The sequence below is a fragment of the Streptomyces sp. CMB-StM0423 genome (assembly GCF_002847285.1).
Taxonomy (GTDB): domain Bacteria; phylum Actinomycetota; class Actinomycetes; order Streptomycetales; family Streptomycetaceae; genus Streptomyces.
The window spans coordinates 4262736-4319662 of sequence record NZ_CP025407.1 but is presented as its reverse complement, the minus strand read 5'-3'; the positions used below and the strand labels follow the sequence as shown (position 1 = coordinate 4319662).

At 74.3% G+C, this 56927-nt stretch carries 50 protein-coding genes and 1 pseudogene (2 of these 51 cut by a window edge); 30 read left to right on the top strand and 21 right to left on the bottom strand.

Annotation, left to right across the window (positions count from 1 at the left end):
• Positions 1-1453, bottom strand: the 5' portion of a protein-coding gene (locus tag CXR04_RS18790) for a S1C family serine protease (RefSeq protein ID WP_101423539.1). The gene continues 185 nt to the left of window position 1, outside the view; 1453 of the gene's 1638 nt are visible here — the first part of the coding sequence; the start codon lies at positions 1451-1453; the stop codon falls past the left edge of the window.
• A 197-nt stretch (positions 1454-1650) separates the two neighbouring features.
• Between CXR04_RS18790 and CXR04_RS18785 the strand changes: the two genes are divergently transcribed.
• From CXR04_RS18785 to CXR04_RS18775, 3 genes are all read left to right on the top strand, one after another.
• On the top strand, positions 1651-2595 hold the full coding sequence (locus CXR04_RS18785) for a glycerophosphodiester phosphodiesterase family protein (RefSeq protein ID WP_101423538.1): 945 nt from the start codon (positions 1651-1653) through the stop codon (positions 2593-2595).
• Positions 2596-2729: 134 nt separating this feature from the next.
• The gene (locus CXR04_RS18780) at positions 2730-3320 is read left to right on the top strand and encodes an ATP-binding protein (protein WP_101423537.1); all 591 of its coding nucleotides are present in this window, start codon (positions 2730-2732) and stop codon (positions 3318-3320) included.
• 303 nt (positions 3321-3623) lie between these two features.
• A complete protein-coding gene (locus CXR04_RS18775) occupies positions 3624-4601 on the top strand; it encodes a DUF5926 family protein (protein ID WP_101423536.1) in 978 nt (325 codons plus the stop codon).
• Positions 4602-4937: 336 nt separating this feature from the next.
• Here the strand turns inward: CXR04_RS18775 and CXR04_RS18770 are convergent, their stop codons facing one another.
• On the bottom strand, positions 4938-5657 hold the full coding sequence (locus CXR04_RS18770; protein WP_101423535.1) for a bifunctional DNA primase/polymerase: 720 nt from the start codon (positions 5655-5657) through the stop codon (positions 4938-4940).
• 534 nt (positions 5658-6191) lie between these two features.
• On the opposite strand from CXR04_RS18770, the gene CXR04_RS18765 reads away from it, so the two are divergent.
• The gene (locus tag CXR04_RS18765; protein ID WP_101423534.1) at positions 6192-8078 is read left to right on the top strand and encodes a PP2C family protein-serine/threonine phosphatase; all 1887 of its coding nucleotides are present in this window, start codon (positions 6192-6194) and stop codon (positions 8076-8078) included.
• Positions 8079-8195: 117 nt separating this feature from the next.
• Positions 8196-9770, top strand: coding sequence for an aminopeptidase P family protein (locus CXR04_RS18760; RefSeq protein WP_101423533.1), 1575 nt, complete (start codon positions 8196-8198; stop codon positions 9768-9770).
• 236 nt (positions 9771-10006) lie between these two features.
• On the opposite strand, the pseudogene CXR04_RS18755 reads toward CXR04_RS18760, so the two are convergent.
• Positions 10007-11197, bottom strand: a pseudogene (locus CXR04_RS18755) (sensor histidine kinase); the annotation flags it as partial.
• A gap of 493 nt (positions 11198-11690) precedes the next feature.
• Positions 11691-12377, bottom strand: a complete 687-nt coding sequence (locus CXR04_RS18750) for a response regulator transcription factor (protein ID WP_101423531.1) — start codon at positions 12375-12377, stop codon at positions 11691-11693.
• Positions 12378-12507: 130 nt separating this feature from the next.
• Between CXR04_RS18750 and CXR04_RS18745 the strand changes: the two genes are divergently transcribed.
• Positions 12508-13056: a PepSY domain-containing protein gene (locus tag CXR04_RS18745; RefSeq protein WP_101423530.1), complete on the top strand. Its 549-nt coding sequence runs from the start codon at positions 12508-12510 to the stop codon at positions 13054-13056.
• Positions 13057-13326: 270 nt separating this feature from the next.
• Here CXR04_RS18745 and CXR04_RS18740 read toward each other — a convergent pair whose 3' ends face one another.
• Entirely contained in the window at positions 13327-13842 is a 516-nt protein-coding gene (locus CXR04_RS18740) for an anthrone oxygenase family protein (RefSeq protein ID WP_101423529.1), read from the bottom strand.
• Positions 13835-14665, bottom strand: a complete 831-nt coding sequence (locus CXR04_RS18735) for an NmrA family NAD(P)-binding protein (protein ID WP_101423528.1) — start codon at positions 14663-14665, stop codon at positions 13835-13837. Before CXR04_RS18735 ends, CXR04_RS18740 begins: the two co-directional genes overlap by 8 nt.
• 81 nt (positions 14666-14746) lie before the next feature.
• On the opposite strand from CXR04_RS18735, the gene CXR04_RS18730 reads away from it, so the two are divergent.
• From CXR04_RS18730 to CXR04_RS18720, 3 genes are all read left to right on the top strand, one after another.
• Positions 14747-15688, top strand: coding sequence for an AraC family transcriptional regulator (locus CXR04_RS18730; RefSeq protein ID WP_101423527.1), 942 nt, complete (start codon positions 14747-14749; stop codon positions 15686-15688).
• A gap of 138 nt (positions 15689-15826) precedes the next feature.
• On the top strand, positions 15827-16930 hold the full coding sequence (locus CXR04_RS18725; protein ID WP_101423526.1) for a calcium:proton antiporter: 1104 nt from the start codon (positions 15827-15829) through the stop codon (positions 16928-16930).
• A gap of 68 nt (positions 16931-16998) precedes the next feature.
• Positions 16999-18093, top strand: a complete 1095-nt coding sequence (locus CXR04_RS18720) for a DUF3533 domain-containing protein (protein ID WP_234380309.1) — start codon at positions 16999-17001, stop codon at positions 18091-18093.
• 244 nt (positions 18094-18337) lie between these two features.
• Here the strand turns inward: CXR04_RS18720 and CXR04_RS18715 are convergent, their stop codons facing one another.
• The gene (locus CXR04_RS18715; protein ID WP_234380307.1) at positions 18338-18802 is read right to left on the bottom strand and encodes a MarR family winged helix-turn-helix transcriptional regulator; all 465 of its coding nucleotides are present in this window, start codon (positions 18800-18802) and stop codon (positions 18338-18340) included.
• 98 nt (positions 18803-18900) lie between these two features.
• Between CXR04_RS18715 and CXR04_RS18710 the strand changes: the two genes are divergently transcribed.
• Entirely contained in the window at positions 18901-20451 is a 1551-nt protein-coding gene (locus CXR04_RS18710; RefSeq protein ID WP_101423524.1) for an amidohydrolase family protein, read from the top strand.
• A gap of 84 nt (positions 20452-20535) precedes the next feature.
• Here CXR04_RS18710 and CXR04_RS18705 read toward each other — a convergent pair whose 3' ends face one another.
• The 3 genes from CXR04_RS18705 to CXR04_RS18695 all read right to left on the bottom strand — a co-directional run bounded on the left by CXR04_RS18705 (position 20536) and on the right by CXR04_RS18695 (position 24162).
• Positions 20536-21918, bottom strand: coding sequence for a glutamate decarboxylase (locus CXR04_RS18705; RefSeq protein ID WP_101423523.1), 1383 nt, complete (start codon positions 21916-21918; stop codon positions 20536-20538).
• 107 nt (positions 21919-22025) lie between these two features.
• On the bottom strand, positions 22026-23342 hold the full coding sequence (locus CXR04_RS18700; RefSeq protein WP_101423522.1) for a P1 family peptidase: 1317 nt from the start codon (positions 23340-23342) through the stop codon (positions 22026-22028).
• A gap of 79 nt (positions 23343-23421) precedes the next feature.
• On the bottom strand, positions 23422-24162 hold the full coding sequence (locus tag CXR04_RS18695; protein ID WP_101423521.1) for a hypothetical protein: 741 nt from the start codon (positions 24160-24162) through the stop codon (positions 23422-23424).
• 261 nt (positions 24163-24423) lie between these two features.
• On the opposite strand from CXR04_RS18695, the gene CXR04_RS18690 reads away from it, so the two are divergent.
• Positions 24424-25095 carry a hypothetical protein gene (locus tag CXR04_RS18690; RefSeq protein ID WP_234380305.1) on the top strand — a complete coding sequence of 224 codons (672 nt, stop codon included), beginning with the start codon at positions 24424-24426 and terminating at the stop codon, positions 25093-25095.
• Between the two features lie 8 nt (positions 25096-25103).
• Here the strand turns inward: CXR04_RS18690 and CXR04_RS18685 are convergent, their stop codons facing one another.
• Together CXR04_RS18685 and CXR04_RS18680 are read right to left on the bottom strand one after the other, a co-directional pair.
• Positions 25104-25781 (bottom strand): hypothetical protein, encoded by a 678-nt coding sequence (locus CXR04_RS18685; protein ID WP_159072344.1) that lies wholly within the window; start codon positions 25779-25781, stop codon positions 25104-25106.
• A 217-nt stretch (positions 25782-25998) separates the two neighbouring features.
• Positions 25999-26454: an ATP-binding protein gene (locus CXR04_RS18680; RefSeq protein ID WP_101423518.1), complete on the bottom strand. Its 456-nt coding sequence runs from the start codon at positions 26452-26454 to the stop codon at positions 25999-26001.
• A gap of 133 nt (positions 26455-26587) precedes the next feature.
• Here CXR04_RS18680 and CXR04_RS18675 point away from each other — a divergent pair, with 133 nt between their 5' ends.
• The 9 genes from CXR04_RS18675 (at position 26588) to CXR04_RS18635 (ending at position 37172) form a co-directional block, all read left to right on the top strand.
• The gene (locus CXR04_RS18675; protein WP_101426460.1) at positions 26588-27496 is read left to right on the top strand and encodes a hypothetical protein; all 909 of its coding nucleotides are present in this window, start codon (positions 26588-26590) and stop codon (positions 27494-27496) included.
• Positions 27497-27667: 171 nt separating this feature from the next.
• On the top strand, positions 27668-28456 hold the full coding sequence (locus tag CXR04_RS18670; protein WP_101423517.1) for a YcnI family copper-binding membrane protein: 789 nt from the start codon (positions 27668-27670) through the stop codon (positions 28454-28456).
• An 89-nt stretch (positions 28457-28545) separates the two neighbouring features.
• Positions 28546-29211: an SCO family protein gene (locus tag CXR04_RS18665; protein WP_101423516.1), complete on the top strand. Its 666-nt coding sequence runs from the start codon at positions 28546-28548 to the stop codon at positions 29209-29211.
• On the top strand, positions 29208-29735 hold the full coding sequence (locus CXR04_RS18660; RefSeq protein WP_101423515.1) for a copper chaperone PCu(A)C: 528 nt from the start codon (positions 29208-29210) through the stop codon (positions 29733-29735). Before CXR04_RS18665 ends, CXR04_RS18660 begins: the two co-directional genes overlap by 4 nt.
• A gap of 10 nt (positions 29736-29745) precedes the next feature.
• Positions 29746-32022 carry a copper resistance CopC/CopD family protein gene (locus CXR04_RS18655; protein WP_101423514.1) on the top strand — a complete coding sequence of 759 codons (2277 nt, stop codon included), beginning with the start codon at positions 29746-29748 and terminating at the stop codon, positions 32020-32022.
• Positions 32019-33314 (top strand): iron uptake transporter deferrochelatase/peroxidase subunit, encoded by a 1296-nt coding sequence (efeB, locus tag CXR04_RS18650; protein ID WP_101423513.1) that lies wholly within the window; start codon positions 32019-32021, stop codon positions 33312-33314. The genes CXR04_RS18655 and efeB overlap by 4 nt, the downstream gene beginning before the upstream one ends.
• Positions 33315-33536: 222 nt before the next feature.
• Entirely contained in the window at positions 33537-34472 is a 936-nt protein-coding gene (gene pheA / locus CXR04_RS18645) for a prephenate dehydratase (protein ID WP_101423512.1), read from the top strand.
• A 518-nt stretch (positions 34473-34990) separates the two neighbouring features.
• Complete coding sequence (gene serS / locus CXR04_RS18640) at positions 34991-36280, top strand: serine--tRNA ligase (protein ID WP_101423511.1); 1290 nt, start codon at positions 34991-34993, stop codon at positions 36278-36280.
• An 82-nt stretch (positions 36281-36362) separates the two neighbouring features.
• Positions 36363-37172, top strand: a complete 810-nt coding sequence (locus tag CXR04_RS18635; protein WP_101423510.1) for an HAD family hydrolase — start codon at positions 36363-36365, stop codon at positions 37170-37172.
• A gap of 25 nt (positions 37173-37197) precedes the next feature.
• Here CXR04_RS18635 and CXR04_RS18630 read toward each other — a convergent pair whose 3' ends face one another.
• Positions 37198-37953, bottom strand: a complete 756-nt coding sequence (locus CXR04_RS18630) for a sulfite exporter TauE/SafE family protein (protein WP_101423509.1) — start codon at positions 37951-37953, stop codon at positions 37198-37200.
• 173 nt (positions 37954-38126) lie between these two features.
• On the opposite strand from CXR04_RS18630, the gene CXR04_RS18625 reads away from it, so the two are divergent.
• The 5 genes from CXR04_RS18625 (at position 38127) to CXR04_RS18600 (ending at position 43290) form a co-directional block, all read left to right on the top strand.
• Positions 38127-39041, top strand: a complete 915-nt coding sequence (locus tag CXR04_RS18625) for a LysR family transcriptional regulator (protein ID WP_101423508.1) — start codon at positions 38127-38129, stop codon at positions 39039-39041.
• Between the two features lie 94 nt (positions 39042-39135).
• The gene (locus tag CXR04_RS18620; protein ID WP_101423507.1) at positions 39136-39747 is read left to right on the top strand and encodes a LysE family translocator; all 612 of its coding nucleotides are present in this window, start codon (positions 39136-39138) and stop codon (positions 39745-39747) included.
• Positions 39748-39749: 2 nt separating this feature from the next.
• Positions 39750-40466, top strand: coding sequence for a B3/B4 domain-containing protein (locus CXR04_RS18615; RefSeq protein WP_234380303.1), 717 nt, complete (start codon positions 39750-39752; stop codon positions 40464-40466).
• Between the two features lie 117 nt (positions 40467-40583).
• Complete coding sequence (gene pdxR, locus CXR04_RS18610) at positions 40584-42353, top strand: MocR-like pyridoxine biosynthesis transcription factor PdxR (RefSeq protein WP_234380302.1); 1770 nt, start codon at positions 40584-40586, stop codon at positions 42351-42353.
• A 34-nt stretch (positions 42354-42387) separates the two neighbouring features.
• Positions 42388-43290, top strand: a complete 903-nt coding sequence (locus CXR04_RS18600; RefSeq protein ID WP_101423506.1) for an alpha/beta fold hydrolase — start codon at positions 42388-42390, stop codon at positions 43288-43290.
• Positions 43291-43576: 286 nt separating this feature from the next.
• On the opposite strand, the gene CXR04_RS18595 is transcribed toward CXR04_RS18600, so the two are convergent.
• The 3 genes from CXR04_RS18595 to CXR04_RS18585 form a co-directional block, all read right to left on the bottom strand.
• Positions 43577-44365 (bottom strand): ABC transporter permease subunit, encoded by a 789-nt coding sequence (locus tag CXR04_RS18595; RefSeq protein WP_101423505.1) that lies wholly within the window; start codon positions 44363-44365, stop codon positions 43577-43579.
• Between the two features lie 46 nt (positions 44366-44411).
• Positions 44412-45956 (bottom strand): ABC transporter permease subunit, encoded by a 1545-nt coding sequence (locus tag CXR04_RS18590; protein ID WP_101423504.1) that lies wholly within the window; start codon positions 45954-45956, stop codon positions 44412-44414.
• Between the two features lie 83 nt (positions 45957-46039).
• Entirely contained in the window at positions 46040-46981 is a 942-nt protein-coding gene (locus tag CXR04_RS18585; RefSeq protein WP_101423503.1) for an ABC transporter ATP-binding protein, read from the bottom strand.
• A gap of 181 nt (positions 46982-47162) precedes the next feature.
• On the opposite strand from CXR04_RS18585, the gene CXR04_RS18580 reads away from it, so the two are divergent.
• The 3 genes from CXR04_RS18580 to CXR04_RS18570 all read left to right on the top strand — a co-directional run bounded on the left by CXR04_RS18580 (position 47163) and on the right by CXR04_RS18570 (position 50050).
• On the top strand, positions 47163-48581 hold the full coding sequence (locus CXR04_RS18580; RefSeq protein ID WP_324842214.1) for a sensor histidine kinase: 1419 nt from the start codon (positions 47163-47165) through the stop codon (positions 48579-48581).
• Positions 48578-49270, top strand: coding sequence for a response regulator transcription factor (locus CXR04_RS18575; RefSeq protein WP_101423502.1), 693 nt, complete (start codon positions 48578-48580; stop codon positions 49268-49270). Before CXR04_RS18580 ends, CXR04_RS18575 begins: the two co-directional genes overlap by 4 nt.
• A 99-nt stretch (positions 49271-49369) precedes the next feature.
• A complete protein-coding gene (locus CXR04_RS18570) occupies positions 49370-50050 on the top strand; it encodes an HAD family hydrolase (protein ID WP_101423501.1) in 681 nt (226 codons plus the stop codon).
• An 83-nt stretch (positions 50051-50133) separates the two neighbouring features.
• Here the strand turns inward: CXR04_RS18570 and CXR04_RS18565 are convergent, their stop codons facing one another.
• Complete coding sequence (locus CXR04_RS18565; RefSeq protein WP_101423500.1) at positions 50134-50691, bottom strand: GNAT family N-acetyltransferase; 558 nt, start codon at positions 50689-50691, stop codon at positions 50134-50136.
• Between the two features lie 64 nt (positions 50692-50755).
• A complete protein-coding gene (locus CXR04_RS18560) occupies positions 50756-51703 on the bottom strand; it encodes a LysR family transcriptional regulator (RefSeq protein ID WP_101423499.1) in 948 nt (315 codons plus the stop codon).
• A 73-nt stretch (positions 51704-51776) separates the two neighbouring features.
• Here CXR04_RS18560 and CXR04_RS36480 point away from each other — a divergent pair, with 73 nt between their 5' ends.
• Together CXR04_RS36480 and CXR04_RS18540 are read left to right on the top strand one after the other, a co-directional pair.
• The gene (locus tag CXR04_RS36480; RefSeq protein WP_267898194.1) at positions 51777-53090 is read left to right on the top strand and encodes a DMT family transporter; all 1314 of its coding nucleotides are present in this window, start codon (positions 51777-51779) and stop codon (positions 53088-53090) included.
• 10 nt (positions 53091-53100) lie between these two features.
• Positions 53101-54471, top strand: coding sequence for a serine hydrolase domain-containing protein (locus CXR04_RS18540; protein ID WP_101423498.1), 1371 nt, complete (start codon positions 53101-53103; stop codon positions 54469-54471).
• 182 nt (positions 54472-54653) lie between these two features.
• Here CXR04_RS18540 and CXR04_RS18535 read toward each other — a convergent pair whose 3' ends face one another.
• The 3 genes from CXR04_RS18535 to CXR04_RS18525 form a co-directional block, all read right to left on the bottom strand.
• Positions 54654-55808, bottom strand: a complete 1155-nt coding sequence (locus tag CXR04_RS18535) for a winged helix DNA-binding domain-containing protein (RefSeq protein WP_199850485.1) — start codon at positions 55806-55808, stop codon at positions 54654-54656.
• Between the two features lie 163 nt (positions 55809-55971).
• Positions 55972-56424, bottom strand: a complete 453-nt coding sequence (locus CXR04_RS18530; RefSeq protein WP_101423496.1) for a GNAT family N-acetyltransferase — start codon at positions 56422-56424, stop codon at positions 55972-55974.
• Between the two features lie 90 nt (positions 56425-56514).
• Positions 56515-56927, bottom strand: the 3' portion of a protein-coding gene (locus CXR04_RS18525) for a MarR family winged helix-turn-helix transcriptional regulator (RefSeq protein ID WP_101423495.1). The gene runs 49 nt beyond the window's last position; the window shows 413 of its 462 coding nt (coding positions 50-462); its start codon lies beyond the right edge, outside the window; the stop codon is at positions 56515-56517.

Here is a 56927-nt window from a genome sequence, read left to right as displayed (position 1 = left end):
CGGCCGCGGGTCCGCCCGGCGTCACCGGGTCGCCCGTCGAGTCGCTGCCCGACTCGCTGACCTTCGCGCCCTTGCCCTGGTACGAGTTGTCGACGGAGACGCCGATGATCGCGTACACCGGCTCGCCGGTCTCGATGAGGTTCTGCGCGACCCGGTCCGCCTGGTTGATGGGGATCGCGAAGCCCAGGCCGATGCTGCCGCCCTGGCCGCCGCCGAACGGGCTGCCGCTGTCCGCCGGGCGGATCGCGGAGTTGATGCCGATGACGTTGCCGTCGTGGTCGAGCAGCGGACCGCCGGAGTTGCCGGGGTTGATGGAGGCGTCGGTCTGCAGGGCGTTCATGTACGACTCCTGCTGGCCGCTCGCGTCGCCGGAGGCCACCGGGCGGTTCTTGGCGCTCACGATGCCGGTGGTGACCGTGCCCGACAGGCCGAACGGCGAGCCGATGGCGATGGTCTGGTCGCCGACGTCGACCTTGTCGGAGTCGCCGAGCGGCAGCGGCGTCAGCTTGGCGCCGGAGGCGTCGGTGAGCTTGATGACCGCGACGTCGTAGCCGCTGGCCTGGCCGACGACCTCGGCGTCGTACGTCTTGCCGTTGGAGAACGTCGCCGTCAGCGACCCGCTGCCCTCGGCGCCCGCCACGACGTGGTTGTTGGTGAGGATGTGGCCCTGCTTGTCGTAGACGAAGCCGGTGCCGGTGGCCGCGCCCTCCTCGCCGGAGGCGCCGTCACCGCCGCCGCCGCTGGCCTCGATGGTCACGACGCTGGGCAGCGCGTTGCCGGCGATGCCGGCGACCGAGCCGGGCGGGTTCTCGATCTTCTGGCCGTCCTGCGTGCCGGAGACGGTCGTGGACGTGCTGCCGGAGTCGTCGCTCTCGGCCGCCCAGTACCCGATGCCGCCGCCGATGCCGCCGCCGAGCAGCGCGGCGACGAGGGTGGCCGTGACCACCGTGCCCACGCGCCGGCCGCCGTTCCCCGCGGGCCTGGGGGCCGGGTCCCAGCCGGTGCCGCCGGGCGGCGGGGCGCTGCCCCAGCCGGGCTGGGTGGGGGGCGGCGAGCCCGCCGGGCCGGGGCTCGCCGGTGTGGCGCCCGCCGGGGAGGCGTCTGCCGACAGCGGGGGCGGGGGCCACTGCGGGCCGGCGCCGCCGGGGGGACCGGCGGCGCCGCTGGGCCCGGCCTGACCTCCGGCGGGGCCGGTGTGGCCGCCGGAGCCCGTGCCGCCCGCGGCGCCGACCGCGGCGAACTGCTCCGTACGCGCCCCACCGTGCCCCCCGGCACCCGGGCCACCCGGAGGGCCGGCAGCGTCCGAACCACCCGGCCTCTCCGGTCCCGTCGGCCAGGCGCCGCCGGCTCCGCCGCTCGCGCGCTCAGGAGACTCGACCGGAGACCTCGCTCCCGCGTCCGGCGGCGGGAAGTCCGGCCGCCGGGGCGTCGCGCCGTCGTTCTCGGTGCTCACAGCTCTCTCCTTCAACGTTTCACGCCAGGTGCCAGTTGCGCCTACCCGCCCAACCAGGGTCCCGCACCGCTTGTCAGCGGACGGTAAACCGCACCTAGTCTTTGGCTGACATCCTTTACTTCGGACATTCCCGGCGCATCCCCTGGGTGGCAGACGAGGGCCGGGCCACCCGGCGCGCCGGGTGGCACGATGAGCCGGTGAGCCAAGCACCAGCGGATCGGCCGTACGGGCGTACGGAGCCGGGTCCGCCCGCCGTCGTCGCGCACCGGGGCGCGTCCGAGGAGGCGCCGGAGCACACGCTCGCCGCGTACCGCAGGGCCATCGAGGAAGGCGCCGACGCTCTGGAGTGCGACGTGCGGCTCACCGCCGACGGCCATCTCGTCTGTGTCCACGACAGGCGCGTCAACCGTACCTCCGACGGGCGCGGCGCCGTCTCCGCTTTGGAGCTCGCCGACCTCGCCGCCCTCGACTTCGGCTCCTGGAAGGCGCGCGAGGCCCGCCGCGACGAGATCGGCCGGCGCCAGCGCGAGACACCGGAGGAGCCCGACTGGGAACGTACCTCGGTACTCACCCTGGAACGCCTGCTGGAGCTGGTGACCGACGCCGGCCGCCGGGTGGAGCTCGCCATCGAGACCAAGCACCCCACCCGCTGGGCCGGCCAGGTGGAGGAGAAACTGGTCGAGCTGCTCCGCCGCTTCGGCCTCGCCGGCCCGGCGGCCCCGCCCGCCAAGGGCGCGGCATCCCCTACCGCGCCCGGCCGCCACGAGGACGGCGGCGAGCCCTCCCTCGTCCGGGTGATGAGCTTCTCCGCCCGCTCCCTGCACCGCGTCCACGCCGCCGCGCCCGCCGTCCCCACCGTCTTCCTCATGCAGTTCCTCCTCCCCCGCTTCCGCGACGGCCGGCTGCCCCGCGGCGTCGGCATCGCGGGACCGAGCGTGCGCATCGTCCGCGGCAACCCCGGCTACGTCGCCCGCCTCCACCGCGCCGGCCACCGCGTCCACGTCTGGACCGTCGACGAACCCGACGACGTCGCCCTGTGCGCCCGCCTGGGCGTCCAGGCCGTCATCACCAACCGCCCCCGCCAGGTCCGGGCCCAACTGGACCGCATCGGCTACGACACACCGCCGACCGGCGATGCATGACTACGCGTAGTACAGCGGCGCGCGCACTGCGTTCGGTTACGTAACGAGTCCATCAACGGTCGGCGGTTGGCCGGTTTCCGATCCACCCCGCGGGGGCATTGACTCCCTGTTGCGGGGCGAGGAGATCGCTGGGGGTGGTGATGTTCGTGGTGGCACAGCAGGCGCCGGCTTCGTCCATGGCCGTTCCCCACGGCCCGGACGGGGTGGGGCTCGCGCGCCGCCGGCTGCGCGCGGATCTGCGCGCCCGGGGCACCGCGGAGACGACTGTGGACGACGCCGTGCTCGTCCTGTCCGAGCTGCTCAGCAACGCGTGCAGGCACGCCAGACCGCTGGCCACGGCGGCGGCGACCGCGGACGCGGAAGTGCTCGTACGCGGCCGGACGGACCCCCGCCCCGCCGCCGAGCGGGGCCAGGACCCGGCGCCCGGCGCGGACGCCGCGCCCGCCGCCGCCCAGGCCGCGGAGGAGTCGCCCGCCGCCCCCGGCCCCGGTACCGCGGACACGCGCGTACGGGCCGACTGGCACATCGATCCGGACGGCCGCGTCACCGTCGCCGTCACGGACGGTGGCGGACCCACCCGACCACTTCCCGCCACACCCTCGGTCACCGCCAAGGGCGGCCGCGGGCTGGCCATCATCTCCTCCCTCGCCTGCGACTGGGGCGTGCGCTACGACGCGGGACCCCTCGGCGAGGTCACGGTCTGGGCCTCCCTGCCCGGCCGCTGAACCGGCGCAGACCCTGCGCCGGACCCGAGCAGGACCCGCGCCGGTCCTGGACCGGACGCACCCGGATCCCGCCTGAACGCGCCCCGATCCCGCGCCGATCGCGCCCGGATCCCGCCCCGGATCCCGCCCCGGATCCCGCCCCGGATCCCGCGCCGGATCCCGCCCCGGATCCCGCGCCGGTGCCGCACCGGCCCTGCGCCACCCCCCGGGCCGTCCCCGGGCGGTGCGCCCGGCGGCCCCGCGCTGGGACTAGGCTCCGGCGGTACGTGACACCGTCCGCGCCCCGAACGGAGCATTCCAGCCATGGCGAAGAAGCGCCGCCCCCGTACGAAGGCATCCCAGCCCGCCGCCGTGCCCGACGGCGACATCCCCGTCGTCGGCGCCCGCGAGCCCTGCCCGTGCGGCTCCGGCCGGCGGTACAAGGCATGCCACGGCCGCGCCGCCGCGCAGGCCGTCACCGAGCTGGTCCGCCGGCCCTTCGAGGGACTGCCCGGCGAGTGCGACTGGGTGGCGCTGCGCGAACTCGTCCCCGCCGGCACCGCGGAACTCACCCTCGCCGCCGGCCTCCCCGGCGACGTGCCGTCGCTCACCCTCGCCACCGTGCTGCCCATGGCCTGGCCCGCGCTGCGCCGCGACGACGGCACGGTGCTCCTCGGGCTGCAGAACGACACCGCCTCCGGCGACATCAGCCGCGACCTCGCCGACGTCCTCACCCGCGCGCTGACCGCCACCCCCGGCAACCCCGTCGAACCCGCCGCCCCCACCGGCACCGGCGAAGGCCCGCGGCTCCAGGACCTCCTCGACACCTCCGCGGCCCTGCGGCCCGTGGTGCACGACGGGTTCGAGTTCTGGCTGGACGACGCCGCGTCGGCGTCCGGCGAGGTCGCCGCCTCCCTGGAGCGCGCCAACGCCGCCGCCATCCCCACCGCCCGCCTCGACGGCGTCGAGGCCGCGTACTGGTGCGAGGCGCCGGAGAAGAACCACCTGCGGTGGGTCATGCCCCACCCCGAGGAGAAGCTCCTCGACGCCCTCGCCCGGCTGCACGCCGCCGGCCACTCCCAGCTCGCGGAGGACACCCGCCTCGTCGGCTCGTTCCGCGCGCACGGGCTCGTGGTGCCGGTGTGGGACCTGCCGTCGTCGATGACCGCGGAGGACTGCGAGAAGCCCGCCGCGGAGTTCGGGGAGCGGCTGGCGGAGGCGCTGGCCGTCACCGAGCCCCTGACGGGCACGGAGCGCAAGGCCCGCGGCGGACTCGCCAACCGCCAGGTGACGCTGAGCTGATCACCTGCATACCGTGCGGTATGACGTGTCCATCATTTGACGGGAATTACGACGTTCGAATTTGCGAAACGCCAAAGAGTTGTTACCGTCGCTTGTAGCCCGGTCGCTGGTGCATCCCCCGTCGCCAGCGGCCGGGTCTTTACATGCCAGGACACGGGACGGCGCACGGCCTTTTCCCACCGCGCCGCGAAGCCCTGAAGGCAGGGGAAGACCGCCATTTCGGCGGCGCGGGGCAGGCAAGCAGACGGTGCGTACGGACCGCCTTGCGGCATGCCTGCCCGTACGCACCGCTCCACTGCTCCTACGCCCCGCCGGGCCCCGCGGACGCGCGCCCGTTCAGCCGACGAACCTGCTGCCGCCGCCCGGAGCCGCAGCCACCGCCGCCACCAGCACGTCGACCACCGACGCCACCGGCGGCAGCCACGGCGCACCGCCGTCCGGCCCCGGCCGCGGCGCCCGCTCCCAGCGGACCCGGCCCGCGCCCGTCTGCGACGGCGGCAGCGCCAGATAGCCGCCCTCGCCGTGGAAGGCCAGCGACGCCGGCACCCAGCCGTGCTCGCCGAGCAACTCGCCCAGCTCCTCGTAGCCGTAGCCGGCCACCAGCAGCGCCCAGCGCTCCGGCGTGGCCACCACCGGGCCCGTACGCACACCGAGCCGGTCCAGCCGCGCCAGCGCCCGCGCCGCGGTCACCGCGGGCAGGCTCACCGCGCTCGGCGCGCGGCCGCCGGTGGCGAGCAGCACCGGCGCGTCCGGCTCCCGCTCCCACCACCAGCGCACCATGCGCGGATCCGTCGTCGCGGCGAGCACACCGGGATCGTAGGGATGCGCGCCGGGTGCGGCGCACTCCGCATAGGGGCACGCGCAGCCGCGGTCACGCGGCTGCGCGGTCGTCTCCTGTGTCCTGTCCTGCGTCCGGTCCCGGCGGCTGCGCCGCTGCGGTTCCAGGCCCGCTCCGGGTACGACGGGCCACTGCCACTGCGAAGCGAACGTCAGCGCCGCGTCCGGCAGCGCCCGCTGCCCGTTACGCCTGCGCCGCTTTCCGGGATATTCGCGCATAAGCGCTCATCCTTCCGTGGCACCAGGGTCTGCTGGCCGATTCACCTTGCGAGGGTCATACAGTCACTGCGGTCTCGGTGCGGTGTCTGTGCTGCATCGGTGCGCTGCTTCGGTGCGTCGGTGCGTGCGTCGGTCGTGCGATGGCGCGCCACGCGTCGGCGGGGCCCGGACTCTGTTCAGTAGGACGCACTGCCGCCCGGGCGGGTTCCTGCCGTTGCCGGCTTGTGTGGGGACCTCCGTGTCGAAATCCAGTCGACCGCAGTTGAACAGAGCACCCATCGGTTTTCAGCCAAACTCAGATGCCCCGCGGACACCACCATGCCCGGGCCGACAACACTGGACATCGCATCACCAGTCCGTGTAAATGTGGATCTATTGCGAGTGGTACAGCATGAGATGGGGGTCTGCAATGCTGTTGAGCGCGATGCCTGTGCCGGTCAGGCCCGTACGGACGGGCCGCGCCGGAACGCCGGCCGCGGGTGCGGAACCCCTGCGCGAAAGCCGCCGACGGTGAGCACCCCACCCTTCCCGAATGTGGCCGGAATTGAGCTACAGCGACTGCTGCGACCCGCGATCGCACACCCCGCCGAGTCCCCCGCGGCCTCGTACGACCGCCTCTCCGCCTGGGCCGGCGACCTCACCGCACTCCACGAACTGACCGGACGCCTCGCCCGCACCACGGAGTTGGAACAGGCGCTCCACGAGATCCTGCGCGCCGGCGCGGAACTCCTCGGCGCGCGCCGGGGGTTCGCCGTCCTGCAACCCGCCGACGGCCGCGGACCCGACGCCCGCGTCGGCTACGGCATCGGCGCCGCGGAACTGGGCACCATGGAGACCGTGCCACGCGCGTCCACGTCGTACGGGCGCATCCTCGACGCCCCCGCCGCCACCCGCCCCGCCGACGTCTGCCGCCCCGACCTCGCCGCCGAACCCGACCTCCACCCCCGCCACCGCGACGTCGCCATGCGCCTCGGCTACGGGGCGGGCTACGCGGTACCGCTCGCGGCCACGGGCACCGGGGCGGGGGCGGCGGCGGGAGCCGTGACGGCCGCGGGGGCACCGGGCACGGCGGGGACCGGGGGAGACGGAGGTCCTGCGGGCGGCGCGGCGGCGGGACGGGGACACCCGGGGCCGGGACAGCCGGACCAGGGCGGTATGGCACAACCGGGCCAGACGGGAACCGGACAGCGGACACCCCCGGGGGCGGGGCACGGCGGGGCGGGGCATCCGGGGGCGGGGCACGGCGGGGCGGGGCATCCGGGGGCGGGGCACGCCGGCTACGGGCCGCAGGAACCCGCGGCGCCCGGACCCGCGCAACCCGACGACGCCGTGCACCCCGACCACGGGCCCGCGGCCCCCCGGCCACCCGCCCCCGGGCACCCGGCGCCGGGCCTGCCGCACCCGCACCCCCACCCGCACGCCGGGCAGCCGCTGCCGGGACAGCCCGGGGGCACCCCGGGACCCGTACACCCGGAGACACCGGGACCCGGACCAGCCGGCCCGCCCCCCTACCGCACCGGCGCCCACCCCGCCCCCGTGCCCCCCGTGCCCGCCGCGCCCGCCGCCCTCCTCGGCGCCGTCGAGTGGCTCTACGACGGGCCCGCCCGCCCCACCGACCGGCAGCGCCGCATCGCCGGCCTCTACGCCCGCCGCGCCGGCGACCACCTCGCCCGGCTCCTCGACCTCGCCCGCGCCCGCACCGCCGCCGACGGCGTCCGCGCCGCCCTGCTCCCCGCCCGGCTCCCCCGCGTCCCCGGCGCCCGCGTCGCCGTCCGGCACCGCACCGGACCCCTCGGCGGCGGCGACTTCTACGACGTCCTCCCCCTCCCCGACGGCGCCCTCGGCCTCGCCGTCGGCTCCGCGGGCGGCGGCGGACCCGCCGCCGTCGCCGCCATGGGCCAGTTGCGGGCCGGGCTGCGCGCGTACGCCGTCATGGAAGGCGAAGACCCCGTCGCCGTCCTCTCCGACCTCGAACTCCTCATGCGGCTCACCGAACCCGGCCGCCGCGCCACCGCCCTCTTCGCCTACGCGCCGCCCGGCCGCCGCAGCATCGTCGTCGCCGGCGCCGGACACTGCCCGCCGCTCGTCACGGGCCCCTGGCGCACCGAGTACGCCGAGACCACCCTGTCCGCGCCGCTGGGCATGCTCACCTGCTGGGAAGCGCCCAGCGTCACCATCGACCCGGCGCCAGGAGAAACCGTCCTTCTCTACACCGACGGCCTCCTCCACCGCACCGGCCGGCCCACCGACCAGGCCATGACCCGCCTCCACCACGCCGCCGCCACCGCCCCCGCGCCCGTACGCGACGACCCCGAAGCGCTCACCGACCACGTCCTCGCCCGGCTGCTGCCCCCCGGCCCCCACGACGGGGCCGACCACCCGGAGGACGTCGTCCTGCTCGCCGTACAGCTCACCGGCTGACCGCCCATCGGCCGGCCGGCGGGCCGCGTCGTTCGAGACGTCACTGCTCGCGGGGTCTTCGCGGCGCGCCCCCGGCCGTACGCTGGGAGCGGCCGACGCATCGCAGAGGAGGAAGCCGTGACCCAGGAGCAGCCGCAGACCCGGACGCCCGAGACCGCGGAGACCGCGGTACCCGCGGAGACCGCGGAGACCGCGCCCGGAGCGACCGCGGGAGGCGCCGAGGGCGCGGAAGGCACCGAGGCGGAGGACACCGAGGAGAAGCCCGTCAAGCAGCGCAAGAACGGCCTCTACGGGGCCCTCTCCGACGAACTCGCCGAGAACATGAAGTCCGGCTGGGCCGACACCGAACGCCACGGCCTCCAGCCCCTCCCCCAGGCCCCGTACGCCGCGGAACGCCGCGCCGCGCTCTCCGCGCGCTTCCCCGGCGAACGCCTCGTCATCCCCGCCGGCAACCTCAAGGTCCGGGCCAACGACACCGAATACCCCTTCCGGCCCTCCTCCGACTACGCCTACCTCACCGGCGACCAGACCGAGGACGGCGTGCTCGTCCTGGAACCCGTCACCACCCGCGACGGCACTCCGGGACACGAGGCGACCGCGTACCTGCTGCCGCGCTCCGACCGCACCAACGGCGAGTTCTGGCTCTCCGGCCAGGGCGAACTGTGGGTCGGCCGGCGCAACAGCCTCACCGAGAACGCGAAGCTGCTCGGCCTCCCCGTCAAGGACGTCCGCAAGCTGACCGAGCACCTGGCGGAGGCCACCGGCCCCGTACGGCTGCTGCGCGGCTACGACGCCGCCGTCGACAAGGCGCTCGACGACAAGGTCACCGGCGAGCGGGACGAGGAGTTCCGCGTCTTCCTCTCCGAGATGCGGCTCGTCAAGGACGAGTTCGAGATCGCGGAGCTGGAGTACGCCTGCGAGTCGACCGCGCGCGGCTTCGAGGACGTCGTGAAGATCCTCGACCGGGCCGAGGCCACCAGCGAGCGGTACATCGAGGGCACGTTCTTCCTCCGCGCGCGCGTCGAGGGCAACGACGTCGGCTACAGCTCCATCTGCGCCTCCGGCCCGAACGCCACGACGCTGCACTGGGTACGCAACGACGGCGCCGTCCGCTCCGACGAGCTGCTCCTGCTCGACGCCGGGGTGGAGACCCGCAACCTCTACACCGCCGACGTCACCCGCACCCTCCCCATCGACGGCACGTACACGCCGCTGCAGCGGCGGATCTACGAGGCCGTGTACGAGGCGCAGGAGGCGGGCATCGCCGCCGTCCGGCCGGGCGCGGCGTACCGCGACTTCCACGACGCGTCGCAGCGGGTGCTGGCGGCGAAGCTCATCGAGTGGGGGCTGCTCCAGGTCGAGGACGTGGACAAGGTGCTGGAGCTGGGGCTCCAGCGGCGCTGGACGCTGCACGGCACGGGGCACATGCTCGGCATCGACGTCCACGACTGCGCCGCGGCCCGCACGGAGGAGTACGTGGGCGGCACGCTGCGGGCGGGGATGTGCCTGACGGTGGAGCCGGGGCTGTACTTCCAGGCGGACGACCTGACGGTGCCGGAGGAGTACCGGGGCATCGGCGTGCGGATCGAGGACGACATCCTGGTGACGGAGGACGGCTGCCGGAACCTGTCGGACGGGCTGCCGCGGCAGGCGGACGAGGTCGAGGCGTGGATGGCGCGCCTGCGGGCCTGACCCGCGGGGCGGAGCGGAGCACCGGCCGGCGCGTACGGGCGGACACCGGCCGGTGCACTGGAGAAGACGCAGCCGGGGCGCGGAAGGTTTGCACGAATTCGGCGCCCGGTGCGGCTGGTTGACGTGTGACACCTGACGACTAACGGCTGACAGACTTTGAAATCTGTCAGCCGTTAGTCGTTACCCGTGGGCCGTTACCCCTGAGTCGTCAGTCATCGGTCGTCAGTCATCGGTCGTCAGTCGCCGTCCGCCGTCGATCCGCTGAGCGGCAGCCGTACGGTGAACAGCGCCCCGCCGCCCGCCGCCTCGCCGACGCCGATCGTCCCCCCGTGGCGTACGACCACGTCCCGGACGATCGCCAGGCCCAGGCCCGCGCCGCCCTCGTCGCGACTGCGGGCGTCGTCGAGGCGGACGAACCGCTCGAAGATCCGCTCCCGGTCCGCCGGCGGCACGCCCGCGCCGTCGTCCGCGACCTCCAGCACCGCCCACGCCGCCTCGCGGCGCACGCTCACGTCGACCCGGCCGGCGGCGTGGCGTACCGCGTTGTTCAGCAGGTTGCCGAGGACGCGCTCCAGTTGGCTGCGTGAGCCGGCCACCGTCGGGTCCGCCAGTTCCCCGGTCACGACCGCCACCCCGCGCCCCGGACCAGCGCTTTCCTGGCCCTCGGCGGTGCGGCGTTCCACAGTCTCCCGCACCAGCGCGCCCAGCGCGACCGGCTTGCCCAAAGGCTCCTCCCCGGCGTCCAGCCGGGCCAGCAGCAGCAGGTCGGCGGCGAGGTGCTGGAGCCGTACGGTGTCCGCCACCGCGCCGTCCAGGTCGAGGAGTTCGGGGTGGGCGGCGGCGACCTCCAGTTGGGTGCGGAGCGAGGCGATGGGGCTGCGCAGCTCGTGGGAGGCGTCGGCGACGAAGCGGCGCTGGCGTTCGACGGACTCCTGCAGCGCGGTCAGGGTCTCGTTGGTGGTACGGGCCAGCCGGGCGACCTCGTCGTGGGTGGCGGGCTCCGGCACCCGGCGGGAGAGGTCCGTGGAGGCGGTGATCGCGGCCATCTCGCCGCGGATGCCCTCGACTGGGCGCAGCGCACGCCGCGTGACCAGCCAGGTCACCCCGGCCACGACGGCGAGCAGCGGCACCAGCCCGGCGAGCATGGCGCGGCCGACGGTGCCGACGGCGTTCTGCTCGGTGTCGAGGGGGACGCCGGCCCAGACGGTGTAGGTCTTGCCGTCGGGGGAGGTGACCTTGAGGCCGGCGAAGCGGTAGTCGGCGCTTTCGCCGTCGAGTACGGCCGTGCCGGTGCCCTTCTCCGGTTCGTCCTCGACCTCGCCGCGGCGCGGCGCCGGGTCGTCGTCGCCGGAGTCCCCGGAGTTCCCGGAGTCGTCGGTTGAGTCGGATGAGTCGTCGGCCGAGTCGTCCGCGGCGTCGTCCGCCGCGTCCTCGGCGTCATCGGCGTCGTCCTCCGCGTCGTCGTCGCGGTCCCCGCCGTTGTCGTCCCCCGAGTCGTCGGAGTCGTCCGAGTCCCCCGTCGGCCTCGGCGTGGGCGTGGGCGTCGGTGTCGGTGTCGGTGTCGGTGTCGGCGAAGGGCTCGGCGGTGGCGGGCTCTCCGTGCGGCTTGCGGACGGCGGTTCTGTGGGGCCGTCGCCGGCGCCGGTGATGCTGCTGAGCTCCTCGCCGGCGAGCACGAGCTGGTCCCTGTCGTCGCGTACGACCGTGGGGTTGTCGTCGGGGAGGTCGAGGTCGGCGAGCGGGATGCCGTTGCTCAGTTCCGTCGCGATGCGGCGCGCGTTGACCTCGGCGCGCAGTTCGGCCTGGTCGTGCAGGTTGGAGCGGAGTACGAGCAGGACGGCGACCCCGGCGGCGACGAGCGCCAGGGCGACGACGGCCGTCGCGCCGACCGCGGCCTTGGCGCGTACGGAGGAGAAGGGGCTACGCACGGGCGCTGCCGCCGGTTGCGTCGGGGTCGGCGAGGCGGTAGCCGGCGCCGCGTACGGTCTGGATGGTGCGGGCGCCGAGTTTGCGGCGCAGGGCGCTGACGTAGACCTCGACGATGTTGGGGTCGCCGTCGTACGCGAAGTCCCAGGCGTGGTCGAGGATCTCGGACTTGGCGACGACCTCCCCGGCGCGCTGGGCGAGCACTTCGAGGACCGCGAACTCCTTGGTCGTCAGCGTCACCTCGGTGTCCCCGACGTGGACCCGGCGCGCGGCGGGGTCGACGGCGAGGGCGCCGACGCGCAGGACGGGGGCGGCGGTGCGGCCGCGGCGGCGCAGGAGGGCGCGTACGCGGGCGAGGAGGACGACGTAGCTGAAGGGCTTGGTGAGGTAGTCGTCGGCGCCGGTGTCGAGGCCCTCGGCTTCGTCGTATTCGCCGTCTTTGGCGGTGAGCATGAGGATCGGGGTCTCGTCGCCTGCGGCGCGGAGGGCGGCGCAGACGCGGTAGCCGTTCAGGCCGGGGAGCATGATGTCGAGGACGATGAGGTCGTAGTCGGTCTCGGTGGCCCGGTGGAGGCCCTCGACGCCGTCGTGGACGACGTCCACGGCGAAGCCCTCGGCGGCGAGCCCGCGGGCGAGGGAGGTGGCGAGGCGTCGCTCGTCCTCGACGATCAGCAGTCGCATGCCCCTAAGGGTCGCAAACCGAACCTGAAGAACCGTTCAGGTGCCTTCAGGATGCCTTCAGGGTCGCTCAGGCAGCTTGGTCCCTGTCAGCAGACAGCGGCACGGGCCGTCGACAGCAGGAGGAATCCTCATGAAGCGCAACATCGTCATCGCCGCCGTCGCGTCGGCCGCTCTGATCACCGGCGGCACGGTGACCGCGGTCGCGGCCTCGAACGGCGGCGACAGCGGGGCGGACGCCGCCTCGGTGCCGGCGGACGTGCAGGTGGGCGACGACAACGGCAAGGACGACGGCAGCGACGACGGCAAGGACGACCGGGACGACGATGGCAAGGACGACGGCAAGGACGACGACCGGGCCGAGGCGGAGGCGCTCGCCGCGGCGAAGGTGAGCGTGGACGACGCGATCGCGGCGGCGCTGCAGGAGCACGCGGGGACGGTGGGTTCCGCCGAGTTCGACGCCGCGGACGACGACGGCAAGAGCGAGGCCAGCAAGTGGGAGATCGAGGTCCTCGGCGAGGACGGCAAGTGGTACGAGGTGAACGTCGACGCCGCCAGCGGTGACATCGTCGCGGACCGCGGGGACGACAACGGTCAGTCGGACGACGACGGTGACGACGGCAAGGACGACGCCAGCGACGACCAGAGCGACGACGACGGTGACGACGGCTCCGACGACTGAGCCACGGACTGATCCGTACGCACCGTTCCACCCCTGATCCATCCCCCCGGCCCCCGGCGGGTGCCGCCCCGTGATACTCCCCAGTTCACACGGAGGCGGCCCCGCCGGGGGCTTTCCCGTGTACGGGGGTGCGTCCCCTTCCGTACGCGGGTACGTCCCCTTCCGTACCGCACTCCGCCGCACGCCACCCCGCCACGCCGCATCCCGCGCATGACGAAGGCCGGCCCCGGAGCCCCGTGCCCCCGGTGCCGGCCTCGTCCCGCCACCCGGCTATCCCTTGCCGGTGGCGCGTCCGTACTGCAGCAGCGCCCAGCTCACGCTGCCGAAGGAGAGCACCATGACGACGGAGCGGACGTTGTTCCAGCGCACCCACCTGTCCTCCACCCGCTCGCGCAGCCCGGCCAGGTCCTTGATCTGGTCGACGGCGCCGGCGGCGTCGAGTTCGTTGTTCATCGGCACGTTGATGGCGAAGGTGATGGCCAGCATGGCGACGTAGAGGACGAGCGCGGCGATGAGCCACGGCAGCGGCTTGGACCGCTGGTCGCCGTCGGCGCCGAGGAGCAGTCCGCCGGCCAGCAGGAGGAGCACGAAGGCGCCGCCGAAGGTGAGGGCGAACCAGCCGTTCATCATGGCCCGGTTCATCTGCTGGAAGCTCTCGGCGAAGGTGCGGTCGGAGGCGCGGGCGAGGCCCGGCATCACCGAGTACGACCAGACGTAGAAGAGGCCGGCGCTCAGTCCCGTGGTGAGGACGGCCGCGAACAGCGCGGCGGTGCGGAAGTCAGACATTCCAGGCTCCTCTCCCGGCCGCTTCGCGCACGAAGTCGGTGAAGTCGCGGGGGGCGCGTCCGAGGGCCTTCTGGACGCCGTCGGTGAGGTGGGCGTTGCGGCCGTCGAGTATGCGGGTGAAGAGTTCGACGAAGATCTCGACGAGCTCGGGTGCCAGGTGTGCCGCGGCGACCTCGCGGAATTGTCCGGGGGTGACGGGCACGTAGCGTACGTCCCGGTCCGTGGCCTTGCTGATCTCGGCGACGGCTTCGCCGAACGTGAGCAGCCGGGGCCCGCTCAGTTCGTACGTGATCCCACTGTGCCCGTCTTCGGTGAGGGCCGCGACCACGACGTCGGCGATGTCGCGGGTGTCGAGGAAAGGCTCGGGGACGTCGGCGGCGGGGAGGATGAGTTCGCCGGAGAGTACGGGTTCCAGGAGGAAGTCCTCGTCGAAGTTCTGCATGAACCAGGCGCAGCGGACGATGGTCCACTGGGCGCCGGATTCCTTGACGGCGTCCTCGCTGGGGTGGCATTCGGGTTCGCCGCGGCCGGAGAGGAGGACGAGGCGCTGGACGCCGGCGCGTACGGCTGTCTCGGTGAAGGCGCGGATGGCGGGGGCGGCGGCGGGGTCGGCGAGGTCGGGGGCGTAGGTGAGGTAGGCGGTACGGACGCCGCGGAGGGCGGGGGTCCAGGTGTCGGGGGCGTGCCAGTCGAAGGGGGTGTCGCTGCGGCGGGAGACGGCGCGTACGGCGTGGCCACGGGCGGTGAGGGTCTCGGTGACGTGGCGGCCGGTCTTGCCGGTGCCGCCGATGACGAGGTGGGTGTGCTGCTCGTTGGTTGTCATATGGCCAGTGAAGCGGCGTGCGGCTGGACGCTCCATGGTTCAAAGGCTCGTCGGCATACGTGAGCGTCTACGCTGGCGGGTATGGATTCGATTGCCGGTCTTCTGGACAGTCCGCGGGCGCACGGCGCGTTGATGATCCGTGCGCTGCTGGAGCCGCCGTGGTCGGTGCGGGTGGTGGACCGGGCGCCGTTGTCGATCGTGGCGCTGGCGAGCGGTACGGCGTGGGTGACGTATGACGATGCGGAGCCGGTGCGGGTGGGGGAGGGCGAGATCGCGATCATGCGCGGCCCGGATCCGTATGTCTTCTCGGACGACCCGGCGACGGAGCCGCAGGCGCTGATCCACGCGGGCGGGCGCTGTGAGACGCCGGACGGGCGGAGTCTGGCGGACGAGCTGGATGCGGATGTGCGGACGTGGACGCACAGTGGCGGCGGTTCGGCGCGGATGCTCATCGGGTCGTACGAGAACACCGGCGAGATCGGTGCGCGGCTGCTGGATGCGCTGCCGCGGCTGGTGGTGGTGACGAAGGAGATGTGCGACTGCCCGGTGCTGCCGGTGCTGGAGGAGGAGATCGGGCGGAACGGTCCTGCGCAGCGGGTGGTGCTGGACCGGCTGCTGGATCTGCTGGTGGTGGCGGCGCTGCGGGCGTGGTTCGCGCGGCCGGAGGCGCGGGCGCCCGGCTGGTACCGGGCGCAGGGGGATCCGGTGGTGGGGCGGGCGCTGAAGCTGCTGCACAACAATCCGGCGCATCCGTGGACGGTGGCGGAGCTGGCGGTGCGGGCGGGGGTATCGCGGGCGGCGCTGGCGCGGCGGTTCGCGGAGTTGGTGGGGGAGCCGCCGATGACGTATCTGACGGGGTGGCGGCTGGCGTTGGCGGCGGATCTGCTGCGGGAGCCGGAGGCGACGGTGGGTGCGGTGGCGCGGCGGGTGGGGTATGGGAGTCCGTTTGCGCTGAGTACGGCGTTCAAGCGGGTGCACGGGGTGAGCCCGCAGGAGCACCGGCTGGCGGCGGCGGGGGCGTAGGGGCCCCGGGGCGTACGCGCGGGAGCGCCCGGAGCGTACGGGAACGCCGGGGGCGTACGGGAACGCCGGGGGCGTACGGGAACGCCGTCCGGCCGCGCATGATGAGCAGGGGCGCGAGCCGCGTGCCAGTGTCGGAACATGACCGTCCGCACGGCTTCCCGGCGCATCCACTGGTCGGTCGTCGTGCCGCCGGCGGCCGCGGTGGTGCTGGTCTTCACGTGGCAGCGTTCGCTCTCGGGCGTCCTGACGGGCGTCGTCTCCTTCTTCCTCATCGCCGCGGTGCTGGCAGCCGTGCATCACGCGGAGGTGGTCGCGGAGCGGACCGGGCAGCCGTACGGGGCGCTGGTGCTGGCGGTGGCGGTGACGGTCATCGAGGTGGCGCTGATCGTCACGATGATGGTCGACGGGGGCGAGAAGTCGAGCGCGCTGGCCCGGGACACGGTGTTCGCCGCGGTGATGATCACGTGCAACGGCATCGTCGGCATCAGTCTGCTGCTGGTCGCGCTGCGCCGCGGGGAGGCGTTCTTCAGCGCGGAGGGTACGGGGACGCAGTTGGCGACGGTGACGACGCTGGCGGGGCTGAGTCTGGTGCTGCCGACGTTCACGACGAGCGAGCCGGGGCCGGTGTTCGCGACGCCGCAGTTGGCGTTCGCGGCGCTGGCGTCGATCGCGCTGTACGGGATCTTCGTGGCGACGCAGACGGTGCGGCACCGGGAGAAGTTCCTGCCGGTGACGCCGGGCGGCGAGGTGATCGACGACCTGGACGACCCGGCGCACCGGCCGTCGAAGCGTACGGCGTGGCTGGGTCTGGGGCTGCTGCTGCTGGCGCTGGTGTGTGTGGTGGGGCTGGCGAAGGGGGTGTCGCCCGCGATCGAGGACGGGCTGGACGCGGCGGGACTGCCGCGCTCCGCGGTGGGTGCGGCGATCGCGCTGCTGGTGCTGCTGCCGGAGTCGATCGCGGCGGTGCGGGAGGCGGGCCGGGACCGGGTGCAGACGAGCCTGAACCTGGCGTACGGGTCGGCGATCGCGAGCATCGGGCTGACGATCCCGACGGTGGCGATCGCGTCGATCTGGCTGGCGGGGCCGCTGCACCTGGGGCTGGGGAGTAGTCAGTTGGTGCTGCTGACGATGACGGTGCTGGTGGGGACGCTGACGGTGACGCACGGGCGGGCGACGCTGCAGCAGGGCGGGGTGCATCTGGCGCTGTTCGCGGCGTATCTGGTGCTTGCGGTGATGCCGTGAGGGGGGGGCGCGGCTCGTTCGGGTGTATCCGCGGTGCGGGGGCGGGGGGTGTCGCGGAGGCTGGGGGCATGCGTCTGGACAACGGGGACGGCCTGGGTGGCAGCGGGGCGGCTGACGGCGGGGTGCCCGGGGGCGCTGGTCCGGGGGGCGGGGAGGGTTTCCGGCATCAGGTGAAGGACGCGGTGACGCCGCGGTCGGCGGTGCTGTTGCTGGGGGTGCTGGCGCTGGGGGTGCTGTTCATCACCTCGTACGCGGGTGCCTTCCACTCGCCGAAGCCGAAGGACGTACCGGTCGGGGTGGTCGCCCCGGCGCAGGTGCGGGGGAAGCTGGTCGACGGGCTGAACGGGCTGCCGGGCTCGCCGCTGTCGGCGCGGGCGACGGCGTCACGGGACGCGGCGGTGGACCGGATCAGGGACCGCAGGCTGGACGGCGCGCTGGTCGTCGGCCCGCGGGGGTCGACGGACCTGCTGCTGGTCGCGAGCGGCGGCGGGCAGTCGCTGTCGGACGCGGTACGGAAGGTCGTGACGGCGGCGGAGCGGGCGCAGGGCCGGGACGTACGGACGGTGGACGTGGCGCCGGCGGACCCGGAGGACACGCGGGGGCTGTCGTCGTTCTACCTGGTGGTGGGGTGGTGCGTCGGCGGGTACCTGTGCGCGGCGATCCTCGCCGTCAGCTACGGGGCGCGCCCGGCGGACACACGGCGGGCGGTGATCCGGCTGGGGGTGCTGGTGCTGTACGCGATCGCGCTGGGGGTGCTGGGCGCGGTGGTGATCGGGCCGGTGCTGGGGGCGCTGCCGGGCAGCGTGCTGGGTCTTGCGGCGCTGGGGGCGCTGGTGGTGTGTGCGGCGGGGGCGACGACGTTCGCGTTCCAGGCGATGCTGGGGATCCTCGGGATCGGGATGACGGTGCTGGTGATCGTCATCGCGGGCAACCCGAGCGCCGGCGGGGCGTACCCGTATCCGCTGCTGCCGCCGTTCTGGCGGGAGATCGGCCCCGCGCTGATCCCGGGGGCGGGGACGTGGACGGCGCGGTCGATCGCGTACTTCGACGGGCGGGCGATGACGGGGCCGCTGCTGGTGATCGCGGCGTGGACGGTGGGCGGGGCGGTGCTGACGCTGGTGTTCGCCCGTATCCACAAGTCGGACGCCCGCCGCCTGGTCTGAGGGGCGGGCCGAGCTGACTTGACCGGCCGGGACCCGAACTGACCGCACCCGACCTTCCCCGCACTCCCGCCCCAGGGTAGGCCGCCCCACCGACAACGATCCGCTGCTACGGGGCCGCCCAGACCCAACACTCCGCCGCGCCCCGCCACGGTCCGGCCCCGGACACCGCGCCAGGGGTGCCCCGTCCCGCTCGCTCCGGCCGCCCGTCCCGGCCCCTGGCCCAAAGCCCCCGCGCCCCGGCCCCTCACGTCGCCGGCGGCTCGTCCTCCTCCAGGTTGTCGAGGATCGCGCCCGCGAGTTCCGCGAAGCGGTCGAGTTCCTCCGCCGTGAGCCGGTCCACGAACAGCCGCCGGACCTCCCGCGCGTGCCCCGGCGCCGCCTCCCGCAGGGCGCTGAGGCCCTTCTCCGTGATCACCGCGTACATGCCGCGCGAGCCGCACCGCTCCCGGGCGACCAGCCCGCGCGACCCCATCCGGGTGAGCTGGTGGTGCAGCCGGCTCTTCTCCCAGCCGGCCGCCCGGCCGAGTTCGTACGCGCGCAGCCGCCGCGCCGGCGCCTCGGAGAGCAGCGCGAGCACGGTGTAGTCGGCGTTGGACAGACCGCTGCTGGCCTGGAGTTGCTGTTCGAGCCGGGTCCTGAGCAGCTCCAGCATCCGGAAGGACGTCCTCCAGGCGCGGAGTTCGCGTGCGGTCAGCGGCTGCGGTGCCATGGGGGCATCCTACGCCGAGTTGACGAATCAACTCACCGGGCTAGGCTTCGAGATGACACATCAACTCGATGGGTCGATCGCCAGCGAAGGGAATCCACGTGGCCAGTCGTCACGCGCGCCGTACGTTCCTCAAGGCTTCGACCGCCGCCGCCACCGCGGGCGCCGCCCTGACCGCGGCCGGCCTCCCCGCCCAGACCGCCGCCGCCACGCCAACCCGCGACCAGGCACCGCCCCGGGGGCGCCGGTACGTCATCCGCGGCGGCGCGGTCATGTCCATGGACCGGAACGTCGGCGACTTCGAGGCCGCCGACGTCCTCGTCGAGGGAAAGAAGATCACCGCCGTCCGGCCCCGCATCGAGGCCGGCGGCGCCGAGGTGATCGACGCCCGCGGGCGCATCGTCATGCCCGGCTTCGTCGACACCCACCACCACCAGTTCGAGACCGCCCTGCGCGCGTTCCTCCCCAACGGGCTGCTGATCGACGACGGATCGGGCTCACCCAGCGCCGACCCCTCGTACGTCGAGTACGTACTGGAGCGCTTCGCGCCCGCGTACCGGCCGCAGGACGTCTACGTCAACTCGCTGGCCGCCGGGCTCTCCCAACTGGACGCCGGCGTCACCACCGTGCTCGACGTCTCCCAGATCCACCACTCCCCCGAACACAGCGACGCCGCCCTCCAGGCGCTCGCCGACACCGGGCGCCGCGCCGCATTCGGCTTCTTCGAGGGCGACGGCCGCGCCGGGGCCCGCTACCCGGAGGACGCGTACCGCATCAAGGACGAGTGGTTCTCCTCCGGCGACCAACTGCTCACCATGGTCATGGGCGGGGAGATCCACCAGCCCGGGCCCGTCTACACCCGCGCCTGGCGCATCGCCCGCGAACTGGACCTGCCCATCGCCGCGCACGCCGTCTCCAGCGCCGGCTACCGGCCGATCATCGACGACCTCGCCCGCGGCACCGGCGGCGCGGACGGCGACCTGGGCTTCGGCCCCGACGTCATGTTCATCCACATGACCGGCATGTCCGAGTTCGCCTGGCGGCGCGCCCGCGACGCCGGCGTGGGCATCTCGGTCGCGTTCCCGATCGAGATGTCCATGCGGCACGGCGTACCGCCCATCCTCACGATGCAGAAGCTCGGCATGGAGCCCTCGCTCAGCTCCGACGTCGAGACGACCATGGCCGCCGACCCCTTCACGCTGATGCGCTCCGCGATGACCATGCAGCGGATGCTCGTCAACCAGATGGTCCTCGAACAGGGCGACTTCACCCCGCCCGACGCCTATCCCGTCCCGGCCCCGGGCACCCCGCCGCTGCTGACCGTCCGGGACGTCCTGCGGTACGCGACCGTCAACGGCGCCCGGCACCTGGGTCTTGACCGCAGGACCGGCACGCTGACGCCCGGCAAGGAAGCCGACATCGTCCTGCTGGACGCCACCGCCCTCAACGTCGCCCCGCTCAACAACGTGCTGGGCGCCGTCGTCTCCCTCATGGACCGCACCAACGTCGAGACCGTGATCGTCGCCGGCCGGATCCGCAAGTGGCGCGGCCGCCTGCTCGGCACCCGCCTCGACGACCTGCGCCGCGAACTCGAAGCCTCCCGCGACCACCTCTTCGACGCGGCGGGCGTCCGCCGGGACCTCTTCGCCTGACGCACGGGGTGCGCCGGGGGACCCGCCTGACGTCCGCCCGCCCCGGCCCTCGGGCCCCGGCGCGGCCCACCCCCGCCCCGCGGCTCAGTGGTGGAAGCCCGGCTGGTGCGGCGCCGGTGTCCCGGCCCCGTCCTTCAGCCGGTCCAGCGCCTCCCGTACGTCCGCCGCCAGCAGCTCGATCTTGTCGTGACTGATCCCGTGCCTGATCAGCACCCGCTGGATGACCGTCTGCTGCCGCTTCGGCGGCAGCGGGTACGCCGGCACCTGCCAGCCGCGCAGCCGCAGTTGCTCCGTCACGTCGTACAGCGTGAAGCCCGCGCCCGCCGGGTCCGTCAGCGTCCACGACACCGCCGGCAGCGCGCCGCGCCCGTCGTACAGCAGCGTGAACGGGCCCATGCCGGCGATCTGCTCGCCCAGCCACTCGGCGCTGCCGGCCGCCGTGCGGTAGATGCGGCGGTAGCCCGCGCGGCCCAGCCGCAGCAGGTTGTAGTACTGCGCGACGACCTCGCCGCCGGGCCGGGAGAAGTTCAGCGCGAACGTCGGCATGTCGCCGCCGAGGTAGCTGACGCGGAAGATCAGGTCCTCGGGCAGCAGGTCGGCGGAGCGCCAGATCGCCCAGCCGACGCCGAGGGGCGCCATGCCGTACTTGTGGCCGGAGGAGTTGATGGACGCCACCCGCTCCACCCGGAAGTCCCACTCCAGCTCGGGGCGGAGGAACGGGGCGACGAAGCCGCCGCTGGCGGCGTCCACGTGCACGGGCACGTCCAGGCCCGTGTCGGCCTGGATCGCGTCGAGTTCGGCGGCGATCTCCTTGACCGGCTCGTAGTCGCACGTGTACGTGACGCCGAGGATGGCGACGACGCCGATGGTGTTCTCGTCGACGTACTCGCGCAGTTGGTGCGGGCGCAGCCCGGTGGCGTCCGGCTCCAGCGGCACCTGGCGCAGCTCGACGTCGAAGTACCGGGCGAACTTCTCCCAGCACACCTGCACGGGACCGCACACCAGGTTCGGCCGGTCGGCGGGCTTGCCCTCGGCCTTGCGGCGCCGGCGCCAGCGCCACTTGAGCGCCAGGCCGCCGAGCATCGCGGCCTCGCTGGAGCCGGTCGTCGAGCAGCCCATGGTGGTCTCGCCGTGCGGGGAGTGCCACAGGTCGGCGAGGATGTGCACGCAGCGGTTCTCGATGTCCGCGGTCTGCGGGTACTCGTCCTTGTCGACCATGTTCTTGCCGATGCACTCGTCCATGAGGCTGTGCACCTCGTCTTCGGCCCAGGTGGTGCAGAACGTCGCCAGGTTCTGCGCCGCGTTGCCGTCGAGGGCCAGCTCGTCGCGGATGAGCGCTTTGACGGCGCGCGGGTCGGAGACCTCCTCGGGCATGAAGTACTTGGGCAGCGCGTGCTCGCTGATGGGCATCGCGTAGACGTCGTCGTACGGTCCGGCGACGCCGCGGTCGGTCTGGTGCAGGGCCACGGTGCGGCTCCTCTCGCCTCGGCGCACCCATCGTGGGCACCCCGGGCGGCGGCGCACGGACCGACACGCCGCCCGCGGCCCGCGGTGGGCCGGGTGCGGCATCCGGTTCAGCCCGTACGCGCCTCCCGCATCCCGGCGAGGGCCGCGAGCGGGAACGCGGGCACGTGGTGCCCGTCGCGCCCGGACATGGGCTCGGCGGCGGTCAGCACGTTGAGCACGGCTTCCTCGACGGCTTCGACGACGGCCGTGTGGAAGGGGTCGACGCGGCCCCAGGGTATGAAGCGCAGCGTCTCGTACGGAGCGTCCTCACCGGCGTCCCCTTCTGGTGCGGGGCGCGGTGGGAACGTGCTGGTGAGGGCGCCCGGGTTGGCGGTGGAGAAGGCGAGGAAGAGATCGCCGGAGAAGTGGCTGCCGGTGGTGCCCGTACGGGCCAGACCCAGCGGCACCCGCCGGGCGAGGGCCTTGCACTGCCCGGGCAGCAGCGGCGCGTCGGTCGCGACGACGACGATGACGGACCCGGCCCCGGGCGGCACGGGCCGCTCGGGATCCACGGGGCTCGGGGACTGCACGGGGTTGGCGGAGTCCACAGGGCTCACGGGGCTCGCGGAGTCCACGGGATTCACCGGACCCCCTGCCCCCTCCCGGCTCTCGTACGAACCGTCCCCCCGCCCCGTACCGGCACCCGGCCCTCCGCCCGCGCCCGTACCGGCCACACCCCCACTGCCCCCACTGCCGCCGCCGCCCCCGCGCGCCGCCTCCGCCAGCTCCCGCCCCAGCGGCGCCCCCGCCACCACCAGCTCCCGCCGCGCCCCGAAGTTGGCCTGCACGAAGACCCCGACCGTGTACCGCTCGGCCCCGTACCGCACCACGCGCGACGCCGTCCCCGAGCCGCCCTTGTACCCGTAGCACCGCATCCCCGTGCCGCCCCCGACGCCGCCCTCCGCGACCGGCCCGCCCGCCGCCGCGTCGATCGCCGCACCCGCGTGCGCCGGGGTGACGTGCGCCCCGTGGATGTCGTGCAGGTACCCGTCCCACGTCTCGGTGACCACCGGCAGCAGCCACTCCGGCGCCATGTCCCTGCGATGCGTACGCACCCACTCGACGACGCCGCGGTGCACCGGCCCGACCGCGTACGTGTTGGTGAGGAGCACCGGCACCGCCAGCGAGCCGCTCTCCTCCAGCCACGCCGTGCCGGTCATCTCGCCGTTGCCGTTGAGCGAGTGCCACCCCGCCGCGCACGGCGTGCCGACGCCGTCGCGCCCGCGCGGCAGCAGCGCCGTGACCCCGGTCCGTACGTCGTCGCCCCCGGTCAGCGTCACGTACCCGACCTGGACGCCCGGCACGTCCGTGATCGCGTTCCACTCCCCCGGCTCGCCGGTCAACGGGATGCCGAAATCCCGTGCCCGCCCGCGCTCTTCGCTCATGCGCACCAGTCTCACATCGGGGACTGACATCGCGGCGACGCGAACGCGGACGGGCAGCAGGACCGGCTCTGCCGGGGCGTCAGCCGCCCCAGGGGACCGTCTCGCCGGCCGGCGGAGTCTTGTCCGGGACGGGCTGGTCGAAGGTGAAGTTCGTCGTCTGCGAATCACCGTCGCCCTTCGACGTCGCCCGCACCGGGAACGGCTTGCCCTGGGTGGAGACCGACAGGGTCATGTCCACCCCGTTGTGCTTGCTCGTGACGTCGATGACGGGCTTGCCGTCGGCGGTCGTCTCGCTGCCCTTCTTCAGGTTGCCCAAGGAGGTGGCGTCCTTGAGGGTGTCGCGGAACTCGTTGATGCTGCAGAGCCTGGCGAGGTCGGAAAGGCCCTTGTCCTGGGCGGTGCCCTGGAGGAACTTGCCCTCCAGCTTCTGCACGTCCTTCGACTGGTCGGAGGGGAGGTTGTTCCGCAGCCACTCGGCGTTGGCCTTGACCCACATCTTGTCGGCGTGCCGGATGACCTCCAGGCTGCCGCCGTCGGCGGCGAAGCCGACGGTGCCGACGCAGTTGTTGTCGCGGTCGGCGCTGACGTCGAGGCTGGTCACGTCCGTGCGGCTGAGGCCGGACCCCGTCCTCTCCGTGGTGACGTGCAGGGACCGGGCGTCGTTGAACGCGGACACGGCCCGGTTGGCTATGTCCGTGGCGCTCTTCTTGGCGACGCCGTTGTCGTCCTGTGCGTGGGCGGTTCCTGCGGTACCGACCAGAGCGGTCGCACAAAGCGTGGCGCCGAGGGCGCCGAGGGTCGCTTTCCGAGTACGGGGCATCGGAGTTCCTTCCAGGAGGGAACAGCAACGCCAGAATCGTACATTCAGGGCAAAACCGTCGCACGGCCGGAGCAGCCGCCGAGGGTACGCCCCCTGCGGACCCACCCCCGGACACGCCTGGAACCACGCCGATCCGAGGGGGCGCGCGCGGGTAGCCGCCGGGGCGTACGCCGGGGTGAAAGGGGCGCACTGTTCGTTCAGAGAGGTGTCCGGAGGTAGAACGGAGTAATGAGCCGCGCCCTGGCCCCCACCGTGGCAGCCGTGACAGCCGTGGTGACCCTGTTAGCAGGCTGTACGGAGACGTCGCACCGCTGCGACGACCGCCCCGAGCCCTCCGACGTCAGCGGCCGGCAGCGCCCCGTCGAGATCCGCCCCGGCGGCGGGACCCCCGCCCTGACCACCGCCGCCGCCGCGCGCGCCGTACCGGCGGCGGGCCGCGGCGCGAACGCCACCGACCGGCTCCTCGTCCGCCTGCAGCGCGAGACCCTCCTCATGGCCGACGACCTCCGCCCCGTCCGCCCGGGCCACTGCACCGGCACCCTCCCCGTCCGCGCCGGAGCCACCACCCGCTGCACCGTCTTCTACGCGGACGTGGAGGTGCCCTGGAAGGTAAAGCGCACCGACACCCCGCCTGGCACCACCCCCGGATCCCGCCCCCGCTACGACACCACCCCCGTCACCGGCGTCCACACCGCCAAGGCCGTCTACGCCGCGTACGCCCGCCACGTGGCCCGCAGCGACGCCGACGGCCCCCTGGCCCCCCGCGACCCGCGCTGCGACCGCCTCCCGGACGTCTTCACCGCACCACCGGGCGAGGACACGGGCTACTTCTGCCAGGACATCCTCTGGTCATGCCGCAGCGGCGACTTCGACTTCACCTGGAACGACCTCCCCGTCCGCACGGACGACCACGGCAGGGTGACCTTCGAATAGCCCGGCGATCAATCAGGCGGACAGGATCCCCCGAGTGAGGGTGTCAGCGTCACGTCCGCCGCCGGCACGCGGAGCGCGTGGCGGCTCAGGTCCCTGCCCCGGGACCCGGAGGGGTCCCACAGCCATAGGTCGTCGCCGGCGTTGCCGAATGTCAGCACCGGCCTGTCGACGGGGACCGGCCCGTTGTACACCGGTATCTCCTTACGGAGCGGTTTCACGCACATCAACTCGCCCTGAAGACCCCGGTAGCGACCGGGGCGCTTGCCCTGCTGTGCATCCGCCGCCGCCTGTTCCGCAGCGCCACCTGCGCTCTCCAGGCTCGCCTGCATGATCGTCAGCACGTACACGAGAAAGATCAGCGGTACGAAGAGGGCGACCATCGACCGCGTGCCGAACCACCAGTGGTTGTAGCGGGCCCAGCCCGCGATGCCCAGCAGGAACACCGCCACGAACGCGGTGATGGCCGGCGGCTCCAGGGCGATGAAAAAGTTCCGGTAGAAGGGTATGTGCACGCATTCGGCAGGAATGCCGAGGACGTCGGAGAGATAGCCGGCGTGGAGGAACCGCCCGGTCCAGGGGAGCAGCAGGGGCAACGGTGCGGCGAGCACCGGTACCACCCAGGGGGCGTTGCGACTGATCCAGGACCGGCGCACGGCGTGCCATGCGCCGACCAGCACTGACGGCAAGCACTGACACCGCACCCTTCTCACAGACCAAGCCACTCGAAGAACGGCCGATGCGGGTCAGATCGGCTCAGGGCCCTTCGGCTGCACCGCACATGCGCAAAGTCCGACAGCGTGAGACCGGCGCGCAGCATCCTCCACCGCGGGAGCAACTCCCTGATCTAGCCCCCCGGCCTGCCTTCGATGCCTGACAACGACGCGGGCCCAGTAGCCAGAGTGGTTACGCCGCCTGGAGAGGGGCGTCCTCGCGCCATTTGAGGATCTTGTCGAAGCTCACCACCGCGCCGCGGCCCGGGCGGTCGCGGATGTCGACGTGGTCGCTCAGCTCCGCGATCAGGAACAGGCCGCGGCCGCCCTCCGCGCCCGTGTCGGTCAGGGGCGGGGGCGCGGCGGGGGAGTCGGGGGGCGGGACGGGGGTGGCGAAGCCGGGGCCGGAGTCGATGACCTCGATGTGGCAGCGGTCGCCGTCGAAGCAGGCGGTGACGCGGTAGTCCTCGCCGGGGGCCGCACCGCCGTGTTCGACGGCGTTGGCGCACGCTTCGGTGAGGGCGAGGGAGAGGTCGAAGGCGACGTCCGGGTCCACCCCGGCCGTCTCCATCGCGCCGACCAGCAGGCGGCGGGCGAGCGGGACGCTGGCCGCCTCCCGGCGCAGTCGCAGGGACCACCACATGCTCATGCGTTCAGCCTCCTGGCCGCCACCCCGACATACGGTACGTATAACCCTTGTGTCGGCACCGTAAGCACGCGAGTTGCGTGAGAACCCTCATTCGGCGGAGGGGTTTCTTCCGCCTTTTGGGGTGGGAAATGACCTGGCCCGGATCCGGCCGATCGGCGCCCCGGCGGGGTCCGTACGGCTGTGCGGTGAGATGATGGCGCCCGCCATGGCTGCCCCTCACGCTCCCGCCACCGCGGAGCTGCGCCTTCTGCGGGCCGCGGTGTTCACCGCGGTCTGCGTCGTGCTGTCCGCGGGCGGGCACGTGCTGGCCTCGAACGAGACGGTGCCGCTGTGGACGCTCGGCGTCGCCGCGGCGCTGCTGTTCGCGGTGGCCGTGCCGCTGGCCGGGCGGGAGCGGTCGCTGCCCGGGATCGCGGCGCTGCTGGCGGTGGGGCAGATCGGGCTGCACGGGGTCTTCGGGCTCGGGCAGCACTGCGCCGTCGGCGCCCTCGCGGCCGGGGGCCACGGCGGTGCGCACGCGGGCGGCTCCGGCGGCGAGGGCGGCAGTGCCGCCGTCGACCTCGCCCGGCGGCTGCTGTGCAACGACGCCGCGATGGACCTCACCGAGGGCCGCGCCCGGGAGATCGTCACCAACGCCGGGCTCGACCCGGACGCCGGCGCCGGCAGCGGTACGGGCGCCGCGCACGCTGCGCACGGAGGCGGGATCGGCGACGGCCTCGGCGCCGCGTTCGACCTGTCCACCTACTCCCTGCCGATGGTCCTCGGCCACCTCCTCGCCGCCCTCACCGCCGGATGGCTGCTGCGCCGCGGCGACGCGGCGCTCACGACCCTGCTGCACCTCGCCACCGGCGCCGGCCTCGCCCCGCTGCGCGCAGCCGTGCGCTACCGGCAGGCCCTCGACGCCGGGTTCGGCGGCGCGGGCCGGCCGGCCGTGCGCCCCGGGGCGGCGACCGCGTACGACGAGCGGAGCGCCCGTACCGTACGCGACCTGCAGCACACCGTCGTACGCCGCGGGCCCCCGGCCTTCGCCCTCGCGGCCTGACGCGACGGCACCCCTTCCGGCTTACGGCCCACGCGCCGCACGCCCCATACGACACGGGCGAACGCGGGTGCAAGGCTTCGGGTGAGCGGGTGGTCGCGCCGCTGCCGCACGCGCGCCAACCCCCAATCCATCCACACCCACCGGAGTGTGTCAGTCATGAAGTCATCCCGTATGCGGCGAATGTCCGTCAGCACGGCCGTCGCCGCCGGTGCCGTCCTGTTCCTCGCCGGGCCGGCCGCCGCGCACGTCAGCATCGACCCCGGCGAGGCGGAGCAGGGCGGGTACGCCACCGTCAACTTCAAGGTGCCCAACGAGCGCGACGACGCCTCCACGATCAAGCTGGAGGTCACCCTGCCGACCGACCACCCGCTGACGTCCGTCATGCCCGAGCCCGTGCCCGGCTGGGACGTGAAGGTGGAGCAGGCCAAGCTCGACACCCCGATCGAGTCGCACGGCGAGAAGATCACCGAGGCGGTCAGCAAGGTCACCTGGTCCGGCGGGAAGGTCGAGCCGGGGACGTTCCAGCGGTTCCCGGTCTCCATGGGCGCGCTGCCCGAGGACGCCGACCAGTTGGTGTTCAAGGCGGTCCAGACGTACGACAACGACGAGGTCGTCCGCTGGATCGAGGTCCCCGAGGAGGGTGCGGAGGAGCCGGAGAGCCCGGCGCCCGTGCTGGCCCTGACGCCCGCGGAGGACGGCGGCCACGGCGGTGCGGGTGACTCCGACGACGACGCCGGGAACGGCGACGACGCGGAACCCGCCGCCGCCGAGGGCGAGGACACCGACGACAGCGCCGCCGACGACGACGGCTCCTCCGACACCATGGCCCGCACGCTGGGCATCGTCGGCATCGCGCTCGGCGCCGCCGGCGTCGCGTTCGGCGTGCAGTCGCGGCGCCGCGGCGCGGGCGGCAGCGGCGCGGGCAGCAGCGGCGCGGGCGGCTCGTCCGCGGCGCAGTAGGCGCGGCACCGCACCCGGCACGTATACGCAAGGGGTGGCCCGGCCGGCAGCACCGGGCGGGCCACCCGCGAGCCTCAAGGAAACACAGCATGCGCACAACCCGTACGACCACCGCCTGCGCCGCCGCGGCCCTCGCCGCCGCCGCGGCCCTCACCCTCACCGCCTGCGGCTCCGACTCCGGTGACGACAGTGCCAAACCCGCCGTGGAGATCTCCGGCGGCAGCAGCAAACCCGGTGTCGTCCTCGACACCCCCAAGGAGAAACCGGACCTCGTCCTGACCGACACGGAGGGCGAGGAGTACGACCTCGTCGCCGAGACGGCCGGCAAGCCCACCCTCCTCTTCTTCGGCTACACCAACTGCCCCGACGTCTGCCCCACGACGATGAGCGACATCGCCATCGCCAAGCAGAAGCTGCCCCGCGCCGAGCAGGACGAGTTGCAGGTCGTCATGGTCAGCACCGACCCCGAGCGCGACACCCCGCGCCGGATGGGCGAGTGGCTCGACGCGCAGGACAAGGACTTCATCGGCCTGACCGGCGACTTCGCCGCGGTCAGGGACGCCGCGCGGAGCGTGGGCGTGCACCTGGAGAAGCCGGTGAAGGAGAAGGACGGCAGCATCACCGTCAGCCACGGCGCGGAGGTGCTGGCGTACTCGCCGAAGGACGACAAGGCGCACGTGCTGTATCTGGCCGGGGTGACGGCAGATCAGTACGCGAAGGACATGCCGAAGCTGGTGAAGGGGCAGAACCCGTGAGGCACAGGCGACAGGTATCCGTAGTCACTGCTGCCGCCCTGTCCCTCGCCCTCGGCCTGGGCGCGTGTTCCGGTGACGACTCCGGTACGGGGACGAAGGGGGAGTCCGGCGACGGCTCCGGCACCGGCTCCGGACCGGGCTCCGGCCCCGGCTCCGGGCCCCGGCTGCGCGCCGAGGCCGGCTTCGTACCGCAGCCGGTGATGAAGGACCTCGCCGCCGGCTATCTGACCGTACGCAACGACGGCGCGGCCGACGACCGGCTCACCGCCGTCAGCACCGACCTCGCCGACGACGTCACCATGCACACCACCGAGGGCGAGCGGATGCGCGCCGTCGACGGCTTCGACGTGCCCGCGGGCGGCGAGCTGACCCTCGCCCGCGGCGGCGACCATCTGATGCTGGAGAAGCTGGACCGCAAACCGGAGGTTGGCGAGAAGGTGTCCTTCGTGCTGCACTTCGCCGAGTCCGAGCCGATCGAGGTCGAGGTGCCGGTGCAGCCGACGACGTACCGCCCCGCGGAGTGAGAGGCGTGTCATGACCCCAACCGGACAGCTCCACCGAGCCCTTCGCGCATCGATCCGCCGGCGGTCGATGCATCGCAGGGGCGCGCATCGCAGGCGTGCGCTCGGGGCGTTGTGCGCCGCCGTCGCCGCCGTGCTGTGCGTCCTCGTGCCCGGCGCCACCCCGGCCGCCGCGCACGCCGCGCTCACCGGCACCGACCCCGCCGAGGGCTCGGTCGTCCAGGAGGCGCCGCAGGCCGTCACGCTCGACTTCTCCGAGGGCGTCCAGTTGGCCGACGACGCCATCCGCGTCCTCGACCCCGACGGCAACGACGTCACCAAGGGCGGCGCCGCCCACGTCGACGGCAACGCCAAGACGGCGACGACCGCGCTGCGCCCCGGGCTGCCGGACGGCACGTTCACCGTCGTCTGGAAGACCGTGTCCGCCGACAGCCACCCGATCTCCGGCGCCTTCACGTTCTCCGTGGGCAAGCCGTCGAAGACGACGGTGGCGGTGTCAGAGGCGGGCGAGGACAACGGCAGCGCCAAGGCGCTGTACGACACCGGGCGCTACGTGGCGTACGCGGGCTTCGTGCTGCTCGTCGGCGGCGCCGTGTTCGCGGGCGTGTGCGGCGGGCGCAACCGGGTCGTGCGCCGGGTGGCGACCGGCGGCTGGGCGCTGCTGTTCGCGGCCACCGTGGCGCTGCTGCTGCTGCGCGGGCCGTACACGGGCGCGGACTTCGGGCTGGACTCGCTGCGCGACGTGCTGGAGACGCGGCCGGGCACGGCGCTGCTGTCGCGGCTGCTGCTGCTGGGCGCGGCGGCGGTGGTGCTGGCGGTGCTGTTCGGGGTGTACGGGCGGGAGACCGCGCCCGGCGCGAAGGGCGCGCGCGCGGAGGCGAAAGCGAAGGCGGGCGCGGGCGCGGATGATGGTGAGGGTGCCGGTACGGGTACGGGGCCGGACGCCGCAGAGTCGGCCACCGAGCCGGCCGGGCCCGCCGCCGCATCTGCCGCGCAGTCCGCCGCCGACGGGGACGACGCCGCGCGCAGCCGCGACCTGGCCATCGGCCTCGGGCTCGGCGGCGGCGTGGTCGCCGCCGGCCTCGCCGCGACGTGGGGCATGGCCGAGCATGCCTCGACCGGCATCCAGCCGTGGCTGGCCGTGCCGATGACGATGCTGCACCTGCTGGCCGTCGCCGTCTGGCTCGGCGGCCTCGCCTCGCTGGCGCTGAGCCTGCGCCTCGGGCCGCGGGTCCCGTCGTACGTCATACGCCGCTTCTCGCGGCTGGCGCTGACGTCGGTGTCCGTGCTCGCCGCGACCGGGCTGTACCAGGCGTGGCGCGGGCTGGGGAGCTGGGGCGCGCTGACGGACACGTCGTACGGGCAGTTGCTGCTGGTGAAGCTGGGGCTGGTCGCGGTGCTGATCACCGCGGGCTGGACATCGCGGCGCTGGACGCACCGGCTGGCCGGTTCCGGGCTCGCGGCGCGCGCGGAGGAGGCGGGCGAGCCGGCGGAGGCGCAGCTCGTGCACGCCGGCGCCACCGCGGACGCGGGCGGTACCGGCAGGTCCGGCACGGCGGCGACCGCCTCCGGCGGCCCTTCGGACGGCGTCACGATGCCGGCGCAGGGCTCCGGCGCGGGTTCCGGCTCCGGCTCCGTACCGGATGACGACGCCTCCGGCGACGGGCCGGACGCGGAGGACCAGGCCGGCAGCGACGCCGAGCCGCGCGCAGGCGACGACCCCGACCGTGCCGCGCAGCTCGCCCGCCAGCGGGCCGCCGTCGACGCGACCCGCGCGCGCAAGGAGCGCGACTCCGACCCCGTGCGCCGGGGCCTGCGCCAGTCGGTCCTGGTCGAGACCGTTCTCGCCGTCGTACTGCTCTCCGTCGTGACGCTCCTGACGGGCACCCAGCCCGGCAGGGCCGAGACCGAGCAGGCGGCGGCCGAGTCGGCGCAGCGGCAGCCGGCCGGGCCGGTCAAGGTGAAGATCCCGTACGACACGGGCGGGCAGGGCGGCACCGGGACCGCGGAGATCACCGTGGACCCGGGCCGTACCGGCGACAACCAACTGCACATCTACCTCACGGACGCCAACAACCAGCTCCTCAACGTCCCCGAGGTACGGCTCTCCTTCACCCTGGAGGAGAAGAACGTCGGCCCGCTCGACGTCACGCCCACCCCCGTCGAGAACGGGCACTGGGCCGCCACCGGCGTGCAGCTCCCGATGCCCGGGGAGTGGACCCTCCGGATGACCGTGCGCACCTCGCCCATCGACCAGGTGACAGAAGAGAAGAAGTTGACGATCCCGTGAGTTCGACACGTTCCGCCCGTACCGCACCGGAGACAGAGACGGCCGAAGCCCCCCGGCACCCGGTCTCCCGCCGCCGCCTCGTCGGCGCGGCGGGGGCCGCCGGGGCGGCGGGGCTCCTCGCCGGCGGCGCCTCCGGCGCGGCCGCCGCCGAGGCGCTGCGGGACGCGCCCCCCGCGCCGCTGACGTCGATCGGCGCGACGGGGGTGCCGTTCCACGGCACGCACCAGGCGGGCATCACCACCCCGCTGCAGGCCGCGGGCCACTTCGCCGCCTTCGACCTGGCCCCGGGGGCAGGGCGGAAGGAGGCCGCGGCGCTGCTCAAGCGGTGGTCGGCGACGGCCCGCGAGCTGAGCGAGGGCAAGGAGGCGGCGGCCGGCACCGGCAGCGCGCTCGACGCCGGGCCGGCGGCGCTGACCGTGACGTTCGGCTTCGGGCGCACGTTCTTCGACCGCACGGGACTGGCCGCCCGGCGCCCCGACGGGCTCGCCCCGCTGCCGCCGTTCTCCGCCGACGCGCTGGACGCGCGGCGCAGCGACGGCGACGTGTGGCTGCAGATCGGCGCGGACGACGCCCTGGTGGCGTTCGACGCGCTGCGCACGCTCCAGCGCCGGGCGGGCGACGCGGCGGTGCTGCGCTGGCAGATGAGCGGCTTCAACCGCACCCCGGGGGCCACCGACAGGCCCCGTACGGCACGCAACCTGATGGGGCAGGTCGACGGCACCAACAACCCGAAGCCCGAGGACCCGGACTTCGGCAAGCACGTCTTCGTGCCCGCGTCCGCGGGCGGCGGGCAGGAGTGGCTGGCGGGCGGCTCGTACGCCGTGTTCCGCCGGATCCGGATGCTGCTCGACACCTGGGACCACCTGTCGCTGGAGCGGCAGGAGCGCGTGATCGGGCGCCGCAAGCCGGACGGTGCCCCGCTGTCGGGCGGGGAGGAGACGACGCCGGTGGACATGAACAAACAACTCGCGGACGGCTCCCTTGCCATCGCGGGGGACGCGCATGTACGGGTGGCGGCGCCGGAGTCGAACGGCGGGGCGACGATGCTGCGGCGCTCGTTCTCGTACCACGACGGCTATCTGGACACCAAGGACGGACCGGTGCCCGATGCCGGGCTGCTGTTCGTCGCCTGGCAGGCGGATCCGCTGAAGGGGTTCGTGCCGGTGCAACGCAAGCTGGACCGGGGCGACGGTCTCTCGCGCTTCCTGCGGCACGAGGCGAGCGGCCTGTTCGCGGTGCCGGGCGGGGCGGCGGAGGGCGAGTACGTGGGGCAGCGGCTGCTGGAGGGCTGAACGGGGGGGGCCGGTAAGGGGCGTACGGCAGGGGCCGCCCGGTTCTTACGGGCAAGGCCCGCCCGGTTCGTGCGGCACCGTCCCGTCCGGTTCGTACGGGACGGGCGCCCGGCTCCCGTACGGGGGCCGCGCCATGATCGTCCGTTCCCCGGACCGGCACCCCCCGCCCCGCCCCCGTGGGTATCGTGGCCGTCTCGCCGACGCCCACGAGGAGCCGCCCCCATGTCCGCCAGCCGCTTCACCTATCTCGGCCCCGAGGGCACCTTCACCGAGGCCGCGCTGCGGACCCTCCCGGAGGCGGCGACGCGCGAGCTGGTGCCGATGGTCTCGGTGCCGGCGGTGCTGGACTCGGTGCGCAGCGGGGGCGCCGCGGGGGCGCTGGTGCCGATCGAGAACTCCGTGGAGGGCGGCGTGACCGCCACGCTCGACGAGTTGGCGCTCGGCGAGCCGCTGATGATCTACCGCGAGGTGCTGCTGCCGATCGCGTTCGCGCTGCTGGTGCGGCCGGGGACGAAGCTGGCGGACATCAAGACGGTCACCGGGCACCCGGTGGCGCAGCCACAGGTGCGGCGCTGGCTGGCGGGGCATCTGCCGGACGCGGTGTGGGAGTCGTCGGCGTCGAACGCGGACGGCGCGCGGCAGGTGCAGGAGGGCCGGGTGGACGGGGCGTTCGCCGGCGAGTTCGCGGCGTCGGTGTACGGGCTGGAGCCGCTCGTCTCGGACATCCACGACGCGGAGAACGCGGAGACCCGGTTCGTCCTCGTCGGCCGCCCGGCGCGGCCGGCGGCGCCGACGGGCGCGGACAAGACGTCGGTCGTGATCTGGCTCGGCGACGACCACCCGGGCGCGCTGATGGAGCTGCTCCAGGAGTACGCGGTGCGCGGCGTCAACCTGCTGCGCATCGAGTCGCGGCCGACGGGCGAGGGCATCGGGCGGTACTGCTTCTCGGTGGACTGCGAGGGGCACATCACCGACCGCCGGGTGGGCGAGGCGATGATGGGGCTGAAGCGGATCTGCCCGCGGGTGCGGTTCCTCGGTTCGTACCCGCGCGCAGGGCTGTCGCCGGCGGATGTGCAGCCACTGCGGGCGGGGACGTCGGACACGGCCTTCGTGGATGCCTCCGACTGGCTGACGCGGTGTCTGGACGGCCGGGCCTGACCTGGGGTCTGTGCACAGTTCGCAAAGTTATCCACAGGCTGTCGGCGTCGGCTGTGCATAACTCTGCGGCCCGAACGGGCAATGTCGACAAATCTGTCTAGTGACTGATTTCCGGCGTCCAACTGCTCAGATGGTTACTCGTCACGGCAATTCCCTTGATCCACTCTAAGGCGGTAGGCAATTCCGCTCCAAAGGGTGTGTAGCCGGGGGCGTATCGGGGAATTCCTGCGCCAGCACCGGCCCGGCGGAACGATCTTCCCCGACTTCCACAGGCCGCCTCCCCCGCCTGTGGATAACTTTGAGGATCCCCGGCCACCTGTGGAAAAGGATTCCCCAACTGCCGTGCGCACCGCGGACGTACGTTGGCTTTATGTCCTGATTGCACCCTCTCGCACCTTTTCTCCGCACGGCCGCAAGCGCGCTCCGCGAAACCGGCTATTCATCGCAAAGCGCCGAGAAATCCACAGGGGTGGAAATCGGCGTCGAGCCGGTCCGCGTACCCCGGTAACCTGGCTGGCGTGATTGACCTTCGCCTGCTCCGTGAGGACCCCGACCGAGTGCGCGCGTCGCAGCGCGCCCGTGGAGAGGATGTCGGCCTCGTCGACGCGCTGCTCTCCGCCGACGAGCGGCGCAGGTCGTCCAGTACGCGCTTCGACGAGCTGCGGGCCGAGCAGAAGCAGCTCGGCAAGCTGATCCCGCGCGCGCAGGGCGAGGAGAAGCAGGAGCTGCTGCGGCGCACCGGTGAGCTGTCCGCCGCCGTCAAGGCCGCCGACGCCGCGCAGGACGAGGCCGCCGCCGAGACGCAGGCCCTGCTGCTGCGCCTGGCGAACGTGGTGCATCCCGACGTGCCCGTGGGCGGCGAGGACGACTTCACGCTGCTGGAGACCGTCGGCACCCCGCGCGACTTCGCCGCCGAGGGCTTCGAGCCGCGCGACCACCTGGAGCTGGGCCGCATCCTCGGCGCCATCGACACCGAGCGCGCCGCGAAGGTCTCCGGCTCGCGGTTCTACTACCTGACGGGCGTCGGCGCCCTGCTGGAGCTGGCGCTGGTCAACGCGGCGATCGCGCAGGCCACCGCCGCCGGCTTCACCCCGATGCTCACGCCCGCGCTGGTCAAGCCGCGCGCCATGGAGGGCACGGGCTTCCTCGGCCAGGCCGCCGAGGACGTGTACTACCTGGAGCGCGACGACTTCTACCTCGTCGGCACCTCGGAGGTCACGCTCGCGGCGTACCACATGGACGAGATCATCGAGGCCGACCGGCTGCCCCTGCGGTACGCGGGGTTCTCGCCCTGCTTCCGCCGCGAGGCGGGCTCGCACGGCAAGGACACCCGCGGCATCATCCGGGTGCACCAGTTCGACAAGGTCGAGATGTTCTCGTACGTGGCCCCGGAGGACGCGGCGGCGGAGCACGCGCGGCTGCTGGACTGGGAGAAGCAGTGGCTGTCGGCGCTCGGCCTGGCGTACCGGGTGATCGACGTGGCCTCGGGCGACCTGGGCGCGTCGGCCGCGCGGAAGTACGACTGCGAGGCGTGGATCCCGACGCAGGGCAAGTACCGGGAGCTGACGTCGACGTCGGACTGCGGCGAGTTCCAGGCGCGGCGGCTGTCGGTGCGGATGCGCGACGGGCAGGGCCAGAAGAAGGCGGCCCGCCCGCTGGCGACGCTGAACGGGACGCTGTGCGCGGTGCCGCGGACGATCGTGGCCATCCTGGAGACGCACCAGCAGCCGGACGGCTCGGTGGTGGTGCCGGAGGTGCTGCGGCCGTACCTGGGCGGGCGCGATCTGCTGGAGCCGGTCGCGAAATGAGCGGCGGGGGCGGGGCGCGTAGGACTCAGGCGTCGGGCGGCGGGGCGCGTACGGCACGGGCGTCGGGCGGGGGCCGGGCGGCATGAGCGGCGCGCTTCCGTACCGGCTCATCGCGACCGACCTCGACGGCACGCTGCTGCGCAGCGACGAGACGGTCTCGCCGCGCACGCGCGCGGCCATCGACGCGGCGTGCGCGCGGGGCGCGGCGCACATCGTCGTCACCGGCCGGGCCGTGGCCTGGACCCGGCACATACTGGACGAGCTGGGCTACGAGGGCCTGGCGGTCTGCGGCCAGGGCGCGCAGGTGTACGACGCGGGCGCGCACCGGCTGCTGACCTCCGTGACCCTCGACCGGCGCCTCGCCGCCGACGCGGTGGCGAAGCTGGAGGCCGAGGTCGGCAAGGTCGCGGTGGCCGCAAGCGCGGACGGGCTCGCGGGCGAGGTGCTCTTCGGCCCCGGCTTCCGCGCGGTGGCCCGGGAGGACCTGCCGGTCCGCCGGGTGGCGGAGCGCGCCGAGCTGTGGGCGCAGCCGATCGGCAAGCTCTACATCCAGCACCCGGAGCTGGACGACGACGCGCTGACGGCCGCCGCCCGCGACACGGTCGGCGACCTCGTCGAGGTCGTCCTGGCCGGCGCCGACACCGTCGAGGTGCTGCCCCACGGGCTGAGCAAGGCCACGGGCCTGTCGCTCGCGGCCCGCCGCCTGGGGGTCAAGGGCGCGGAGACGATCGCCTTCGGGGACATGCCCAACGACATACCGATGTTCCGGTGGGCCGGCCACGGGGTCGCGATGGCGGGGGCGCACCCGGAGCTGCTCGCGGTGGCGGACGAGGTGACGGGGTCGAACGACGAGGACGGCATCGCGACGGTGCTGGACCGGCTGTTCGGCTAGACAGTAACGGCGGGCAGCTCTGCCGTCAGCGGATGATCATGATGAGCGCGGCGGTGGTCCCGACGGTGACGATGATCGTGCGCATCAGGGTCGGGGTGAGCTTGCGGCCCAGGTGGGCGCCCAGGAAGCCGCCGGCCGTGGAGCCGATGGCGATGATGCCGGCCGCCGTCCAGTCCACGTCGGTGACGATGATGAAGACGATCGACGCCACCGCGTTGACCAGGGCGGCGAGGACGTTCTTGACGGCGTTGAGGCGCTGCAGGTCGTCGCGGACGAAGGTGCCGAACAGGCCCATGAGGATGACGCCCTGGGCGGCCCCGAAGTAGCCGCCGTAGATGCCCGTGCCGAGGACGCCGAACCACATCGGGGTGCCGCCGTCCTTGTCGTCGTCCTCGCTGCGCTCCGCGAGGCGGCGGCTGAGGACGGGCTGGAGGAGGACCAGGGCGCAGGCCGTCAGGATCAGCACGGGGACCACGGCCTGGAACGCCTCGGCGGGCAGTTGCAGGAGCAGCAGCGCGCCGGCCAGGCCGCCGGCGAGGGAGGCGGTGCCGAAGCGCAGTATGCGGCGGCGCTGGCCGCGCAGCTCGCGGCGGTAGCCGTAGACGGCGCCGACGACGCCGGGGACGAGGCCGACCGTGTTGGAGACGTTCGCGAGGACCGGCGGATAGCCGAGGGCGAGGAGCGTCGGGAAGGTGATCAGGGTGCCGGAGCCGACGACCGCGTTCATGCCGCCGGCGACGAGTCCGGCGCCGGCGAGCGCGACGGCTTCGAGCGGTTCCACGGCGGCGTCCTCGTTCCCTTGGGTCGGTTCCGGCGGGGCGTCCCGGCGGGGTGCGGGGCGGTCCCGTTCTGCGTGGTGCGTACAGCGAAGATCGTGGTCATCGTGGGCGCGGCGGTCCCTCCAAGTCAATCCTCGGGTGTTCTTGCAGGTCCCCAAGGGTTAGCTTGACGCGCATGACTCTGGACGACCTGCGGGTGTTCGTCGCCGTGTGCCGGGCGGGGAGCCTGAGCGCGGTGGCGCGGGAGCTGGGCTGTACGCAGTCGGCCGTCAGCCAGCACGTCAAGCGGCTGGAGCGCGAGGTCGGCCTCAGCCTCGTCGAGCGGCATCCGCGCGGCGTGGTGCCCACACACGCCGGGGAACTGCTGCGCGGCGCCGCCGCCGAGGGCATCGGCGGCGTGGACCACGCGCTGCGGCGGCTGCGCGACCTGGCGCGCGGGGACGGCGGCTCGGTGCGGGTGACGACGGGGGCGACGACCGTACGGCACTTCATGTCGGCGGCGGTCGTCGCGTTCCGCGAGCGGTATCCGCAGGTCAGCCTGGAGTTCCAGACGGAGAACTCCAGCCGCGGCTGCGTCGCAGCGCTGGCCGCGGGCGGCGCCGACCTGGCGTGGATCACGATCGCCGCGCCGGTACGGGGCGTGGAACTGCGGCGCGCGGCGGAGCTGCGGTGGGTGCTGGCCGTACGGGAGGGCGATCCGCTGGCGGAGCGGTCGGCGGTGGGGGCGGCGGACCTGGCGGCGGTGCGGCTCATCGGGCTGCCGGGGAACTCGAGTTCGCGGGCGCATCTGGAGGCGTGGTTCGCGGAGTCGGGGGTGCGGCTGCCGGCGTTCGACACGTCGGTCGCGGACTGGGACACGGCGATCCTGCTGGCGGAGCTGGGGCTCGGCTACGCCGTCGTACCGGAGCTGCCGGGGTGGCGGGACGGGCGGCATCCGGGGGTGCGGCTGGTGCCCGTACCGGAGCTGCCGCCGCTGTGGGCGGGGTGGGCGGTGCGGCGGTGGGCGGCGCTGTCGCCGCTGGCGCGGGCGTTCGCGGACATGGTGGCGGCGGGGGTGGACGCTGAAGGGGCCGTCATTATGGACTCGTGATCTCGGTCCTCTTTGGCTCTGCCCGGCAGGCCATCGGTGGGCGAGGCTGGGTGGCGTTCCGCCGTAGCCGAATCGCCACCGCCGGAGGCCCTCCGTGAGCATCGCCTTCCTGCTGACCACGCTCGTCGTGGTCGTCACGCCGGGCACCGGCGTGGTCTACACCCTCGCCGCCGGGCTGTCCCACGGCCGGCGGGCGAGCGTGGTCGCCGCGTTCGCCTGCACGCTCGGCACCGTCCCGCACGTCGTCGCGACCGTCACCGGGCTGGCGGCGCTGCTGCACGCCAGCGCCGTGGCGTTCGAGGTGGTGAAGTACCTGGGGGTCGCATACCTGCTGTACATGGCGTGGTCGACACTGCGCGACAAGGAGGCCCTGGTCGTCGAGGACGCCGCGGCGGCCGGGCCGCAGCCGGTGGGGCGGGTGATCGTCTCGGGCGTGCTGCTCAACGTGCTCAACCCGAAGCTGACGATGTTCTTCGTGGCGTTCCTGCCGCAGTTCGTGCCGGCGGGCCAGGAGGGGTCGGTGGCGGCGATGCTGCGGCTGAGCGCGGTGTTCATGGGACTGACGTTCGCGGTGTTCGTGGCGTACGGGCTGTGCGCGGCGGCCGTACGCGGGCACGTGCTGGGGCGGCCGCGGGTGATGACGGGGATCCGGCGGGTGTTCGCGGTGTCGTTCCTGGGGCTGGGCGCGAAGCTGGCGGTGGCGTGACGATGCGGTTCGGGCATGCGGAGGAGCTGCGGGCGGAGTTTCCGGAGCTGGCGGCGGGGGTGCTCTACGGGGAGTTCGGGGGTGCTCCCGGGCCGGGCGGGGGCTCGGAGCTGGAGGCGCGGGTCGGGGCGTACACGGACATCGCGCGGAAGCGGCTGGCGGCGGGCACGGAGGGGGAGTTCCCCGAGGTGCGGGCCTGGCGGCGGACGTACACGCGGCTGGGGCTGCGGCCGACGCAGTACCGGTGCGCGTCGGAGTCGCTGCTGCGGCGGCTGCGGCGGGAGGGGTCGCTGCCGCGGATCCACCCGGTGGTGGACCTGTGCAACGCGGTCTCCGTGGCGTATGCGATTCCCGTCGCGGTGCTGGACGCCGACCGGATCGCGGAGCCGTGGCTGGAGGTGCGCCGGGCGCGCGGCGACGAGACGTACACGACGTTCGGCGGCGGGAGCGAGCATCCGGCGGCGGGGGAAGTGACCTTCGCCGACTCGGCGGGGCGGGCGCATGCGCGGCGCTGGACGAACCGGCAGAGCGGGTATTCGGCGGTCGGCGAGGCGACGCGGCGGGTGCTGGTGGTGGCGGAGGCCGTGCACGAGACGGCTGCCGCGGATGTGGCGGAGCTGACGGGTGCGGTTCAGGGGGAACTGGAGCGGCTGTGGGGCATGGCACCGAAGGCGGCGCTGCTGACGGCGGGGGAGCCGGAATTCGTGTTCGGGGAGTGAGGCGCGGAGTGGGGCCACGGGTGCGTACGGCGGGCGGCGCCGGCTGAGGAACCCGGTCTGAGCTGGGGCAACGCGCTTCGGCGGGGCGTTGTCAGTGGGCCGTGCCACCATGGCTCCATGAACGGGGTGGAGAAAGCGGCCTCTGAGAGGTCCAAAGCGTCCGGGTCGGATTTCCTGCAGCTCGACGTCGGGGACGCACCGGCGGGCGGTATGGCGGACTGGCTGGCGTGGCGGCTGCGGGAGGCGATCGCGGACGGCCGGCTGGCGGTGGGCGGCCGGCTGCCGCCGACGCGGGTGCTGGCGGCGGAGCTGCGGGTGTCGCGCGGCGTGGTCACGGAGGCGTACCGGCGGCTGACGGAGGACGGGCACGTCGAGGGGCGGCGGCGCGGGGGCACGGTGGTGGTCGCGGCCCCGGTGGACGCCGGTCCCGGCCCCCGGGCGGCCGGGCCGGAACAGCCGGCCGTGTTCTTCCCCGCCGCGCCCGGGCCCGAGGCGTTCGAAGTCCTCCGCGCCGCCCCGGCGTCGATCGACCTCACCCCCGGGCTGCCGGACCTCGCCGCGTTCCCGCGCGCCGCCTGGCTGCGCGCAGAGCGGGCCGTGCTCGCCGAGCTGTCCGCCGCCGACCTCGGCTACGGCGACCCGCACGGCGCCCCCGCGCTGCGCCGGGCCGTCGCCGGCTGGCTCGCCCGGAACCGCGGCATCCGCGCCGACCCCGACGACGTCGTCGTCGTCGCCGGCACCGCCCAGGCGCTCACCCTGCTGCACCCGGTGCTGCGGGCCGACGGCGTGGGGGCGGTGGCGGTGGAGGACCCCGGTTCGCTCGGCACACGCCAGCATCTGGAGAACGGCGGGCTGGACATCCTCCCGGTGCCGGTCGATGCCGACGGCATACGTGTCGACGGGCTGCGCGCCACCGGCGCGCGTGCGGTGCTCCTCACCCCGGCGCACCAGTTCCCGACCGGGGCGGTGCTCAGCGGCGAGCGCCGCCGCGAGCTGCTGCGCTGGGCGGAGGACGGCGGCGGGCTCGTACTCGAGGACGACTACGACGCCGAGCACCGCTACGACCGGCCCCCGGTGCCCGCGCTGCGGACGATGCTCGCCGAGCGCGTCTGCTACATGGGCAGCGTGTCGAAGCTGCTGGCGCCGGCGCTGCGGGTGGGCTGGGTGGTGCCGCCGCCCGGGTACCGGGACGCGCTGGTGAACGCCAAGCGCTTCACCGACCTGGGTAACGCGGTGCTGCCGCAGCTCGTGCTGGCACGGCTGATGGAGTCGGGGGAGCTGGAGCGGCACCTGCGGCTGCTCCGCGGGCGGCACCGGCGGCGGCGGGACGCGATGATCGCGGCGATCGCGGAGCACCTGCCGGGCGCGGTGGTGCACGGGGCGGCGGCGGGGCTGCATCTGACGGTGACGTTCGACGGGGCGGGCGGGTCCGGTTCGTACGGGGAAGGCGGGACGGACGCGGGACGCGGGACGAGTGGCGGACGCGGGACGGACGGGGGGCGCGGGACGGACGGGGGGCGCGGGACGGACGGCGGGCGCGGGACGGACGGGGGGCGCGGGACGGACGGCGGGCGCGGGACGGACGGCGGGCGCGGGACGGACGGGGGACGCGGGATGGACGGGGGGCGCGGGCGTGGGCCGGACGGGGAGGCGGCAGCAGAGGCGGTCGGCGCGGGACGGACGGGGACAGCCGCTCCGGCGTTGACGGGGGTGACCGATACGGAGTTGGCGGCGGCGGCGCTCAGTTGCGGCGTCAAGGTGCAGCCCCTGTCCTGGCATCGCCTCCGGCCCGGCCCGCCCGGCCTGGTCCTCGGCTACGCGGCGAGCCACCCCGACGCCGTGACCGAGGGGGTGCGGCTGCTGGGACGGGCACTGCGGGGGAGGTAGCGGGCCGGGGCAACGGCGGGGATAGCGTGCGGAGATGGGCGGTGAGAGCACGGGACGGACGGGCGGCGGGGTCGTGGCCGCCGGGGACGGAGCGCGGCTGTGGGCCGTGCGGCAGGGGGACGGCGCGGTGCCGGTGGTGTTCTGCCACGGCGGGCCGGGGCTGTGGGACACCCTCGGGGACGTAGCGGAGCTCCTGGCCGGGGCAGCGGCCTCGTACCGGTGGGACCAGCGCGGGTGCGGGCGGTCCGAGGGCCGGGACGGGCCGTTCACGATGGCGCGCGCGATCGCCGATCTCGACGCCGTACGGGCGCACTTCGGGCTGGCGCGGCCCGTGCTCCTCGGGCACTCGTGGGGCGCGAGCCTCGCCCTGCGGTACGCGCTGGCGCACCCGGAGCGGGTGAGCGGGCTCGTCTACGTGTCGGGCACCGGCATCGACCCGCAGCAGACCTGGCGCCCCGCGTTCCTCGGGAACCTCGACGCCGCGCTCGGCTCGCAGGGGCCGCGGCTGCGGGAGTTGTGGGCGCGGGCGGCGCGGGACGGCGGCCGGGGTACGGCGGAGGAGCGGGCGGCCTGCGTACTGCAGTGGTCGGCGGACTTCGTACCGCCGGCGGGTCCGCGGGCGGTGGCGGAGGCCGAGCGGATGGCGACGCCCTTCTTCGGGGTGAACGCCGAGGCGAACGCGGCGCTGGTCGCCGAGGAGGGGAAGGAGCTGGTGTCGGCCGGACTGCGCGGAAGGTGTGCGGAGTTGGAGGTGCCGGTGCTGGTCGTGGACGGGGAGGCGGACATCCGGCCGCGGACGGCGGTGGACTCGCTGGTGGCGGCGTTGCCGCGGGTGGAGCGGGTGGTGCTGGCCGGGGCGGGACACCTGCCGTGGTCGGAGGCGCCGGCGGAGTTCGGGGAGGCGGTGACGGGGTTCCTGGAGGGGGTTCGGGGGTGACGGGACGGGAGTGACGGCTGGGCTCGTACGGGCCGATGACGGCCGGATCGGCCGGGCCGGTTCGCTCGTACGGCCGGGCCAACGGGCGCGTACAGCCGGACCCCTGGGCGCGTACGGCCGGGCCCCTGGGCGCGTACGGCCGGGCCCCTGGGCGCGTAGGACCGGCCACCAGGCTCGTACAGCCGGGCCCCGCGCTCGGACCCGCGGGGCCGCCGGGGTCGTACGGGCCGGGCACGCGGCCGGCTTGGCGGCGCGCGGGTTCCGGGTGTCCGGGCTTGGCCCCGTCTCACGCGTCGCGGCGGTGCAGTACCGCCGCGCCCAGTGCCAGCGCCGCCGCCGACCACGCGGCCAGTACCCCGAGCCCCGCCCACGGTCCGATCGGCAACTCCGCCGTGTCCACCGTCGACTGCACCGCGAGACCCGCCGACGCCGGCCCGTAGCGCTGGAACCGCTCGACCCACTCCGGATCCGACAGCATCCCCGCGACCAGCGGCGACGCGTACAGCACCCCCAGGCACGCCGCGACCGCACCCGCCGTGTCGCGCAGCGCCGCGCCGAGGCCCAGCGCCAGCAGCGCGACCAGCACCAGGTACAGCGCCGTCCCGAAGCCGGCCCGCAGCACCGGCCCCGCCCCCAGGTCGTACGCGGTGAAGCCCGCCGGCACCAGCGCCCGCCCCGCGAGCAGCGCGCCCAGCACCCCCGCGCCGCCCGCGACCAGCACCGCGGCGCCGACCACCGCGGACTTCGCGGCGAGTACCCGCAGCCGGCCGGGTACGGCGGTCAGCGTCGTACGGATCGTGCCCGTGCCGTACTCGGCCGTGAACGCCAGCGACGCGAGCACCGCGACCGCCGCCTGCCCGGCCCACACGCCCACCAGGCTGGTTTTCACGACGTCCTCGCGGCAGCCGGCCGGCGGGCAGTGCGCCGTGGACAGCCCGCTGACCGCGCCCGCGCCGACCGCCGCGGTGACGGCGGCGACGGCGAGGAGCAGCCACCAGGTGCTGGGGACGGTACGCAGCTTGGTCCACTCCGCCCGCGCCGCGTACCCCGCGTCCCGTACGCCCCCGAACGCCACCCGCGCCCCGGGTACATGCCGCCGCCCCTGTCGTCCGCGCCGCCCCTCACGCATCGCGCCGCCGCAGCCGCCACGCCGCCAGCGCCAGCGCCACCGCCGCCCACACCGCCAGCACCCCGAGCCCCGCCCACGGCCCCTGCGGCATGCACCCGTCCTCCGGCAGGCACACCGTCTCCACCTGCTCGTACCGCGGCGTCGTGCTCTGCACCCCGAACCCCGCCACCGGCGTCACCCGGAACAGCCACTCCACCGCCCCCAGCGGCAGCCCCCCGCCCAGCACCAGCGGCAGTACGAACAGCACCACCACGATCGTCACCGCCGCCGCCGTGTGCCGCAACAGCGCCCCGAGCCCCAGCGCGAACAGCGCCACCAGCGCCAGCAGCAGCCCCGTGCCCACCACCGCCCGCAGCGCGGGACCGTCGGTCAGCGACACCTCCGGGAACTGCGGCGGCCGGTGCCCGCCCGCCCGCAACGCCCGCTGCCCCACCAGGAACGACACCACCGCCGCCGCCAGCCCCGCCGCGAACGCGACCGCCGCGAGCACCGTGCCCTTCGCCGCCAGCGCCCGCCCGCGGCGCGGCCCGGCGGTGAACGTCGTACGGATCATGCCCCGCTTGTACTCGGCGGTGATGAACAGCACGCCCAGCGCCGCGAACGCGATCAGCCCGACCTGCGCCCCCGCCAGGCTCATCCACGTCAGGTCCCCCGCGGGCGGGAGCGGCCCGATGTCGCCGGAGCCGGTGACGGTGAACGTGCCGCCGGTGCGCTCGGTGCCGCCGGCCGGGCCGTTCGCCGCCGCCGGGCCGGACGCCGGCCCCACGGCCTCGTCCCGCCAGTCCGTACGCGGATCACCCTTGCCCGCGCCGCCGGCCGCGCCGCCGGAGCCGCCCCCTTCGAGGCGTACGTTGTCGAACACCCCCGTCGCCGCGCTCGGCCCCGCCCCGATGCTCAGCGACCCGAACGACCGCTCCACCCGCACCGTCTCCGGCGCCGCCACGAACAGCCCCGCCCGCGCCGTGTCCGGCAGCCCGGCGGCGGGCACGCTGCCGACCTCGCGCCAGCGTTCGCCGTCGGCGGACTCGTAGCCGGTGAGCCGGTCGCCCTCGCGCACCAGCCGCAGCCACACCGGGGCGTCCCCGGCCGCGGTGCCGCCGGCGACGTCGTGCTCGAACCCGTACTGCAGCCGCACCCCGTGTCCCGCGGTGCGCATCAGCGCCACATACGGACTCCCCGGTTCCGTACCCGCCTTCACGATCACACCGGCCTTCGCCCACGGCGCGTCCGTGCCCTCGCCCAGCGTCAGGTCCGTCACCCGCGCGGTCACGCTGCCGTCGCCGGCCAGCGGCCGGTGCACGAAACGGAACGAGTCCGCGACCCGGGCCGCCGCTTCCGTACCGGAGCCACCGCCGTCGTCGGACGTGGCCGTCTCGCTGCCGCCCGCCGACACCAGGGACACCAGCACCGTGACGACCGCACCCGCAAGCAGCGTGAGCAGCCACCGGTCGACACTGCGCAATTTCGTGAACTCGGCGCGCAGCAACTGCCAGAAGCCGGCACGCGCGGGCGGCAGCTTCGAACGGTACGGAGCCACACCCCCGGCACCGGTGCCCGCACCCGCGCCCGAATCCACACCCGTCCCCGTACCGGAACCGGCACCCGTACCCGTACCCGTACTCACAGCGGACCCTCCCCCTCCCGGCCGGCGGCGAACTCCGCCTCGCCGCGCGTCAGCTCCATGTACGCCTCCTCCAGCGACGCCCGGTGCGCCGCCAGTTCCGAGAACGGCACCGCCCCCGCGCCCAGCAGCTCCGCGACCCGCTCCGCCGGCAGCCCCGACACCGTCAGCGACTCCCGGCCCGTCGCCGCCACCGTCGCTCCCGCCGCCGCCAGCACCGTCATCGCCCGCTCCCGCGCCCCCGTACGCAGCGCGACCCGGCTGCCGGACGCCGCGGCCAGCACCTCGGCCACCGGCATGTCCGCGACGAGCCGGCCGCGGCCGATGACCACCAGGTGGTCCGCGGTGTCCTCCAGTTCGCTCATCAGATGGCTGGAGACGAGCACCGCCCGGCCCTCCGCCGCCAGTCGGCGCAGAAAGCCGCGTATCCAGCGGATGCCCTCCGGATCCAGGCCGTTGACCGGCTCGTCGAAGAGCAGCACCGGCGGGTCGCCGAGGAGCGCGGCGGCGATGCCGAGGCGCTGGCGCATCCCCAGCGAGTAGCCGCCGGCCCGCCGCCGCCCCGCCGGAGCCAGACCCACCTGCTCCAGCAACTCGTCGACGCGGCGCGGCGGCAGCCCGTGCGAGTGCGCCAGCCACAGCAGATGGTCGCGCCCGCGCCGGCTGGGGTGCACGGCCGCCGCGTCCAGCGCGGCGCCGACCTGCTGCAGCGGACGGCGCAGCGCCGCGTACGGGCGGCCGCCGACCAGCGCGCTGCCCGCGTCCGGGGCGTCGAGGCCCAGGACGATGCGCATGGTGGTGGACTTCCCGGCCCCGTTGGGGCCGACGAACCCGGTGACCTGACCGGGCACGACCGTGAACGACAGGCCGTCCACGGCGGCGACGGGACCGAAGCGCTTGCGCAGCTCCCGGACCTCGATGGTTGCTTCTGACGCTGCCATGGTGAGGAGGCTACGAACCGGGCGGCAGGCCGGTCGTCACGCGGGGGAGGAGTCCTGCGGGCGGCGGGGTAGCTCGTGTGGGGGACGCGATCGTCCAGGGCGGGAGGGACGCCGGAAGGGGCGTACGCAGGGACAATGGCGGGGTGACGGGAGCACGGGGGAGCGGGCGGGGGGTACGGGCGTGACGCGCGGGGCGGAGGGTACGTACGCGAAGGACGCCGGCCGCCGCGCACAGCACGCCGGCCGTAGCGCGAAGGACTCCGACCGCTCCGCGCAGGACACCGGCCGCTCCGCGACAGAGGCCGACCGCTCCGCGCAGGACACCGGCCGTTCCACGCAGGACGCCGACCGGACGCCCGACGCGGACCGTACGACCGCCCGCCGCGCCCCGGCTCCCCCGCTCCGCCGCCTCGCCTCCTCCCCCGACGGGCCCGTCGCCGCCGCCGCGCTCCTCGCCCTCCTCGCCGCCGTCGGCACCGTCCTGCGCGCCGGCGCCGGCGACCGCCTCACCGCAGCCCTGCTCCTCGCCTTCGGCGCCACCGCCCCCGTCGCGCTGCTACGCACCCACCCCACCCCCGCCGCCGTCCTCGCCACCGCCGCGAACGCCCCGCTCACCGCCCTCCTCGGCGCCCCCGTCGCCGCCGGCGTCGCCGCGCAGGCGCTCCTCCTGCACCGCCTCGCCCGCCACGGCACCCGCCGCGCCCGCACCCTCGCCGTCCTCCTCGTACTGCCGCTCGCCGGCTACGCCGTCGGCGACCCCGGCGCCACCGAAGGCGGCCGGCTCGACGCCGCAGGCCGGCTGCTCGCCGTAGCCGCCGCCGTCCTCCTCGCCGCCGCCACCGGCACCGGCCTCGCCCGCCGCGCCCGCAGCACCGCCGCCGCCCACAGCGCCACCGAACGCGCCATCGCGCACACCCTCTACGAGCACGCCGCCCGCGGCGAACGCGCCCGCATCGCCCGCGAACTCCACGACGTCGTCGCCCACCACATCTCGATGATCTCCGTACAGGCGGAAACCGCCCGCCTCACCACCCCCGGCCTCCCCGACGAAGGCGCCCGCAAGCTCCGCGACATCGGCGACACCGCCCGCACCGCCCTCACCGAGATGCGCCGCCTCCTCGGCGTACTGCGCGAAGACGCCGGCGCCGCCCCCGCGGAACGCCGCCCCCCGCCCGGCCTCGCCCAGCTCAACGAACTCCTCGACGGCGCCCGCGACACCGCAGGAGCCGGCGTCCGGCTCATCGTCAGCGGCGCCGTACGCCCCCTCGGCACCGGCATCGAACTCACCGCGTACCGCATCGTGCAGGAAGCCCTCACCAACGCCCGCCGGCACGCCCCCGGCGCCGCCGTCGACGTCGAACTCCACTACACCGACGCCGCCCTGCGCCTGCGCATCCGCGACAACGGCCCCGGCCCGCGGCCGGGTCACGGCCACGGCCACGGCCCCGCGGACGGCGGGCACGGGCTGCTCGGCATGCGCGAACGCGCCACCGCCGTCGGCGGCCGGCTCCGCAGCGGCCCCGCGGCGGGCGGCGGCTTCCTCCTCGAAGCGACCCTCCCCGCACACGCCCCTACGGGCAGGGAGGAAACGGCCGCATGACCGGCCCCGCGGACACGGGCACCGTGCGCGTCGTCGTCGCCGACGACCACGAAGTCGTACGCGCCGGCTTCGCCGGACTCCTCGCCACCCAGCCCGACTTCGACGTCGTCGGCACCGCGCACGACGGCGCCGACGCGGTCCGCGTCTGCCGCGCCCGGCGGCCCGACGTCGTGCTCATGGACGTCCGCATGCCCGGCGTCGACGGCATCGAGGCCACCGCCCGCCTCACCGCGGAGCCGCCGCACCCGAAGGTGCTGATCCTCACCACCTTCGACCTCGACGAGTACGTCTACGACGCCCTCGCCGCCGGCGCCAGCGGCTTCCTGCTCAAGGACGTCACGGCGGAGCGGCTCTTCGACGCGGTGCGCGTCGTCGCGGCCGGCGAGGCGCTGCTCGCGCCGGGGGTCACCCGGCGGCTGATCGCCGAGTTCGCGCGGCTGCGCGCGGCGCGGCCGGAACGGGACGGGGCGGCGGCGCCGCTGGCCGCGCTGACGCCGCGCGAGACGGAGGTGCTGCGGCTCCTGGCCGAGGGACTGTCCAACCCCGAACTCGCCGCACGCCTGCACGTCGGCGAGGAGACGGTGAAGACGCACGTCAGCCGGCTGCTGGCCAAGCTCGGGCTGCGGGACCGTACGCAGGCGGTGGTCATGGCGTACGAAACGGGCCTCGTCGTCCCCGGCACCCGCTGACGCCCCGCGACAACCGGCCCTCGGGGCTCCGGCCCCGGCTCAGGCCCGGGCCTCCGGCCGCCCGGCCCGTGGCGGCGCGGCTCGGCTAGCCTCGTGACCATGCCCGGAGCCATCGAACTCGTGATATTCGACTGCGACGGAGTCCTCGTCGACTCCGAGCGCATCGCCGCCGCCGCGCAGGTCACCGTGGGGGCGGAACTCGGCTGGCCGCTCACCGAAGCCGACGCCGTCGAACTCTTCATGGGCAAGTCCCAGGAATCCGTCGGCGCCATGGTCGTCGAACGCCTCGGGCCCGGCACCGACGAGACCTGGCGCACCCGCTACTACGAGGAGTTCTTCGCCGGACTCGACCGCCTCGAAGCCGTACCCGGCGTCGTCGACGCACTCGACGCCATCGCCGCCGCCGGCCTGCCCACCTGCATCGCGTCGAGCGGCGGGCACGACCGGATGCGCCGCACCCTCGGCCGCACCGGGCTGTACGACCGCTTCGCCGGACGCATCTACTCCGCCACCGACGTCGGCGGCCGCGGCAAACCCGCGCCCGACCTCTTCCTGCACGCGGCCCGGGAGATGGGCTACGCGCCGCAGGCGTGCGCGGTGGTGGAGGACAGCCGCTACGGCGTACAGGCGGCCCGCGCCGCGGGCATGCGCGCGTACGGCTTCACCGGCGGACTGTCGCCGGCCGACTGGCTGGCGGGACCTGACACCGTGCTCTTCGACGACATGCGCAAGCTGCCGGACCTGCTGGAGCCGGCGGGCACGGCAGTCACGCGGGACTGACGGCGAGGGCGGACCCGGGGACGGGGCCGGACCGGCGGCGCGGGGCGCACGGCCCGTACGAGCCCGCACGAGCGGGAAACCCCCTACGCCTCCTTCCCCTTGCCCCACTCGGACGCCAGCACCGACCACACCTGTGTGTCCTGCCGCACCCCCCGGTAGGGGTGCTTCGCGCGCAGCACGGCGTCACGGCTCATGCCGAGGCGCTGCGCGACCTTGATGCTCGGGGTGTTCTTCGCGGACACGAGCCACTCCACCCGCTCCACGCCGCGCTCGTGCACCGCCCAGTCGATGATCACGCGTGCGGCGCGCGTGACCAGCCCCCGGCCGGCCGCCGCGGGCTCCAGCCAGCAACCGGCCTCGCAGGTGCGCTGCTGCGCGTCGAAGACACGGAAGAGGACGCCGCCGACGAGGAGGCCGTCGAGCCAGATCCCGTAGAGGCGGCCGGAGTCGGAAGCGGTCTTGTCGGCGTACGACTGGAGCCAGGCGCGGGCGGAATCGAGGTCGGCGGTGGCGTCGGGGAGGCCGATGTGGCGGCCGATGAACTCGCGGCCGCGGTCGATGTGGGCGAGGAACTCCTCGGCCTGCCACGGCTCCAGCGGCCGCAGCTCGGCGCCGTCGTCACCCAGGGGTATCGCGAACATCGGTCCTCCAGTGGCTGTGCTCCGTACGGTGATCCTCGCACGGGCCACCGACAGGCCACGCAGGTCATCCGCCCGCCGCAGGCTCCGCCCGCACCGCCTCCGCCTGCCCCGCCTCGGCGAGCGCGGCGACACACGCCCGTACGGCCGGACTCTCGCCCCGGGACCGCCAGGCGGCCTGCACCGTACGCCGCACCGCCGGCCGCACCGGCAGGAACCGCACCCCGGGCGGGCACGGCCGCTGCGCCATCTCCGGTACGAGCGACACGCACAACCCGCCCCGCACGAGGGCAAGCAGCGTGGCGTACTCCGTCACCTGGTACCGCACCTCCGGCTCCAGACCCACCTCGCGCAGTGCCTGTGTCAGGCCCTCGTACGGCTCGGTGCCGACCGGACAACTCGCCCACACCGCCGCCCCGGTCGGATGGGCGAGACCACCCAACTCGCCGAGGCCGACGCGCTCGCGGCCGGCCAGCGGATGGGCGTCCGGCACCGCCAACTGCACGTCCTCGACCACCAGCGTCCGCACCGCCAGCCCCTGCGGCAACCGGATCGGCCGACTGCTCCAGCTCTCGATGAGCAGCAGATCCAGCTCCCCGCCGACCAGCCGGGGCACCAGCTCGACGACCTCGCCGTCGACGACGGTGGGGGCCAGCCGCGGATGGGAGGCGGTGAGGGCGGTCAGCACCTCGGGCAGCAGCGCACGCAGCGAACTGCCGACACCGCCGAGGCGCAGCGGGCCGAGGATCTCGTCCTGCAGATCGGCGAGATCCGCCTCCGCCTCGGCGACCTGCGCGCACACCCGGGCCGCATGCGCGGCGAGCACCTGGCCGGCGTGGGTGAGGCGGACGCTGCGCCCGTACGGCTCCAGCAGCCGGTGCCCGGACTCGCGCTCCAGCTTGGCGAGCTGCTGCGAGACGCCGGAGGCGGTGACGTGCAGCGACTCGGCGGCACGGGCGATGGTCCCGTGAACGGCGACGGCGTCGAGGGCGCGGAGACGCTCCAGGCTGAACACAAAGCGATGCTAACGCTTGCGGCTAACGAATCATCGCTTTTTCTTGGGAGAGCGGGCAGGCAGAGTGAGGAGCATGCGAGCCGACGGGGACAGCCAGGGCGACATACCTTTCGAAAGCCGACCGGCCGGCAACTCCGCCACCCGGAACCACGAGTGGAGCGGCGGCCAGAGCCTCGCCCAGGACCACCCCCGGGGCCTGCTGACCCGGCTGACCACCCCGGCCACGATGGTCATCGGCGGCTCGGCGTGCATCTCGCTGTCGGCGATCTTCGTGAAGCTCTCCGACGTGAACGCCGGCACCGCCGCCTTCCTGCGCTGCCTCCTGGCACTGCTGCTGCTCGCCCCGCTGGCGGCCCTCGAACTCCGCCGCCTCGGCCCCCGGGCCCGGCGCCCGGTGCTCACAGATCTGACGGCGGGGCTGCTGCTCGGCGTCGACTTCGTGTTCTGGGCGGCCAGCATCAGGGACGTCGGGGCGTCCATCGCGACCGTGCTGCTCAACATCCAGGTGATCGTCTTCCCGCTGCTGGCCCGCCTGCTGACCCGTACGACGCTGCCGCGCGGCTTCTGGCTCACGGCGCCGGTACTGCTCGCCGGGGTGGCACTCGCGGGCGGGGCGATCGGCAACCCGGAACCGGGCAGCAACCCTGTCACCGGCATCCTCTACGGCACCGCCGCCGGCGTCGCCTTCGCCGGCTACCTCTTCCTCACCCGCCTGGCCGGCACCCACCCCCGCACACCCCCCCACCGGAGCCCGGCTCCCCACCCGGCCCCCCACTCCCCACTTCGCCCCGGCCCGCCCCCCACCACCCCCGACCCACATCCCCGCTCCCCCGGGGGCCCCCACCCCCCTACCCCCCACCCCACCCCCACCTCTCCGCCCGCCGCCTCCTCCGCGCCCGCCTCCGCATCCATCTCCCCACCCGCCCCAGCCCCGGCCTCAACTCCGGACTCTGCTCGGACCGCGGGCCCTGCCCCGACGCCTTCCGCTCCCTCCCGTCCCCGCCCGCACATCGCCGTGCCGGTGTGCACCGCGACGTTCTCCGCCGCCGTCGCCTCCGGCGTCCTCGGCGCGCTGTGGACGGGTATCGATCCGACGCCCGAGCCCGCCGCCCTCGGCTGGCTGGCCGCGCTGGCCGCGCTCGGCCAGGTCCTCGCCCTGCTCCTCATCACCCCCGCTCTGCCCCGGCTCGCCCCGGCCACCGGGGCGGCGCTGCTCCTGCTGCAGCCGGTGCTCGCCATCGCCACAGCCGTCACATTCCTCAGCGAGCGGCCCACGGCGACGCAGTACGCCGGCTGCGTGCTGGTGATCGCCACCGTCTGGTACGCCACCCGCGTCGCCGGCCGCGGCGCCGAAACTCCCGCGCTCCGCACCGAGGGCCGCGGCTAGGCTGCGCCCCATGCCGCCGGATGACGACGCCCTCCTCCCCGCCACCGCCCGCGCTCTGCGCCACCGGCTCGCGGTCGCGCAGAGCGAGGGACGTACGCCTTCGCTCGTCGCGGCCGTCGTACGCGACGGGGAGACCGTCTGGTCCGGCGCCCGCTCGATGGTCGACGGGCACGAGCCGACCACCGACACCCAGTACCGCATCGGCTCGATCAGCAAGACGTTCGTCGCCGTGCTGGTGCTCCGGCTGCGCGACGAGGGCCTTCTCGACCTCGCCGATCCGCTGGGCAGGCACGTCCCCGGCGCTCAGGCCCCCGCGGTGACCATCGCTCAACTCCTCTCTCACAGTTCCGGTATCGGCGCCGAGCCCCGCGGTCCCTGGTGGGAGCGGACCCCGGGCACGCTGCGCCCCGAGCTCGGTGAACTCTTCGACGGCGACCCCACCCGCCACCCGGCGGGCCGCCGGTACCACTACTCCAACCCCGGCTTCGCCTACCTCGGCGCGGTCGTCGAGGCACTGCGCGGCGCACCGTGGGGCGACGTGCTGCGGCGTGAGTTGCTGGAGCCGCTGGGCCTGCGGCGGACGACGCTGCTGCCCGAGGCCCCGCACGCCGGCGGGTTCGCCGTCCATCCGTGGGCCGACGTCATGCAGCCAGAACCGTTGCACGACACCGGCCGGATGGGCCCCGCGGGCCAGTTGTGGTCCACGGTCGGCGACCTGGCCCGGTTCGCGACCTTCCTCCTACGCGGCGACGACCGGGTGCTCTCCGCCGGCACGCTGGCGGAGATGCGCACCCCCGCCGCCGCTCCCGAGGCCGCGTCGTGGGACAGCGGGTATGGGCTGGGCGTGCAGCTCATCCGTCGCGACGGCACGATGCTCGCCGGCCATACCGGCTCCATGCCCGGGTTCCTCGCCTGCCTCCTTTCCGATGTCGACGAGGACGTGAGTGCGGTCGCCCTCACGAACGTCACTTCCGGTGTGTCTATCTCCGGCCTGGCGGCCGATCTGATCGGCACCGTGGTGCGGTACGAGCCGCGCGTCCCCGAGCCGTGGCGTCCGCTGGCCGCGGACGCGGTGGATCCGGAGCTGCTCGCCCTCACGGGCCCGTGGTATTGGGGTGCGAACCCGCACGTGCTGCGGCTCAAGGAGGACCGGTGGCTGGACCTGAGTCCGCTGACCGGCAACGGCTACGCCTCCCGGCTCCGCCCGGAGGGGGACGGCACGTGGACGGCGGTCGACGGCTACTGCGCCGGTGAGACGCTGCGGGTGGAGCGTTCGGCGGCCGGCGAGGTGTCGCACCTCGACCTGGGCACCTTCGTCTTCACCCGCGAACCGTACGACCCGGACGCCCCGGTCCCCGGCGGCACCCGCGGCTGGACGTAACCCGCTCCCGTCGCACCAGACGCGCGACCCGCGACGCCGGTCGGCCCCGGAGCCCGGCCGGCCATGCCGCTGTCGTCGTGCACAACGACAAGCCCTGGCAGCAGGCTTGGGAGACCGGGCCTGCCGGCCGGACGCGCCCCGGTCAGAGCCAAAGGATCAAGCGGACGGCTTCGCCGCAGCCCCTATGCGGCCAACTCCTTCTCCAGCGGCGTGCGGAACCTCGGCGTTATTCGGGCGTCGCCCACCCATGCCGTCAGTCGTTCGGCCTCCGCGGCCACCGCGCGTTCCGCGTCGCCGCCCATGTCCGTGAGCATCCGCCACACCACCTCTCCGTTCTGTCGCTGCGCCCAGCCGCCGACGACTTCGCCGTTCCACCACACCGTCGGTCCCACGTTGCCGCTGCCGTCGAACAGCGCCTTGCGGTAGCCGGCGTCGAGGTGCCAGTCGCGTTCCTTCCAGCCCATCGGTGTCGGGTCGAGCCCCGGGAGCAGCGCCGCCCACGGCTCCGGCTGCGCGACCGGCCCGGTGTCGTCCGGCAGCACGTACCCCGTGCCCTCGTCCAGCTCCACCGCCACGGCGCCGGTCGCGGCCAGTGCCTTGCGTGCGGCGGTCTTCGTCCAGCCGGTCCACCACACGAGGTCCGCTTCGGTGGCCGGCCCGTACGCGTACAGCCAGCGTCTGGTCAGCTCCGTCTGCGCCTCGGCGACGTCCATGCCGCCGAAGTCCTCGCCGGGCGCCCATCGGAACTGACTCGACGTCCATGATCCGCGCGGGTGGCCGCGGCGTATGTGCCCGTCGCAGGCGAGCATTCGCAGCACGCGCGTCGTCACGCCCTGCTGCGTCTCCTGGCGGCTGCCGGGGAAGACCTTGATCTTCGTGCGCAGCAGCGGCTCGGCGGCGGATATCTCGCTGCCGGTTGCCTCGCCCTTGTCTTTGAGCACGGCCAGCGCGGCGGCTTCGGCGCGCTGCAGCCACGCCTCGTCCAGGCCGTTCCAGTCCTTGAGGTGTTTGAGGAAGGTGGCGCGCTCGCGGGCCGCTATGGCGCGGGCGGCTGCGGCGTCCACGACGGGCGCCAGCTCGCGGCTGACCGCGAAGAGCGTGCGCCGCATGGACAGCAGCTTCACCAGCGCCACTTCCTCGTAGAGCGCGCGCTCTACGGGCGTGACTCCGGGCTCCCTCATCCGCGCGCAGGCGGAGAGGAAGACGGTCGCCGCGTCCGTCGCATGCAGCGCGACGACCGCGTCGGCGGCGTCGACGGGCGAGGCCGCGCGGGCGGTCGGCGCCAGCGCATGCCGCACGCCGATCCGGGCTCGTCGCTGCTCTGTCGTGATCTGCATAGTGGCAGTATGCCGAAGCTCAAGCGGGCCCGCCCGGGCCTGTGGATAACTTCGGATCTTGCCCGCTGTGCTCTTCTGAGCAGGGAAGATTCGACGCAAGGGGTGGTTCCTCGGTCTCGGTTGCCAGTCCTCCGGCCCCAACCCCGACCACAGCCCGCCGCCGCTACAGCATCCGCTTGAACCCCACGTGTGACGCGGCGAACCCCAGCCGCTCGTAGAAGCGGTGCGCGTCCGTGCGCGTAGCGTCCGATGTGAGTTGCACGACCGCGCACCCGCGCCGTCGCGCCTCCTCGACCGCCCACTCGATGAGCTGCGTCCCCAGCCCGCCCCCGCGCTCCTCGCGGTGCACGCGCACCGCTTCGATGAGCGCCCGCGTCGCTCCCCGCCGCGACAGCCCGGGAATGACGGTGAGTTGGACCGTTCCGACGACGCGGCCGTCGCGTTCGGCGACGACGAGGTGCTGGCCGGGGTCGGCGTCGATGCGCACGAAGGCGTCCTCGTACGGGGCGGGGTCGTCGGGTGTCTCGCGGGTGGCGCCCAGGGGGTCGTCGGCGAGCATCGCCACGATGGCGGGGACGTCGGCGGCGGTCGCGTGCCGGATTGCCAGGTCGGTCATGCTGCCGACCCTATGCGTGCCCCCGGGGCGCGCCCCATTCCGTACGCGCCCCTCGGCGCTCTGTGCGCCGCCCCACCGCCGTACGCGCTCCTACCTCGCGTACGCCGCAGGGGCCTCCAGCGTCTCCACCGCCGCCACCAGCGGCGCCAGTTCCGGCCGCTTCGCGGCCTCGTCGAGCGCGGCGCGCAGGGACGCCTCGTATCCGGGCCTGGCTTCCGCGAGGAGGCTGCGGCCGGCGGGGGTGACCTCGGTGTAGATGCCGCGGCGGTCGTCCGGGCAGACGTAGCGGCTGAGCAGGCCGCGGTCCTCGAGGCGGGTGACGAGGCGGGTGGTGGCGCTCTGGCTGAGGACGACGGCGTCGGCGAGCTGGTTCATGCGCAGGTGGAAGTCGTCCTGGCGGCTGAGGGCGTCCAGTACGGAGTACTCGCGGGCGCTCAGCCGGTGCGCGCGCTGGAGCGTGCGCTCCACGTGGGTCTCGATGCGGGCGTGCAGGGATGCCAGGG

What these genes read in the sequence shown, in the direction of transcription:
- CXR04_RS18530 (WP_101423496.1), bottom strand. Translation starts at nt 56,424, where the DNA reads ATGACCGACCTGGCAATCCGGCACGCGACCGCCGCCGACGTCCCCGCC.
- CXR04_RS18540 (WP_101423498.1), top strand. Translation starts at nt 53,101, where the DNA reads ATGCCGCCGGATGACGACGCCCTCCTCCCCGCCACCGCCCGCGCTCTG.
- CXR04_RS18735 (WP_101423528.1), bottom strand. Translation starts at nt 14,665, where the DNA reads ATGACAACCAACGAGCAGCACACCCACCTCGTCATCGGCGGCACCGGC.
- pheA (WP_101423512.1), top strand. Translation starts at nt 33,537, where the DNA reads ATGTCCGCCAGCCGCTTCACCTATCTCGGCCCCGAGGGCACCTTCACC.
- CXR04_RS18745 (WP_101423530.1), top strand. Translation starts at nt 12,508, where the DNA reads ATGAAGCGCAACATCGTCATCGCCGCCGTCGCGTCGGCCGCTCTGATC.
- CXR04_RS18565 (WP_101423500.1), bottom strand. Translation starts at nt 50,691, where the DNA reads ATGTTCGCGATACCCCTGGGTGACGACGGCGCCGAGCTGCGGCCGCTG.
- CXR04_RS18720 (WP_234380309.1), top strand. Translation starts at nt 16,999, where the DNA reads ATGCGTCTGGACAACGGGGACGGCCTGGGTGGCAGCGGGGCGGCTGAC.
- CXR04_RS18625 (WP_101423508.1), top strand. Translation starts at nt 38,127, where the DNA reads ATGACTCTGGACGACCTGCGGGTGTTCGTCGCCGTGTGCCGGGCGGGG.
- CXR04_RS18665 (WP_101423516.1), top strand. Translation starts at nt 28,546, where the DNA reads ATGCGCACAACCCGTACGACCACCGCCTGCGCCGCCGCGGCCCTCGCC.
- CXR04_RS18615 (WP_234380303.1), top strand. Translation starts at nt 39,750, where the DNA reads ATGCGGTTCGGGCATGCGGAGGAGCTGCGGGCGGAGTTTCCGGAGCTG.
- pdxR (WP_234380302.1), top strand. Translation starts at nt 40,584, where the DNA reads ATGAACGGGGTGGAGAAAGCGGCCTCTGAGAGGTCCAAAGCGTCCGGG.
- CXR04_RS36480 (WP_267898194.1), top strand. Translation starts at nt 51,777, where the DNA reads ATGCGAGCCGACGGGGACAGCCAGGGCGACATACCTTTCGAAAGCCGA.
- CXR04_RS18740 (WP_101423529.1), bottom strand. Translation starts at nt 13,842, where the DNA reads ATGTCTGACTTCCGCACCGCCGCGCTGTTCGCGGCCGTCCTCACCACG.
- CXR04_RS18775 (WP_101423536.1), top strand. Translation starts at nt 3,624, where the DNA reads ATGGCGAAGAAGCGCCGCCCCCGTACGAAGGCATCCCAGCCCGCCGCC.
- CXR04_RS18585 (WP_101423503.1), bottom strand. Translation starts at nt 46,981, where the DNA reads ATGGCAGCGTCAGAAGCAACCATCGAGGTCCGGGAGCTGCGCAAGCGC.
- CXR04_RS18535 (WP_199850485.1), bottom strand. Translation starts at nt 55,808, where the DNA reads ATGCAGATCACGACAGAGCAGCGACGAGCCCGGATCGGCGTGCGGCAT.
- CXR04_RS18750 (WP_101423531.1), bottom strand. Translation starts at nt 12,377, where the DNA reads ATGCGACTGCTGATCGTCGAGGACGAGCGACGCCTCGCCACCTCCCTC.
- CXR04_RS18655 (WP_101423514.1), top strand. Translation starts at nt 29,746, where the DNA reads ATGACCCCAACCGGACAGCTCCACCGAGCCCTTCGCGCATCGATCCGC.
- CXR04_RS18715 (WP_234380307.1), bottom strand. Translation starts at nt 18,802, where the DNA reads ATGGCACCGCAGCCGCTGACCGCACGCGAACTCCGCGCCTGGAGGACG.
- CXR04_RS18725 (WP_101423526.1), top strand. Translation starts at nt 15,827, where the DNA reads ATGACCGTCCGCACGGCTTCCCGGCGCATCCACTGGTCGGTCGTCGTG.
- CXR04_RS18695 (WP_101423521.1), bottom strand. Translation starts at nt 24,162, where the DNA reads ATGCCCCGTACTCGGAAAGCGACCCTCGGCGCCCTCGGCGCCACGCTT.
- CXR04_RS18600 (WP_101423506.1), top strand. Translation starts at nt 42,388, where the DNA reads ATGGGCGGTGAGAGCACGGGACGGACGGGCGGCGGGGTCGTGGCCGCC.
- CXR04_RS18770 (WP_101423535.1), bottom strand. Translation starts at nt 5,657, where the DNA reads ATGCGCGAATATCCCGGAAAGCGGCGCAGGCGTAACGGGCAGCGGGCG.
- CXR04_RS18570 (WP_101423501.1), top strand. Translation starts at nt 49,370, where the DNA reads ATGCCCGGAGCCATCGAACTCGTGATATTCGACTGCGACGGAGTCCTC.
- CXR04_RS18575 (WP_101423502.1), top strand. Translation starts at nt 48,578, where the DNA reads ATGACCGGCCCCGCGGACACGGGCACCGTGCGCGTCGTCGTCGCCGAC.
- CXR04_RS18670 (WP_101423517.1), top strand. Translation starts at nt 27,668, where the DNA reads ATGCGGCGAATGTCCGTCAGCACGGCCGTCGCCGCCGGTGCCGTCCTG.
- CXR04_RS18730 (WP_101423527.1), top strand. Translation starts at nt 14,747, where the DNA reads ATGGATTCGATTGCCGGTCTTCTGGACAGTCCGCGGGCGCACGGCGCG.
- CXR04_RS18680 (WP_101423518.1), bottom strand. Translation starts at nt 26,454, where the DNA reads ATGAGCATGTGGTGGTCCCTGCGACTGCGCCGGGAGGCGGCCAGCGTC.
- CXR04_RS18635 (WP_101423510.1), top strand. Translation starts at nt 36,363, where the DNA reads ATGAGCGGCGCGCTTCCGTACCGGCTCATCGCGACCGACCTCGACGGC.
- CXR04_RS18700 (WP_101423522.1), bottom strand. Translation starts at nt 23,342, where the DNA reads ATGAGCGAAGAGCGCGGGCGGGCACGGGATTTCGGCATCCCGTTGACC.